The following is a 57,671-nucleotide window of genomic DNA, read 5'->3' as shown; positions in this document are numbered from 1 at the left end:
TGATCAGGTCGATGGGTTCGCCTCGACCAATCAATGCCAGCGCCTCGGCACCGGATTCGGCATTCAGCACGCGATGGCCCAGATCTTCCAGCAACAGGCTGGTACTGGTCAGCACCAGACTGTCGTCGTCCACCACCAATACGCTCAAGCGCGGCACCTCAGCCGTCGCGACATTCTGCCTCAACAGCTTGACGGTTACGTCATGGCCGGCGACCGGCAGCCACAGTTCGGCCGTGGTGCCCTGCCCCGTGGCGCTTTTGAGGATGAAACGCCCACCGAGTTGCTCGATAAACCCGTGCACCATCGACAAGCCGAGCCCGGTGCCTTTGCCGAGGCCTTTGGTGGTGAAAAACGGATCGGTGGCTGACGCCAGGGTCGTTTCGTCCATGCCTTCGCCGTTATCGCTCACGCTCAGACAGACATAACGCCCAGCTGCCATTGTCGAATGAATGTTTTCCGGCACGACTTCGGGTTGTGCGCGGATCACCACGCTCCCGCCATCGGGCATCGCATCCCGGGCGTTGGTCGCCAGATTGAGCACCGCCAGTTCCAGCTGGTTGGTGTCGGCCAGCACCGGTTCGAGATCGGCGGGGAAATGGCTGTCGATCTTGATCCCCGGCCCCAATGAGCTTTGCAGCAGGCCGCTGATGCCTTGCACCAGTTTGGGGATGTCGACCGCTTCGGTCTTGAGTTCCTGACGACGGGCAAATGCCAGCATGCGTTGGGTCAGCGACACGCCGCGCAGCGCACCTTGAGTGGCGTTTTCCAGCAGGCGATTGATTTTCGGGTCTTCGCCAACGCGTTTACGCACGATCTCCAGATTGCCGAGGATCACCGTCAGTAAATTATTGAAGTCGTGGGCGATGCCGCCACTGAGTTGACCGATGGCTTGCATCTTCTGCGCCTGGAACAACGCTTCGCGGGTGCGCTCCAGATCGAGCTGGGTCTGATGGGCTTCGGTGACGTCGCGGGTGATCTTGGCGAAACCGAGCAAGGTGCCGGTGTCGCCGCGAATCGCATCGACCACTACGTGCGCCATGAACCGGGTGCCATCCTTGCGCATGCGCCAGGTCTTGTTCTCGAAGCGCCCTTCGCGCACCGCGGTTTCCAGCGCACGTTGCGGCTCGCCCAGTTCGCGGTCTTCGGGGGTGTAGAACATCGAAAAATGCTCGCCGATGACTTCCTGCGGGGCGTAACCCTTGATCCGCTGTGCGCCGGGGTTCCAGTTGGTTACCAAACCTTCCGGGCTGAGCATGTAGATCGCATAGTCGGTGACGCCCTGCACCAGCAAACGGAACTGCTGTTCACTGCGCTTGAGGGTTTCTTCGGCCATCTTGCGGTCGGTCAGGTCGCGGGTGATCTTGGCAAACCCCAGCAACTCTCCGCTCGGGCTGAATATCGGGTCGATCACCACATGGCACCAGAAGTGCGTGCCGTCCTTGCGCACCCGCCAGCCCTCGCCTTCGAACCGCCCTTCATGGATGGCCGTGTCGAGCGCACGCTGCGGCAAACCGGCGTCGCGGTCTTCATCGGTATAAAAGCGTGAAAAGTGCTCACCGAGAATCTCGGCTTCTTCATAACCCTTGAAGCGTTTGGCGCCGGAGTTCCAGCTGGTGATGACGCCGGTGGGGTCAATCATGTAGATCGCATAATCGACCACGGCATCAATCAACAGACGGAAGCGCATTTCCTCAATCGCGGTATTTTTCTTGTTGTTCTCGCTCATTGGGCTCACCGCACGTAGTCATTGGCAGAAGTATGCGTCAATCCGACGGATTGGGGAGGCGCAAAAGCACACTGGTTTACGCTATGGGCGACTGTTCAGCGCTGGACGTATTTGACGATGCGCGAATACAGCGCGTTGAACAGATAATCTGGCACCTGCGCTGCGTAATGCGTGGCTTTGTGCAGTGCCAGATGGCTTTCCTTGATCAGCTCGTTGCGTTCGGCTTCGCTGCTGACCGACTTGCCGACGATGCGCTCATAGGCGCCGTAGCTGTAGGCGGTGGAGGTTGAGGTGATCGTCAGTTGGTTCTCTGCATCGAGGGCATAAGCGCTGTGTGCCCGTAGTGCTCGATCTTGCATGGCTCCGAATCCGCGTTCGTACAGAAACACCTGGGAGCCGCTGACTTTTTTGCTCGCTGCCTCCAGCGCGTACAGCACTGCATGGGCGGTGTCGAAACTGGATTTCAGCGTCGCGGGCCGGAGAAAACGTTCCAGCTCGCCTTTCTCCAGACTTTTGAAGCCGCGCTGCACGCCTGAAATAAACGCAAACGGCAGGTTGCAGGCGACGACATGGACCTCCATTTGATAGCCAGCATCCGCTGCGTAATCAGGTAATGCCGCGAAGTCGATACTGTCGTAAGCGCACTCGATAATGATGTTGAGTTTTTGCGCGAAGGCTTGCTTGAAGATTTCCCCGCACAGGTCGCGAATGAAGGCATCGGTGTGTTCATAGGCATGCAGAACCCCTTGCTTGATCATCTCTGCGTATTGCGGGTGCTGTTTGCGATATTCCGGCAGGTACAACCGCACGTAATTCGTGTAGCGACCAGACGGCAGCAGTTGTTTTTCCAGGAGGTAGGTTTTGCCGGAGCTTTGTACGCCAGCAGTCACTAACATTTTCGGCGTGGTTTCGGCCGTGATGCCGGCAAACAGCGTGGCGCTGATCGTATCGAATGCGGCGCTTAGCTGTTGCGGCGTGTAGCTGTAGGTTGCGGGGGTGGACATGGGTGATTTCCTTATCAAATGTCGGTATGTGCCGAGGGCCGGCCCTATGACTAAAGACCCGTTCGGGGGCTTTTTCAAAGGACGGTGTTTGACAAGATATGTCATTGGATTTAAAGGGAAATATTCCTACAACTTAAAGTGAATTCTCACTCGAAATGGACTCCGCGAGCGCACGAACAAATAGGCATCAGCCTGCGATCTCCCGGTCATTTTCCTGACAGTCCACCGACCACCAACGCGGCAGCAGTTGCCTGACCCGGCTCTCGCCAAAGCGGTCATCGATCAACATCACTACCCCGCGATCCTGCTGCGTGCGGATCACCCGCCCGGCGGCCTGCACCACTTTCTGCACGCCGGGGAACAAGTAGGTGTAGTCGTAACCGGCGCCGAAGATCGCCGCCATGCGCCGCTTCAATTGCTCGTTGACCGGGTTCAGTTGTGCCAGCCCGAGGGTCGCGATGAATGCGCCGATCAGCCGCGCGCCGGGCAAGTCGATGCCTTCACCGAACGCGCCACCGAGTACCGCGAAGCCTACGCCCTGGCTGTCAGCGGTGAACTGATCGAGAAAATCTTGCCGTTGGCCCTCGGCCATGCCCCGCGATTGCAGCCACAAGGTGATGTGCGGATGGCGCTCGGCGAGTAGTTGCGCGACCTGTTGCAGGTAATCGAAGCTGCTGAAGAACGCCAAATAGTTGCCCGGCCGCTCGCTGAACTGCCGGGCGATCAACTCGACAATCGGCTCCAGCGACGCCTGGCGGTGGGCGAAGCGCGTGGAAATCCGGCTGATGATCTGCACTTGTAACTGCTCGGCGCTGAACGGTGATTCGACATCGATCCACACAGTGTCGGCCGGGGTGCCGAGCAAGTCGGCGTAATAGTGCCGTGGGCTGAGGGTCGCGGAAAACAGTACGCTGCTGCGCGCGGCGGTCAGGCGCGGGCCGATGAACGCGGCGGGGACTACGTTGCGCAGGCACAGTTGCGACAGCGGTCGCTTGCGGTCGAGGTCACGTTTGCTGATGTCGAACAGATAGTGCGCATCGAACAGCTCCGCCACCCGGCCAAACTGCAGCATCTCGAAGTAGAAGTTCTGCAGGCCGCTGTCGAGGCCTTGCGGGTGATCGTTGAGGTAATCGCCGATGCTGCCGCTGCACAGGGAAATTGCTTGAAGCAGCTTCTCCGGAGCCTTGTCGTAGGCTTGATAAGTGGCGAGCTGGCCGTTATGCAGCGCGTTCCATTCGCGGTTGACCCGCTGCAATGCCTTCTTCAACGGCTCGGGCGCGGTTTTGCGCACGTTGTTCAGCGTCGCCTGATCAAGGGTCGCGCTGTACATCTGCCGGCCGCGTTCGACCAGGTTGTGCGCCTCGTCCACCAGTACCGCGACTTTCCATTGGTTGAGCTGCGCGAGGCCGAACAGCAGCGCGCTGAAATCGAAGTAATAGTTGTAGTCGGCCACCACCACGTCGGCCCAGCGGGCCATTTCCTGGCTCAGGTAATACGGGCACACCGTATGTTGCGCGGCGACTTCGCGGATGGCCGCTTGATTGAGCAGATTCAACTGACTGGCAGCCTTGCGTGCTGCGGGCAAGCGATCGTAGAAGCCTTGCGCCAACGGACAGGATTCGCCGTGACAGGCCTTGTCGGGATGCTCGCAGGCCTTGTCCCGGGCGACCATTTCCAGCACCCGCAACGGCAGGATTTCGCTGTGATCGAACAACACTTGCGCCGCGTCCAGCGCCAGTTTGCGTCCCGGCGTCTTGGCGGTGAGGAAATACACTTTGTCGAGTTGCTGCGGCGCCATGGCCTTGAGCAGCGGGAACAGGGTGCCGAGGGTTTTGCCGATGCCGGTCGGTGCCTGGGCCATCAGGCAGCGGCCGGTGCTCGCGGCTTTGAAGACTGACTCTGCGAGATGACGTTGACCGGGACGAAAACCGGCATGCGGGAACTTCAAATCCGCCGCAGCACGATTTCGTTCCTCGCGATGGGCCATTTCCTGCTCGGCCCATTGCAGGAACAACCGGCACTGCTGCTCGAAAAACTGTTGCAACACCTCGGCGCTGAAGGCTTCGACCAGACAGGTTTCCTTCTCGCTGACGATGTCGAAATACACCAGCGCCAGATTGATTTGTTCAAGCTGCAGCTTCTGGCACATCAGCCAGCCGTAGATTTTCGCCTGCGCCCAGTGCAGATGGCGGTGATTGAGCGGTTGCTTGCTCAGGTCGCCACGGTAGGTTTTGACTTCTTCCAGGCAGTTCTGCGCGGGATCGTAACCGTCCGCCCGACCTTTGATCTTCAGTTCACTGAATGAGCCTTCCAGCGAGACTTCGCTTTGATAACCCTCGCTGCGCCGCGAGGCCACGGTGCGGTGGCCGGCGATGCCTTCCAGCGCGGTGGGTGACGGCGTGAAGCGTAAGTCGAGGTCGCCGGTCTTGGCGGTGAACTCGCACAGCGCGCGTACGGCAATGCTGTAGCTCAAGCGCCCTGCTCCGCCCATTGCACGTAACACACGGCAACCGGCATCTGGTGCGCGTGGCAGAACTCGATCCAGCGTAACTGGTTGTCCTGCAAACGATCGCCGGGGCCTTTGACTTCGATCATCCGGTAGGTTTTTTCCTGCGGCCAGAACTGGATCAGGTCGGGCATGCCGGCGCGATTGGCCTTGATATCCAGCAGCAAGCGGTTGAACCAGTGTTTCAGGTGTTCGGCCGGCAGACAGGCCAGCGCCTGTTCCAGCAGGGTTTCATTGAGCGCGCCCCAGAATACGAACGGCGACTGCACGCCCCACTTGGTCACAAACCGGGTGCGGATGGTATCGGCGTAACGCCCGTCGTCGAGTTCGGCCAGGCAAGCCTGGAACAGTTCGCCCCGGCGCAGCTGGAAGTCTTCATTGAGCAGATCCACCGGCCCACGCTGGAACGGGTGAAAGAATGCCCCCGGCAACGGCGCGAAAATCGCCGGCCAGCACAGCAGGCCAAACAAGGAGTTGATCAGGCTGTTTTCTACGTAATGCACCGGGCCGGCATCGTCATGCAGATGAGCCTGTACGTGGAATTCCACCGAACGCGTCAGATCAGTGCGCGGCAGGTGCAGATCGAGTCGTTCCACGGGTTTCGCCGCAGCACGTTTGAGCGGCGGGCCACCGAGTTTGCGTCGCAGGCGTGGCATCACCCGTTGCAGGCCTTGCTGCTCGGTAGCACTGTGCGGCGCCTGCTGAGCAAGCTCGGCCAGTTCCAGCGCCAACGCATATTCGCCACTGCGCTCAAGCACGCGGATCATGCGCAAACGCGTACCGGGATAAGTGCAATCGCGGTAAACGCCGAGGGCCAGGGCAAACTCGCCGATGCGTTCGCAATGCTGACCGATCTGAAACAACAGCTTGGCTCGGCGGCGTTGCAGCCACGGATTGTCGAAATGCAGCGCGTGGACTTGCTCGACAATATCTTCCAGCGGTTCGCCAGCCTCGAAGCGCTGCTGGCATGCGTGCAGAAACAGGCAGGCATCGACGTCGGCACGGCTGCGCAGGCCGCGGGAGTCGGCACAAAATTCGACTTTTTCGTAGGTAAAGATGCCGAGATCGGCCAGCACGAACTCCGACCAGTCCTGATACAGATTGCCGAAGAACATCAGGCGGAAGCGGTCGCACAGATCCATGAGCGTCAGGCTCAGCAATCGGTCTTCCAATGACGGGCACCAATCAACTAACGGGCGCGGTTCCGGATGCAGATCGTGCAGCAACGGCAGCCAATCGACTTTCTTGCCCTTGGGTTCAACGATGGCCGGGCCGAACGCTTGCAGGATTTCCGCCTTGAGCAACACTTCAAACAGCTCGTGCATCGACACTGGCGCCGCGTCGTCGAGCCAGCCGAGATCGAGCAGAGGTTGCGCCGCGCCAGGAATGTCGCCGATTTCTGCATAGTTGAGTTTGCCGACGCGAAAGTGCACACCCTTGCGCATCACCATGCGCACCAGCAAACCCTGCGAGGCGCGCGGCAATGTGTTGAAGGTCTGGATGAACGCGAGTTCGTCCTCACTCATCAGATCGGCATAGCGAAGCTCAAGCCAATCAAGCACTTGCCGGAAGTTGTTGAGGTAATAGAACGGGTCGTCGAGCGGATTTGCAGTCACAGTGATATCGGAGCCATGGCGAGCGGGTACTGGTTATGCGTACAGATAACAGCTGCGCCCCGACGGGTGCAAACGGAAAAGGATCAGCGGCACTGATCGTGGGGGATTTTTTTACCGGTGTATGAACTTTTACCGATCTGACGGCACCAACCGCGGTATAAGACCGACTTCGGTCACAAGACATGGAATAAGAGGTTGCTATGAATTTCAAGACTTTGGGTGTGCCTTTGGCTGTTGCAGCGCTGCTGAGCCTGGCAGGCTGCTCCACCCCGACGGTGGTCACCCTGCAGAACGGTACTCAGTATTTGACCGAAGACATGCCGAAGACCAAAACCAATGACGGTTTCTATGAGTTCGAGGATATTTCCGGGGCCAAGGTCAAAGTCCGTGCCGATGAAGTGGCGACGGTGCGCAAGGAAGACTGATTCACACGGTCTCGTGTAGGAGCTGCCGGAGGCTGCGATCTTTTGATCTTGCCCTTATAAAAGCAAGATCAAAAGATCGCAGCCTCGTTGCACTCGTCAGCTCCTACAAGGGGCGATTTCTGAATTTATTGCGCTTCGGTCATGCCCGGAATGCTGTCGTCGCACGTCACGTATTGCCCGCCGCGCCGGGCCACTTCGCCTTGCATGCGCTTGCAACGCTCCAGATCCTGCTGGGCCATGCGGTCGATGCTCAGGTTGCCGGTGGTTTGCGGCTGTTTGCCGTCACCCAACCGGATCGTAACGAACGGTTGTTCGGGCTGAATCTGAAAGCGGCTTTTCTCTTCGACGGGTTTGACCTTGTCGGTCTTGGCCGGTGCAGGCAATTGATCTGTGGTGACTCCGTAGCGGCTCAGAATCGAGCTGTGAGGCAGATCGGCCCAAGTGTTGGTCGCAAACAGCGCCAGTCCCAGAACCCCGATGTAGCCTGTGTAAACCTTCACGCGTGAATCTCCTGTACTCAATTAGCGGCTTCTACATGACGTCTGGTCATGTGGAGGATTTAGTGCCGCGTTCCTGTTGGTGCAGGGTATTTGAGTCAGGTAGTGGCCAATGAGTCACTTTGCATGTGGAGAGGGTTTCCCCTCTCCACATTGACTGTCAGGCGATCACGATGCTATCGCCACTCAAACTGGCCAACGAAACCCCGACCAAGGTCACAGAATCCCCGCCAAACTTCAGCAGCGTGTCCTGCCCGACCGTCGAGGCATGCGCGCGCAAGTCGTCATTGGGCAACACACCCTGCACGCCGAGGAACACCAGTTTGTCGTTGGCGGTAAAACCCAGCACCCGGTCCTGACCATAAGCACCGTTGAACAGGAACGTATCCGCCCCGCCGCCCGACTCCATCAGATCATTCCCGGCGCCGCCGACAAACACATCGTTGCCCGCCCCGCCGATCAGATTATCGTTGCCATCCAGCCCGAATAACCAATCGCCACCGGCATGCGCCTTGAGCGTGTCAGCGGCGCTGGTGCCCTTCACGCTCGATTCATATTGAGTGACGTTGTTGCCGACCTTCAAGCCGCTGGCCGTCACGCTGTGGGTCACGTCATCCTTGAACAGGCCCCAGAGGAAGCCCGGCTCCTTGGTGACGATGCTGCCAATGTCACGGGTGATGCTGATTCCGCCGTTGGCGTCGCGGATGTACAGGTTGCCGGCGCCGTCGTTAGCGAAGTCGAACGTGTTGACCGACTTCTGCAAGTCCAGCGTGTTATTGCCCGCACCGCCGAGAATCACGTTGTAACCGCCGCCATCGCGGAAGCTGTCGTTGCCGGCGCGCCCCTCCAGATAGTCGCTGCCGCTGCCGCCTTGAATCAGGTCATTGGCGTCGCTGCCGATGATGAAGGTGCTGCCCTTGTGGGTTTCGGCGTTGCGATTGAGGTCCTGCACCCAGGTGTTGGCACGGGCCGGATCGGACAGGTTGGCGACGATGATCGTCGAGTCCTTGCTGGTCAGGTCGTAGAACTTCGACTCGATCACCCGGTTCATGCCGTCGCCATACGCGGTCGGCAGGTGCGAGATCCACGTTGGAATATTCAGGATCGAATACGGCAAGACATTCCACACGTTCGAGGCGTAGTGATCGTTGAAGCTGACGATGTTATCGGTCGCCGATTCCTTCGGCGCATCGTGTACGCCGAGCGAGGCGCCGGTGAACGTCGAGCCGTCGAGGGCGCGGAACACCGGATCGTTTTCGTAGCCGACGTTGAGCACTTTGTCGGTGCTGCTCTGGGTTGGCGAGGCGTAGGCGATGTAGTTCGAATCCTTGAAGAAGCCACCCCATTTGCCGTTGCTCAAATCCGCCATACTGTTGACCGCCAGACCACCGAGGCTGTGGCCGCTGACCAGTACGTCCTTGCCGCTGAGGCCGTTGGCTTTGGCGAACGCCATCACGTCATTGAGCAGATTGCCGAACGCTTCGCCGGCGTAGTTCTTCGCGTAATCCTTGGGGCCGAACGCCGCGAGCAGGTCGTTGATCACGTCGCCGATGGAGTCGCCAATCAGGATTTCCCGAGGGCCGCTGGTGCCGCGAAAGGCTATGCCAAGTTCGGTGAGATGGCCCTGGGCGTCGTACTTGCCGAGGATTTCCACTTGAGCGCTGGTGTAACCGGCCTTCTCGCCGAAGAAGGTTCCGCGCGCGTCGGTCTTGCCTTCATAGCCCAGTTGCGAGGCAGTGATGGGTGTCCATCCGGCCTTTTTCACCGCATCCAGTGCGAGTTTTTCCGAGTCGGGATTCCACGGCACGCCGGGGATCACGCCTTGAGAGTCAGTGCCACCGATCAGCGCGGTGACCAATGTCGCCGGCAGGCCGAGGCCGAAGCCGTTGTGCTGATAACCGGCGGCAAAGCCGTTATCGAGGTTGTGATAGGAATACAGCGTGATGGCCATGGCGTCGCTGAACAGCGCCTTGGAATCTGCTGTGCCGAAGTTCTTGTAGTCATACACACCCATTGCTGTTGCCTCTCTTGTTGTTGGATTTGTCAGAGATAGCTCACAACCAGGACACCCCTCGCGGGACGCCCCGGAGCATTCAGTGCCTTGTTACAGCCTCCTTGTCAGGCAAATACGAAACTGGAATCCGACAGATTAGCCAGTCCCACGCCCACTAGCGTCACGGCAAACTCGCCAATCTTCAGCACGGTATCGGCGCCGGTTTGCGACGCATGCTGCCGCACTTCGTAGCCCTGCCCCGCGCCTTCAACACCCATGAACACCAGCTTGTCGCTGCCCTGATAGCCATTGATCGCATCGAAACCGAACGCACCGCTGAACAGAAAGGTGTTATTGCCACCCACCGCGTTCATCAGGTCGTTGCCGGCGCCGCCAACGAAGGTCACGTTGGCTTTATCGCTCTGCAGGTGATCGTTGCCGCCCAGACCGAACAGCCAATCGCCGTCAGCCGTGGCTTTCAGCGTGTCACCGAGTGCGCCGCCGTTGAGCGAATGGTTGTACTGCGTCAGTTCACTGCCATTGGCCAGGCCTTTGGCGGTGACATTCCAGGTGATTTCCTTGCTGCTCCACCACGAACCTGACTCCTTGCTCACCAGCGCGCCGATGTCGCGGGTCATGCTGATGCCGCCGTAGGCGTCGCGCACATACAAGGTGCCGTCGCCGTCATTGGCGAAGCTGAAGTTCTGCAACGGTTTTTGCAGTTCGAAGGTGTTCTGGCCCTGGCCGCCAAGCAGGATGTTGAAGCCGCCGTCATCGCGGAACCGGTCATCGCCCGCGCGGCCTTCAAGGAAGTCGTTGCCCGCCCCGCCCTTGAGCCAGTCGTTGCTGTCGGTGCCAATGATGAAGGTGCTGCCGGTATGCGGTTCACCGCTGCGGCCGAGGTCTTCCACCCAGGTTTTGCCGCGCGACGCCTGCTCCAGATTGGACACGATGATGGTCGAGTCCTGGCTGGTCAGGTTGTAGAACTGCGAGTCGATCACTCGATTCAAACCGTCGGCATACCCCAGTGAACCGTGGGCCGACCAGCTCAGCGGATTGACGATGCTGAACGGCACGAGGTTCTGCGCGGTGGAGGCGTAGTTGTCGTTGAAGTTGACGATGTTGTCGGTGGTCGAGGCATGCGGCGCATCGTGCTTGCCCAGCGAGCCGCTGCTGAACGTGGTGCCGTCCAGCGCGCGGAACACCGGGTCATTTTCGTAGCCGATGTTCAACACGTTAGTGCCAGTGCTGCTCTGGGTCGGTGAGGCGAAGGCGATGTAATTCGCGTCCTTGTAGAAACCACCCCAGTTGCTGGTGCTCAACTCCGCCACGCTGTTGACCCCGAGGCCGCCGAGACTGTGGCCGCTGATCAACACGTCCTTGGCCGCAATGCCGTGGCTGGTGGCAAACGCAGCCACTGCCTTGAGCAGATTGTCGAAGGCGTTTTTCGCGTAATTGCTCGCGTAATCCACCGGGCCGACCGCTGCCAGCAGGTTGTTTTTCATGTCGCCGAAGGTGTCGCTGTAATCCAGCCCGCCGGTGCCACGAAAGGCCACGCCGATGCCGATCAGCTTGCCCGCCGCGTCGTATTTGCCGAGCACTTCGGCCTCGGCGCTGGTGAAGCCGTCCTTCTCGCCGAAGAACGTACCCTGCGCGCCGACCTTGCCCTGATAGCCCAGCGCCGTGGCGCCAATCGGCGCCCAGGCAGTGGCCGGCAATGGCTGGCCGGTCGGTGTGTAGGCGTACAGCGTGAGGGCGATGGCGTCGCTGTACAACGCTTTGCCATCGGCATTTTTATAATCGAACAGTCCCATGTTGTGCTCTCTCTTCCTGTAAATCAGAACGCCCAGTCGAAGGTCAGGCCGACACCGTGGTTCTTGTCATTCGAACCGATCAGGCCGTTGTAATCCAGATTCAGACGCGCGTCTTTATTGAGTGCCAGACCCGCGCGCACACCGACTACGGCGGCGTTGCGATCCATCGACACGCTTTGCACATTGAAGCCGCTGTTACCGTTCGCGAACGCCAGATGTTGCTCGGCGCCAGTGCTGCTCAGGTTGTGCTGCCAGCCGAGGGTCGCACCGAGTTCCAGTTGATGTTTGTCGCTCAGGGCAAAGGTGCGTTTGGCGCGTACGCCGAGGGTCGACAGCACGGCTTCGCGGTTGTCTTCACCGCCCTTCAGCGCGGCGGCATCACCTTTTTCGGTGAAGCTATCGCTGTTCAGGTGCACGTAAGCCAGATTGGCGAACGGCTCCAGATTCATCGGTTGCAGGCCCAGGTCATACGCCGCTTCGGTGAACACCTGAGTGGTGGCCGCATCGCGTTTGGTTTTCTGCTTGCCGCTGACGTCAGCGAATTGCAGATCACGTTTGACGTCGATCCGGTGCCAGCTGTACGAACCGCCGACGCTCAGACGCAGTGCATCGATTTGATGCCCCAGATACGCACCCAGGTGATAGCTGTCGACTGACGCCGACGAGTGCGTGCCATCGCCCATGCTCAGCGAGCTGTCGCTATAACCGGTAACGAAACCCAGACGCGTATCTTCAGCAACCAAGCCGTCGACACCCGCCAGCAGGCCGCCGATGGAGCTGGTGGAATCGGCATTCTCATGCCCGCCATCGCTTTTGCCCCAAGCACCGAGGACTTTCATCCAGACGTTGCTGCGATCATCGGTCGGTGCGCCGGCATCGAACATGTCGCGTTCACGCAGACGTTCACCGACCGCATCGCGCAGGTAACGGCTGTCGTTGAGCAGCATGGTGCCGATGGCCGGGTGAATCTCGCCGGACAGTTGCTGGAACGCGTTTTGTGCGACGGCAGCATTGGCCGACAACAGCAGGGTTTCAAACAGCGCATTGCCTGCGCCCAGACGTTCAGCAGCCGCGCCGACTGCGCGCTGGTTTGGCGTCAGGCCGACACTGGCGAACGACGCGCCATTGCGCCCCACCTCAAGCTGAACGCCGCTCGCCGAGTAAGCGAGGGTTCCGCCAAGGAACGCGTAGTCTGGCAATACCTGACCAAACTGGCCTTGAATGCCGCCGGCCGCTTGCAGGATGTTGAACTGGCTACCGAGCAGGGATTGCACCTCGCCAGTGGTCAACAGGTTCGGACTGTTTTCCAGGGACAGGGCGACGGTTGCGCCTTCGATCACGGCTGTACCGCCAGCAACGATACGGTCGCTGCTGGTTGGCGAGACTTCCACGGCGTAGGTCGAACCCGGTTCGAACACTACGTCACCGGCGACATTCAAGGTGCCGATGGAGTTGCCCGGCGCCACGGTGCCGCCGCTTTTCGCAGTCAATGCCGCGATGCGCCCGTTACCGCCGAGGATGCCGCTGTCGTTGACCGTGACCGCCGATTGCAGCGAGCCATTGATCGCCAGTCGCCCCTGATTGACCAGGGTCGGGCCGCTGTAAGTGTTGGCGCCGGTCATTACCAGTGTGCCGATGCCCTGCTTGGTCAGACCGCCGTGCCCGGAAATGTCGTTGCGCCAGGTGTCGAGGCCGCAAGTGATGTCGTTGCACAGCCGTTCGGTCGGTTTGCCCTGATCGATGATCGCGCCGATGCCCGGCAGATCGGCCACGAACTGGCTCGAACCGTAAGCGCCTTCGATGCGAAATTCCTGCGGGATATCCTGCTCGGTGACGAACATCGCCGGGCCGTCGATGCCCTTGCGCAGATTGATCATGCCCCAGCCGTACAAGGCGTCGACGCCCGGCGCGCCGAGGTCGGTGGCAGTGGTGCGCAGCACGCTGGCGACTTGCGCGCCGGTCATGTACGGGAAGCGTTCCATCAGCACCGCCATGGAACCGGCGACGTGCGGCGCGGCCATCGAGGTGCCGTTGTAATTTTTGTAGCCGGTGGTCAGGTTGTCGGCGTTGGTGCCTTCGATGATCGCGCTGAAGATTTTCGTGCCCGGCGCCGAGACGCAGAAGCTCGCGGTGTAGCCGCAACGCGACGAGAACGTGCTCATGATGTACGGATTGGCGCTGGCCAGATCCGGGTTCTTTTGCAACGCGGCGACAGTCACCCAGTTCGGCGCTATCTCCGGCACGAAGTAGCCGAGGCCGGCGATGGCGTCCGGGTTGTTCAGGTTGTAGTCGTTGCCGGCGGCGAAGATCGTCACGATCCCGCTGCGTGCGGCGGCGATTGCGCCGTCATAGGCGCCGCCCGGTTTGGTGCCGAGCAACGTGCTGATTTCGTTGAACTGCAGTTGCGCGTCGTTGACCGTGAAGTGCGGGTACGCCGGGTCTTTGCCACCGAGATCGAAACGGTCGGTGATGCCGATGCCCCAGCTGTTATTGATGATCCGCGCGCCGCTGGCGATCAGTGCATCCCAACCGGCCTTGTACACCGCGCCGTCGTTGCCGCGGACGATGCCGTCTTCCGGGCCGGGGTCGCCGTTATCGGCGCTGATGATCTGCGCACCGAAGGCTACGCCGTGCATCACGCCACCGTCGCGGCTACCCGCTGCAATACCACCAACGTGCGTGCCGTGGGCGCCGAGTTTGCCGTCGAAGCCGACCGAGGGCGAGCCGTCATAGCGGAACGCATCGCCGGCTTTGACCGGGATGTACGGGTCGGTGTATTCGCGAATGCCGCTGGTGACCAGCGTGACGACTTTATTGGTGCCGGAGAACTCCGGGTGTGCGGCGTACACCGGCTGGTCGAAGATCCCCAGTTTCACGCCTTTGCCGGTGTAGCCAGCGGCGTAAGCGTGATCGGCGCCAATCGCGCCGAGGCCCCAATCGGCCTGGAACTCAGTGCTGTGCCAACTGCCGGCATCCCCGGTCCGGCCATTTTCCACATAAGGCGCCGCGTGAGCGCTGCCCGCTGTGGCCAAGGCGCAGAGCACCGCCGCGTTAAGGGTTTTCAAGCGAAAGCGTCCACCCGATAGCGCGGGTGTTTTGTTGTTATTCATCCAGCGACCTTCCTTAGTTGTGTTGCGAAAATTCCGTTTACTCCCCGAGTAGATCGGGGTCCTTGTGGTGAGGGGATTTATCCCCGTTCGGCTGCGCAGCAGTCGCAAGACCATTCACATCGGTCTAACCGACAGAACGCAGGGGGCCGCTTCGCGACCCAACGGGGATGAATCCCCTCGCCACAGGGGGCATTCAGCCTGGGTCAGAACTGCCAGTTCAGGCTCAGTCCGACGCCGTGATGCTTCTCGCGGCTGGCCAGTTGGCCGGTGTAATCGAGGTTCACGCGCACATCGCGGGTCAGCGCCAGGCTGGCTCTGACACCGACCAGCGCCGCGTCACGTACCAGCGGCGAACTCTCCACCGCAAACGCGCTGCCACCGCTGGCGAAGCGCAGATGTTGTTCGGACTCGATGTCGCTCAGGCTGTGCTGCCAGCCAAGATGCCCGCTCAGGTCCAGCGCTTGGCCGGCGGACAGATTGATTGTCTTGAGCGCCCGCACGCCGAGGGTACTGAGCACCGCATCGCGCTGGTCGTCGCCGCTTTTCAGCGCGGCAGCATCGCCCTTCTCGGTGAAACCGTCGGTATTCAGGTGCACATAAGCGAGGTTGGCGAAGGGTTCCAGCGCCAGTGGTTGCAGGTCGAGCCGGTAAGCCGCTTCACCGAACACTTGGGTGGTAGCGGCATCGACCTTGGCTTTCTGTTTCGCGCTGACCTCGCCGTACTGCAAGTCACGTTTCACATCGGCGCGATGCCAGCTGTAGGCGGCGCCAGTGCTCAGGCGCCAGGCACCGATTTCGTGCCCGGCGTACGCACCGAGGTGATAGCTGTCGACCTTGGCCGAGGAATGCGTACCCGAACCCATGCTCAGCGAGCTGTCGCTGTAACCGGTGACCAGACCGATGCGTGTCTGCTCGTCGAGCGCACCGTCGACACCCGCGAGCAGTCCGCCAATCGCGGTGCTGTAACCGGCGGTGTCGTGGCTGGAATCAGTCGTGCCCCAGGCGCCGAGGGCTTTGATCCAACCGTTGCTTTGCGCGCCGGATGCATCGTGCAGGCGTTCGCCGACGGCATCGCGCAACTGGCGACTGTCGTTGATCAACACCGAACCGAGGGCCGGGTAGATTTCCCCGCTGAGTTGCTGGAAGGCTTGTTGTGCATCGCTGGCGGATGCCGACAACAACAGGCTTTCGTACACCGAATTGCCGGCGCCAAGGCTTTCGGCGGCAGTCGCGACAGAGCGCTGATTCGGGGTTTGCCCGGCGCTGGTGAAGGAAGTCGCGTTGCGTTCGACGTTCAATTGAATGCCGTTGCCGGTGTAAGCGAGATTGCCGCCGATGAACAGGTAATCCGGCACCACGGCGCCGAACTGGCCTTGAATGCCGCCCGCCGCTTGCAGGATGTCGTACTGCCGGCCGAGCAAGCTGCGTGCCTCGGGTGCGCTGAGCAGGGTCGGGCTGTTTTCCAGTGACAGGCTGACAGTGGCGCCGCTGACAGTCGCGGTTCCGCCAGCGACGATGCGGTCGCTGCTGGTCGGCGACAGTTCAACCGCGTAAGTCGAACCCGGCGCGAAAGTCACGTCACCGGCCACATTCAAGGTCCCTATGGAATTGCCCGGCGCAACACGAGCGCCGCTGTTGGCCGTCAACGCGCCGATGCGTCCGGAACCGCCGAGCGTGGCGCTGTCATTCACGGTGACCGCCGAAGTCAGCGAACCGTTGACCGTCAGCAGACCGCCATTGACCGTGGTCGCGCCACGATAGGTGTTTTCGCCCGTCAGAATCAGCCGCCCTGCCCCGGACTTGATCAGGCTGCCCTGATAAACCCGAGCGGCCGCCGCCGCATCGCGCGCCATGCCTACCGCGTAGTCGGTCTGATCCTGCTGACTGGCACCGGTTGCGACGCCGTTCTGCCAGCCTTTGTTTTGCACGGTTTGCTGCCAGGCGCTGTGCTCGGCGAGGTCTTCGCTTTGACGCTGGATCAGCGCCTTGTCAGAGATGTTGTTGCTCCACACGTCAGCCTGGCCGCCCGCCAGATTGGCATTGAACGCACCGAGCAATTGCCCCGGCCCGCGCATGGCCCGATTCAGGTTGGCGACGCCCCAGCCGACGCGTTCGGTCGGTGCGTCCGTCACGGAACCGTCGAGCTGGGTGGCAGTGGTCAGCAGCACTTCGAGCGCCTGCTGATTGTTCATGTATGGATAGCGTTCCATCACCAACGCCAAGGCGCCGGTGGCATGTGGCGCCGACATTGAGGTGCCGGATTTGATCGCATAGCCGCCGCCGGGAATGGTGCTGTCGATCTTCGCGCCGGGGGTGGTGATGCACCAGTATTTGGCGATGCCGCACTGGTTGTACTTCTGCTGATTGCTTTGATCGAGGCCTGATACGGCCAGCCAATGGCCTTCCAGATCCGGCTGAAAGTACGGCAGCGCCGAGCGCACGCTGGCGTTCGGGTAGCCGCTGTTGCCGGCGCTGAACACGTTGATCACGCCGCGCCGCGAAACGTCCGCCGCCACGTCGAGCCAAGTGCCTTTGTTCCAGTGCTGAGCATAAGCGGCGTGCAGATCGGCCAGCGTCCGGTAACTGACATCCGGCGGCTGACTGCCCCAGCTGTTGTTGATCGCGCGCACGCCGGCGTCGGCCATAGCGTCGTAAGCCGCTTTGAAATAACGCGGATCGGGGTTGGGGCCAAACAGGAAGCTGTCGTTCTTATTGGTGTTGCCGACGTAGATCTGCGCGTTGTACGCCACGCCGTGCATGCCAGCGCCATCGCGCGATGCGCCCATGGTGCCGACCACGTGGGTGCCGTGGGAATCGTTGTTCGGGTTGAGGGTGCCGTTGACGCTGAACAGCGAACCGTCGACGTAGCTGCCACTGGCATTGACCGGGTGATAGCGGTCGCTGGCGAACTCTGGGTGGGCAGCATCGAAACCGGAATCGAGGGCGCCGATTTTCACCCCTTTGCCCGTGATGCCGGCGGCGTAGGCCTGTTCGGCTTGCATGCGGGACAGCCCCCAATCGCGCAGGAATTCAGCGCTGCGCCAACTGGCGGCATCGCCGGGTTTGCCGGTTTCAAGGTATTGGGCCTGGGCCTGGGTTGTAGAAATCACAAGCAACAGGCTGCCGACCGCGATCGGCTTGATGCGTACTTCCATGTTCACTTCTCGTTATTTTTGTTTTGGTAATCGATATCGGCGCCACCCGTACCCTGTAGGAGCTGCGGCACGCTGCGATCTTTTGATCTTGTTTTCAAGATCAGAAGCAAGATCAAAAGATCGCAGCCTCCGGCAGCTCCTACGGGATCAGAGGCGTTTGCCGAAAGCTTCGTCAACGCGGGCCAGATCCTGCTCGCTCAAGGTCCCCGCGTAGTAATGCAATTTGGTCCACGCCATCAGATAGTCGTAGCGCGCCTGCGCCAGATCGCGGCGCGTGGTGAACAGCTGCTGCTCCGCATTCAACGCATCCAGATTGACCCGCTCACCGCCAAGAATGCTCTGCTTGGTCGACACCACCAGCGCCTCGGCCGAACTCAGCGCCTTTTGATAAGCGCGCAACTTGTTCACCCCCGACAGACAAGCGCTGAACTGTCGCCGCAGCTCGATCAGCGTCTCGCGCGTCTTGCCGTCCAGCTCATATTCAGCCTGTTCCATGGTGCGGCTGGCCTGGCGCGTCGAAGCCGACACGCCGCCACCGGCATACAACGGCACGTTGACTTCAAAACCAATGGTGTTGGTTTCATAGCGTTGGTTGTAGGTGTTGCCGCTTTCCGATTCGTTCTGGCGCAACGACGCATAGGCGCTGACCTTCGGCAGATGCCCGGCGCGGTTGCGTTCCACTTCATAACGCGCAACTTCCACCGCTTGGCGTTGCGACGCCAGGTTCGGGTTATTGGTGATCGCCAGTTCGTGCCAGGTGTCGTAATTGGCCGGCAGCAGCGCGAACGTCTGGAAGTTCTGATCCAGCGGCGCGAGGTCGTTGATGTCGACCGCAGGCACGCCGATCAGTGCTCCAAGTTCACGCAGCGAGGCGTCTTGCTCATCACGCGCCTCGATCTCCTCGGCGGTCGCCAGTTCATAGCGCGACTCGGCTTCGAGAATGTCGGTGCGCGTGCCCTCGCCTTGCTTGAACATGTGCTCGTTCTGCTGGAACTGCTGCTCATAGGCCTTTTTCTTGGCCTGAGCGATGTCGATCTGATCCTGCGCGAACAAGGCCTTGGTGTAGTTATCCAGCACCCGTACCAACAGTTCCTGACTCTTGCCGCGAAAGTTCTCGTCGGCGAACAGCGACTGCGCGACGCCTTTGCGATACGCGGCATACGCCTCGTAGTCGAGCAACGGTTGTTGCAGGGTCAGGCTCGATCCGTAACTGTTGTAGTTGCGTTTGTCGGTGTCGTTGTTGCGTGCGCGCTCATCGAGCGAGGTGGCTTTTGATGAGTTGCGGCCCTTGTTGTAGTTGTAACCGAGTTTGGGCAACAGCCCGGCGCGGCCGATGGCGCGGTTTTCCAGACCGGCATCACGCTCCTTGATCGCACCGAGGAACACCGGGTCATTGCGCAACGCCTGTTCGTAAATCTCGAACGGCCCCATGGCCGCCAGTGCACTGTTGCCCGCCAGCAGCGCGAACGCTGCCGTCAGCATCGAAAACTTATTCATACAGCCGAACATCCTTATTCTTCGGTCAACGCGGAGCCGGCCCGATCGAGCAGCGGTTTGAACAGGTAGTTGAGCAGTGACCGTTCGCCCGTGCGCACGAACATTTCTGCCGGCATACCCGGCTTGATCACCAGACCGTTGAGTTTTTCCATGGCCTGATCGCTGACGCTGCTGCGCAACACGTAATACGGCGCGCCGGTTTTCTCGTCGATCATCTGGTCGGCGGAAATCAGGCTGACCTCACCCGGCACGCGCGGGGTTTTGCTCTGGTTGAACGCGGTAAACAGAATGTCCACCGGCAAGTGCGGCCCGACCTTGTCGATCAGGTTGATCGGCAAATGCCCCTCGACTTCCAGACGCGTGCCTTGCGGGACGATTTCCAGCAGGGTTTCGCCCTGCCGCACCACGGCGCCTTCGGTGTGCACACCGAGATTGACCGCCACACCGTCGGAGGTAGCGACAATCTCGCTGTGTTGCAGGTCGAAACCGGCGGAGGTCAGTTGCTCGGACAGGGTCACGCTTTTCAACTGCGCTTCGGCCAGTTGCGTGCGCACTTCCTTCTGATATTCCTCGCTGTGCTGTTGCAGTTTCAGGCGCGACTCGAGGATGCCCTGCTCGACCCGGCCACTTTCACCGGTGTTCTCCGCCAGTTGCTGCTGCACTTGCGACAGCTGACGCTGGTAATCCATCAAGCGGTTGCGCGGGATGTAGCCGTTGTCCGCCAGCGGTTGCAGATTGCTCAACTGCTGTTGCAGCGAACTGGCCTGAGCGGTCAGGTCGGTGCGCGCGCGGCGCATGCCGGCGAGTTGCGCGGTGGCGCCTTCGATACTCGCGCGCAGTCCGGCCTGCTCACGGTAAAACGCTTCGCGGCGGCTGCTGAACAGTTGGCGTTGGCCTTCAAGCACCAACGCCAGACGCGGATCCGGGTCATTGCTCAACTCGGCCGGGAAAGTCACTTGCTTGAGGTTGTCGCGCTCGGCTTCCCAGCGCGCCTGACTGGCCCACGCCATGCGGTACTGCGCTTGCAGCGATTGCACATCGGCGGCGACCTGAGTCTGGTCGAGGCGGAACAGCGGCTGGCCCTGTTTAACGATTTCGCCTTCGCGCACCAGAATCCGGCTGACCACGCCGCTGCTCATCGACTGCACGGCTTTACGCTTGCCAGAGACTACGACAGTGCCTTGCACCGGAATCCCCTGATCCAGCGGCGCCAATGCCGCCCAAGTGAAGAAGCTGCCGGCGCCGACCACCGCCAGTATCCAGCCCATGCGTGCGAAAAATTTCGCGTCGCGCTCCGGGCGCTCGGTGATGTAAGCGTGTTCCATGGTTGCTTCGTTTTCAGTGTTCATGCGTGCGCTGGTCATACACCCGAATTCCTTGTCGAGGGCTGGTACTGCCGGCTCATGCTGAGCCCGCCCGGTGTTTGCGCAGGTTTTTCCCGGGATTGCTCACGATGTTGTTCCTGATTGCCGGACAACGCTTTGAGCACGTCCTGACTCGGGCCGAACGCTTGCAGACGCCCGTCGTTGAGCACCAGCAACTTGTCGGCCTGGGCCAGTACCGAGGAACGGTGCGTCACCAACACCACCGTGGTGCCTTGGGCCTTGAGTTGCACGATGGCGCTGGACAACGCGGCTTCGCCGACCGTGTCGAGGTTGGAATTGGGTTCATCCAGCACCACCAGGCTCGGCGTGCCATAGATCGCACGGGCCAGGGCCACACGTTGTTTCTGGCCGCCGGACAAGCCGCTGCCGTCCTCGCCCAGTTGTGTGTCATAGCCTTGCGGCATACGCAAAATCATTTCGTGCACGCCGGCCTGCTGCGCAGCGGCCACGACTTTTTGCGGATCAGCGTCGCTGAAACGCGCAATGTTCTCGGCGATGCTGCCGCTGAACAGTTCGATGTCCTGCGGCAGGTAGCCGATGTACGGGCCGAGCTGGTCGCGATTCCAGCGATGGATGTCCGCGCCGTCCAGCCGCACTGTGCCGCCGAGGGTTGGCCAGACGCCGACCAGTACTCGCGCCAAAGTCGATTTGCCGGAGCCGGAAGCACCGAGTACGCCAAGCACTTCACCCGCCGCCAGATTGAAATTGACCATGTGCAGAGTCGCCGCGCGCTGCCCCGGAGGGCCGGCGCTGACTTGTTCGAAGGTGATCTGGCCTTTCGGCGCCGGCAGTGCCATGGCCTCATCGCTCGGCGGATACGCTTGCAACAACGAATCGAGACGACGGTAAGCGAGCTTCGCCCCGCTCCACTGTTTCCACACGGCAATCAACTGGTCGATCGGGCTGAGCACGCGGCCCATCAGGATCGAACCGGCAATCATCATCCCGGCAGTCATGTCACCCTTGATCACCAGCAACGCGCCGAGGCCCAGCACCAGCGATTGCAGGCACAGACGCAGGGTTTTACTCAGGGAACTGATCACCGCGCCAGTGTCGCTGGCCTGGTTTTGCAGACCGAGGAAGCGCGAATGCACCTGGAACCAGCGCTTGCGCAGCGCACCGAGCATGCCCATCGCCTGAATGGTTTCGGCGTTGTGCAGGTGACTGGTGGCCAGTTGGCTGGATTTCTGCGAGAAACCGGCGGCTTCGCCCAGCGGTTTTTTGGTCATGTATTCGTTGAGGCACGCCAGCGCGATCAGCAGCAGCGCGCCGGCCGTGGCGAGTACGCCGAGCCAGACGTTGAACAGGTAAATCACAAACAGATACACCGGGAACCACGGCGCGTCGAAAAACGCGAACAGCGCAGGCCCGGTGACAAATTGGCGGATGTGCGTCAGGTCGCCCAGCGACTGGCCGGCGTTGCCCTCGCCCTTGAACAGGTTGCGCTCGAACGCGGCCTGGTAGACCCGCAGGTTGAAACGCCGCTCCAGCTGACTGCCGATGCGGATCACGATGAAGCTGCGCACCACTTCCAGCAGGCCGATAAACGCGAAGAAACCGACGACCATCAGCGACAGCATCACCAGCGTGGTTTCGTTCTGCGAAGACAGCACGCGGTCGTAGACCTGCAACATATAGATAGAGGGCACCAGCATCAGCACGTTGATCAGCGCGGTAAAGCAGCCGACGCTGATCAGGATGCTTTTATAGTCACCCAATGCCTTAAATAAGGGAGCAGTGGCTGGGGCCTTCGCCATCTTCATTGTTCATTCCTGAAAAATATTCTTCGCCACTCTCTGGCGCGTCTTCGATTAATAGTCCGTGCACCGGGCGCGGATGTACTGTGCAATGGTCCGCTTACACTTTGATAACAACTTCGCGGATCAACTGCGGCGTCAGCGTTATCGCAGTCAGGCTTATAACTGCAGCGAGGCTACTTATATAAAAATCTGCAGCGATTTTGCTGTTCAGGGCTGTTGCGCAGCACGTTGCAACGTAATAACCAGACCCGACTTCAAAGTGCTCAGATAAAGCCCATCACGTTGTCGGCTGAAGAACTGGATTCTTGAGCCTTCCTTGCCGGTAATGGACAAACCATCGGGATCGGGAAACCAGCCGATTGGCGTTTGTTCAAGCCAGGCGCCCAGGCACTCGGCGCCTTTGCCCAGCGTCTGGTTGGATTCAAGTTCAATCAGGCAGGTATTCGACGGTTTGTCTTGTTGCGCCTGGGCCTCGGGCGGTTCATCGCGGGCGGTCAGGGTCGCTTGCCACTGGCCGGCAAACATCGATGGGTCTTCAAGTCTGAGGCTGCTTGCCATGGTTGTTGCTCCAGAAATCGTCATCAGCGTCGGCAATAGCCATAGCGCTGCCTTGTGCGTAAAAGCGCGTAGGGTCATGGGAAATTTCGCTCCGGTGCGTAGCCTTGCGTACAGCGCAGGGCGATGCAAGTAAAGAAAGCGGCGCGTGTGCGCCGCTTTCTGCCTTCACATCAGGCCACGATGTCGCTCAGTGCTGCCTGGCCCACGGTGCTGACCTGGAAATCTGCCGAGCCATGCCCGGAGAAGTCCACCGACAGCAGGCTGTTGCCACCAGAGTTGCTCAGCACCGCATCACCCGCCGCGCCGGTGAAAGCGCTGACGAAGTGCAGACCCGCACCTTTGGTGATCCCGGTCAGGTCGATTTTGTCCAGACCGCTGACAAAGTCGAGGATCTGATCGATCGCACCAGGCTTGGAATCGGAGCTGGCAGCGAACACAAAGGTGTCCGAACCCGCGCCGCCCCACAGCTTGTCGGCACCGCCGGCGCCCCAAAGGATGTCATTGCCTGCACCACCCTTCAGTTCGTTGGCTACGCTGTTGCCAATCAGCAGATCGTTGCCCGAACCGCCAATCGCGTTCTCGATGGTGGCGCCCTTGGCGATGGACACGTTGCCCACCATGCCGCCAACGTCGGAGAACGAGGCTTCATTGAGGTTGATCTTCTGGTTCTGGGTGAACCCCGAGAAGTCCAGAGTATCTTTGCCGCCTGCATCCCAGACCGAGAACACCACTTTGTCGGACGACGACGATGCGCTGAGGAAATCGCGACCGGCGTTGGAGTTGAAGCCGTAAGTGGTATCACCGGTACGGGTGGTCAGGTTGGCCCCGTAGAGTTTCTGGATCGCTGCGATGTCATCCATCAGCGGGCCGGAGGAATAAGCTTCCACGCCGCCCTTGCTGAAGTTCTGACTGGTGTTGTTTTCGCTCCAGTAGCTCATGACGCTGTAACCGCGGGTGTCTTGCCCGTAGGAAGCGTCGTTGTAGGTCGGGTTGCCATTGCCGGCGTTGTAGTCGCCCGGGTGCGCGAGGCCCAACGAGTGGCCGATCTCGTGGGTCAGCGTCTGACGGCCGTAGTTGTTCAGCTCCGGGTTTTTGTTCTGCGTGTAGCTGCTGTTGATCAGGTACCACGAGGTGCCGTCATAACCGGCGCCGGACCCTGGTAGATAGGCGAACGCTGCCGCGCCAGCCTGGCCGCCGCTGTAGTTGCCGAAGGTCATGTGGCCGTCACCGCCGGTGGCTTTCTCGGTGAAGGTGACATTGGCCACATCGGCCCAGGACTGCATGGCGAGCTTGGCCTGGGTTTGCTGTTGAGTACTGAACTGACTGAACCCGGTGATCCCGTGCTTGTTCATCGTGCTCGATGAAGCAGAAGTCAGGAACGTGTAGGTGAGTTCGATCTTGCCGCTGCCATCCTTGTCCTGGTAGGCAGCGCCGTCGCGCAGCAACTGAGTTGCGGCCTGGTCGACGGAAAAGGAGGGTTTGCCATTGACCGTGAGGTTGCCGCCGCGATCATACTGATGGCTGAAGCTATTGATCTGGTTATACGCCGTACTGGATGCAGCCAGTGGTTGCGGCGCCGCACCCAGCAGAAAAGCCTGTTCGGCGGTATCAATAGCGTTCGTTTTTATTTTCGACATAAACACACTTCCTTGTTTAGCAAATGGAACAGTTTTTGTCAGATAGCAACAACCCCTGGCGAGATTGTCCTATCACTCGCCCAATGAAGGCGTAAGAAACCTGACACAATTTGAAATCTACCGTCTAGTGATTTTTCGATATCAAATTGAACTGTTCCGGAAAAGTCCCGTAAACAAAGGGTATAGCGCCGAAAGATTGTCGTAAGTTTGGTACCTTTGCCTAATTGTCTGACGATTTTCTATTTAAATATTAAATATGGGTAAGTTGTTTTTTGTCGGTCATGTCTCACTTTATGCAGGTGCCAGTGCATTGATATCACCTACTTCAGAACAATATCCCCACCCCTGTAGGAGCTGACGAGTGCAACGAGGCTGCGATCTTTTGATCTTGTTTTTAACAATCAAAGTCAAAAGATCGCAGCCTCGTTGCACTCGACAGCTCCTACAGGAGGAAATGCGTGGATCGGCGTTTTAGCCGGTTTCGGCAGGCTTAGCTGCCGGTGCGGATCTTGTTCCACACCCGCGTACGAATCCGGTCGATATTCAGCGGCATGGCTTCGAGCGCGAACAGTTTGCTCATCATTTCCGGGCTCGGGTAAACCTTGGTGTCGTTCTTGATCGCCGGGTCGATCAGGCTGTCAGCCTGTTCATTGCCATTGGCGTAGTGCACATGGTTGCTGATGCCGGCCATTACATCCGGGCGCAGCAGGTAGTTCATGAACGCGTAACCGGCCTTCTCGTCCGGTGCATCGGCGGGCATGGCGACCATGTCGAACCAGATCGCCGCGCCTTCCTTGGGGATCGAGTAACCAATTTCTATGCCGTTCTTCGCTTCCTTGGCGCGGTTTTCCGCTTGCAGGATGTCGCCGGAGAAACCTACCGCAACGCAGATGTCGCCGTTGGCCAGGTCGCTGGTGTACTTCGATGAGTGGAAATAGCTGACGTACGGCCGCACCTTCATCAGCAAGGCCTGGGCCTTTTTGTAGTCTTCCGGATTTTGGCTGTGGTGCGGCAAACCGAGGTAATTGAGGGCTGCGGGCAACAATTCCGGGCCATTGTCGAGGATTGCCACGCCGCACTTCTGCAGTTTCTCCATGTATTCGGGCTTGAAGATCAGGTCCCAGGAATCCAGTGGCGCGTTGTCGCCTAGTACTTCTTTGATCTTGGCGACGTTATAGCCGATACCGGTGCTGCCCCACAGGTACGGGAAGCCGTGTTCGTTGCCCGGATCATTGGTTTGCAAGGCTTTGAGCAGCACGGGATTGAGATTTTTCCAGTTCGGTAGCTGGCTCTTGTCGAGCTTTTTCAACGCTCCGCCCTGAATCTGCCGCGCCATGAAATGGTTGGACGGGAACACCACGTCGTGGTCGGATTTTCCGGTCATCAGCTTGCCGTCGAGGGTTTCATTGCTGTCGTAGACGTCGTAGGTGACGCCGAAACCGGTGTCCTTCTCGAAGTTTTTCGTGGTGTCCGGCGCAATGTAGTCGGACCAGTTGTAGACCTTGACCGTCTCGGCCGCGTGACTGAGTGAGGCGACCAGCAGCAGCGGCGCCAACGCGAGGGTTTTCTGGATCATGGGTCGATTCCTGTAGGGGTTATTGTTGTTTGGCAGGCAATCAAAGATCGAAACAATCAGAAAATCAGGACGTAGCTCTTGCGCACGGTCTCCTGGATATCCCAGATACCAAGCGTATTGGCCGGCAACATCAGTGCGTCGCCACCTTGTATGTGCAGGGTTTCGCCGCCGCCGTCCGGGGTGAACGTGCAACGCCCGGAAATGAAGTGGCAGAACTCTTGCGCGGTGATCTGCCGGCGCCAGCGGCCCGGGGTGCATTCCCAGACGCCGGTTTCAACGCCGTCGTCGCGCTCGACGCTGGTGGTCGAGGCAATCGCTACCGGCGTGCCGAGCGGTACGGCCACGGGATTTGATTCTTCCAGTTGCAGGCTGGCGGTGTTCTTGAATTGGGTGATGCTCATGGCGTTACCTGTGGTTGGGGAAAACAAGGTTCAGTGCATGAAGCCTTCCATGAATCCGGCCACGCGACTGGCGAGTTTGCGCCGCCAAGGTGCGGTCGCCGGATTGGCCAAAGTCTGGTCTTCGTGGACGAAGCTTTTGATGATTGCGTTGTAGCCGAGCCAGCGGCATGGCTCCGGCTCCCACGCTCTTAATGCATGAATCCCGCCGTCCGCCAGCACCCACGGTTGCTGCACCAGCTCGGTATCGCGCTCGAGGATCAGGTCGGCCAGGGTGCGGCCGCCGAGATTGCTCGCGCCAACGCCCTCCCCGCCATAACCGCCAGACAGCGCAATGCCATTGGCGCGATCGCAAAGCATGTGCGGCTTGAAGTGCCGCGACATGCCGAGGTTGCCGCCCCAGGCGTGGGTGATCTGCACGTTCTTCAGTTGCGGGAACAGTTCGCCGAACAGATAGCGGCGTAGTTGCACTTCGTCCTCGGTCAGGTCGAAGTTGTGCCGCAGCTTGCCAGCGAACTGATAGCCGCCGCGCGCGCCGAATATCAGGCGATTGTCGGCACTGCGCTGGCCGTAAGTGACCTGGCGGCTGAACTCGCTGAAAGCCTGGCCGCGATTGAGGCCGATTTCATCCCAGGTCGCCGGTGACAGCGGCTCGGTCGCGACGATCAGGCTTTGCACAGGCAGTTGATAACGACCCAGCGGCGGCGTGGTTACCGAATAGCCTTCGACTGCCGGGACAATCCAGCGACTGCGCACGCTGGCTTTGTCGGTGCGCAGGCTGCCGGCCTGCCAGTGCGTTACCGGGCTGTTTTCGTAGATCTTCACCCCCATGGCTTGAACGGTGCGAGCCAGACCCCGCACCAGTTTCGCCGGGTGAATAGTCGCGACGTGCGGCGCGTAAATCCCGCCGTAAGGCTTGGCGATGCGGATCTGCTGCGCCAGTTGCTCGGGACTGAGCCAGCGGTAATCGTCGTCGGTCAGGCCTTGGGCGTGCAGTTTGTCGAGGTACTCGCGCAGCGCGGTTTCCTGCTCCGGATAGCGTGCAGCGCAATAGAGGACGCCGCCCTTGCGGTAATCGCAGTCGATGCCTTCGCGTTCGAGGACGATCTCCACTTCGTCGGGAATGCTGTGCAGCAAATCGAAAGAGGCGCGGCGTTGTTCTGGCGACAATCCGGCGAGTAGACGATCCTCGCCGAGCAGATTGCCCATCAACCAACCGCCGTTGCGCCCGGAAGCGCCGAAACCTGCGGTCTGCGCTTCGATGATGGCGATATCCAGGCCTGGCGCGAGTTTTTTCAGGTAGTACGCGGTCCACAGGCCGGTGTAGCCGGCGCCGATGATCGCCACATCGACGTCCAGATCGCGCTCCAGCGCCGGGCGCGCGGTCAGCGGCTCGTCGAGTTGATCCATCCATAAACTGATAGTGCGCCACGCCGACATGCCAGACCCCGCCAATCCGTTCTTCGTTGGCGTCGATCCTAGTGCGTCAGATCAAGGGCTGTCTTGCGCGCGTGTCCGCAAAGAAATTTGTTTGGCGTAGGCCTTGGGTGACTGGCCGGTGTGCTGGCGGAAGCAGCTATAGAACGCCGACAGCGAGTTGAAGCCGGCAGCGAAAGCCAATTCATCGATGCGCAGCGGCGGCGTGGCGCTGTCGAGCGAGTGCAGCAAATGCTGCAGGCGCGCCTGATTGACGTAGCGGTAGAAGCTCTGGCCCAGCACTTGATTCAGCAGGTAGGAAATCTGATTGCGGCTGTACCCGCACTCCTTCGCCACTCGCTGCAGATCAAGCTCCGGGTCGAGATACGGTTGCTGGCGCTGGAAGTATTGCTGCAGATCCTCAGCCATGAAGCTCAATTGACGTGGCGACAGGCCCAGTCGGCTGACTGCCGGGCGCTGGCTTGGCGCCGTCGGGCTGGCGGATGGCGCTCGCACCAGTGAAGCGTACTCGTTGACGCGCCAGATCAGCCCGTCCTTGACCGTGATCGCCTCACTGGAACGAAACGACACCAGGCCGTTACCGCCACGCAACGTCACCTCGTATTGTATGAACGCGGTATTGCCATCAAGGCGAATGCGGTCGCAATGCTCCAGCGCTTCGTCCGACTCGCGCGGCATGCTCACGCGCACGTATTCGCGTAACTCAGCGAGGCCGAGCACGCGGTTCTGGAAGAAATCGTTGTACTGGATGTCCGGGTGATACAGCGCCATGACGCCGTCCAGATCGCGGTGTTTCCAGCACAGATGATAGCGCATCACCGTTTCGCCCGTGGCCCGGGTTTGTTGCGGGCCGTCATCATCGGCGTGCATAACGTGGCTCGGTGAAAAACACCGAGCTTGCCCAACTTCGGCGCGCGCAGCAACGGTCAATCGATAGTGGCTATTTGGTTGGGAATACGCTGTGCGTGATGTACATCAAAAAAATCCGCTCAATCGCCAAATCGACTGAAAAATCTCACAGGAAATTCACATCCGGGTGCTATTTTTAATGGCAATCACCGGTTGAGCCAATGAAGGCTCTTCCCACCTACCATGAGCAAATGGAAGCGCTCGATGAAGAAGGCGGGCAACACATGAATAAAGGCTCAAGCAAAGTCACGTTTCCCAACGCTTGCCAGCTGATGCGCTGGCATTTTCATCCCGTGGGATTCGAAGCCACAATGGACGCGCCGGGCAGTATGGTTGCCCGTCTGTTCGACCGTGCCAGCGGCGAGACCATGATCGCCATCGCCGGCATCCCGTGCGCCACGGTGATGAATGCTGCGGATGTCGAACGGATAATTGAAGCCGTTGAGGACGAGCTGGAGACGTTTATTCCTCCAGCAAGTCTCAGGAGTTACGCATAAGATCCTGATTTATAAATAAAAGCCCGCTTGATGCGGGCTTTTTAGTAGGCGCAGGTTCAGGCAGTTTTCTTCTCGGGCCGATGGTCGGCGAAGAATGCCTTGCCTCCCGCCACCCGGTCAGAGGCGCGCGGCGTGTTCACCGCTTGGGTGTCTTGAGGTTCGACGTACCAGTAGCAATGGCTGACTGCGCGGGTAATGCCGACGTAGGCCAGGCGCAGGATTTCGTCCTTTTGCGCACTGTCGTACGGTTCGCTGTCGCCGGCCTTGCCCAACCCGGCCATGCGATAGACCTGGTTCTTGTACGGTGAACTGGTCAGGTGCTGGCAATCGCCGAGCAGGAATACTGCGTCAGCCTGTAAGCCCTTGGCGCTGTGATAAGTCAGTTGTTTAAGGCGTCGGGCGTCGTACGGCAAGCTCGAATCCACATTAACTACCGACTGAATATGCTTTTCTATCAACAACTTGTCGCTACTTTTGCGATAGAGCATCAAGATTGAATCGCCCCGATTGTAGTGCTCGGCCAGGCGCTGGCCGAGCGCCTGGTCATCACGTTCCAGCACGTTGACGGGATGCAGTGGCTTGTCCTCCCCACTGGCCTTGGCCTTCTTGCCGGGAATTGCTGGCGCCGCACGCACTACGTGTTCTGCCGCGTCGATGATGTGCTGATGGCTGCGATAGTTATCGCTGAGCATCACTCGCGTGGTGCTCGGTGAGGAAAATTCCTTGTTGAACTCCATGAAATAGCTGGGCGAACTGCCGCGCCAGCCATAAATCGACTGCCAGTCATCGCCCACGCAAAGCAAGGATGAGTGTTGCGCGCCGCGCCCGACGTGCATGGCCGGGCCGCGGCTGCGGATTTCCGTAAGACTTGCGCGAATCCACGAGACGATCTGCGGCGATACGTCCTGAAACTCGTCGATCATCAAGTGCGACATCGGTCGTAGCAGCTCGTCGCTGAGCAGTTTGAGGTTTTCCGGCGAGTGCTCGCTGAACAACGCGAACATGCGGTTGTAGGTCATGACCGGTGGTTTCTGGTCGAGCAGATGATCTTCCAGCGCGCGCCAGAACAGGCTCAAAGCTTCGAAGAAAAACCGGTCCGGGTCGTCTTTGGCGAAGGTCATGCGACCAACGGCGTCCGGTACGTCCAGCCCAAGGTTTTCGATGAAGCCGGCGGCGGCGACAAAACAGTCGAGCAGCGGCGCGGAGGCCAGCTCACCTTTGACCTTGTAATCGAAGCCCGGACCGGCGCTGGCGTCGCCGGCCAGAGAGGCCAGAACACGCTTGGACGACTCGTAACTATCCATCCAAATCAGTGGCTTACGACAGAAAGCTTGAAACAGGGTGCGCTTGACGGCCCATTCTGCGCGAACCGTCAGCTTGGCGTTCGGGCGGCAAATCTGCGCGTTTTCTCGCGGATCGAAACCGAGCACTACCCACGCATCGAGACTCGGGATGTAGCCGTGGCTGTGGAATTTCGCGCCGTTGATGTCGAACGTCTGGCGTTTGGCTTCGATGCCTTTGACTGGCCAGGCACCGGCACGCAGCCACAGGTCCTCGATCACATCGCAAAGTTCTTCGTCGCGCTTGGCCGCCAGTTCGGTCACCGCCATGCGCTTTTGCACGTCCGGATGATCGCGCTCCAGTTCTTTGAGCTGCAAGGCATGCCGGGACAACGGCTGGATCAACTGGCGAAAACGTTCATCTTCACTGTGCAAGCGGTGATAGCAGGCATTCAGTTGCTGGCGCTGCGCGTCATTGATCCGCAGGTCGAAGGGATTGCTGTCGACATCTTCGTCAGCGCCAGGCGCTCGCAGGCTGAGGTTTTCGAAAGCCTGCAACCGCTCGAAGCCCGGCAGACTGCGCACCATTGGCAGAATGCGCGAGTGAAAAGTGCGCACCAGTTCGCGCGCCTGTTTTTGGCCGAGCGTGCGCCCCCACAACGCGAACAGTTCGATCAGCTTGTTGATGAAGTCCTTGCGCGACTCGCGGGTGAAGGTCACCACGGTCATCGAATCGAGTTCAAAGCCCAGATAGTGGGTCAGCAACAAAATGCGCAGCACCAGCGTGGTGGATTTGCCGGCGCCCGCCCCGGCGATCACCGAGGTTGACGGCGTGTCGCTGAAGATCATCTTCCACTGCGCAGCGCTGGGCTGAGCCTGGGCCGGCAGCAACCGGGCGACGTCGACTTTCATGCGTTTTTTCAATTCGGCGTTAAGCGGCAGGCGCCAGTCATCGAACAAATGGTTGTCGATGCCCGGCGGCCGATGCTCAGTGTTGCGGCTATCGCGAATCAACAGAACCTGGCGTCCCTCCTCCAGTCCATCGAGCTTGCCTTCCTTGTAGCCGTAATCGACCCCGGCAGTGTGCCCGCTGCGAAAGCCGTCCGCCTGGCCATGCAGCCACGAAGCACGGTGCTGGGCGCGCAAGCGGGTCAAGCCATGTCCAAAAAACCGCGCGGCCATGCGCTTGAACCAGGGCATTTCGGATAAAGGACGAAGTTCGGGAGGAAGATCGGGGGTGTGCTGCGCCACGCTGACGGACTCCGGGGGTTGAGGCTGTTGACGGCTATGGTGTCTGCATTTGCTTTTGAGTTCTAGCGAAATGCTTACAGGTCATTGGTTTAGGCGATGAACTGAATGTCGGCTGAGAGCGTTTTGGGTTGCTTTCATATCAACCAATTCGATCAGAATGCCGCATTTTTTACGCTTTTTGTCGATCTATGACTGATGGAAGATGCTCGCCATCAATCACCGGTTTCGCTTCGTGGCATCAGGCATCTACGCCCCATGACGGACCTTTTGAGGAGACGATCATGCTTGAACTCAGACCTTTCAACACCTTGGGCGGCGCCCATCACGGCTGGTTGGATGCCCATCACCATTTTTCGTTCGCTGAGTATTACGATCCGCAGCGCATGAGCTGGGGCAACCTGCGCGTATGGAATGACGACATCATCGCCGCCGGTACGGGCTTCCCGACTCACCCGCACCGCGACATGGAAATCATCACCTACGTGCGTGAAGGTGCGATCACTCACCAGGATAATTTAGGCAACAAGGGCCGCACTGAAGCCGGCGACGTGCAGGTCATGAGCGCTGGCACCGGGATTGCGCATAGCGAGTACAACCTGGAGTCCAGCGAAACGCGGATCTTCCAGATCTGGATTCTGCCAACCGAAACCGGTGCGCCGCCATCCTGGGGCGCCAAGCCGTTTCCCAAAGGTGAGCGCGAAGGTTTCGTCACGCTGGCCAGCGGCAAGGACGGTGATGATCAAAGCCTGCGTATTCGTGCCGATGCGCGACTGGTGGCGGCCAACATCAAGGCTGGGGAAACTGCCGAGTATCGTCTCGATGCCGGGCGTCGTGCGTATCTGGTGCCGGCGACCGGAGTGATTGAAGTCAATGGCTTGCGTGCGCAAGCTCGAGACGGCGTTGCAGTGGCTGATGAGCAAGTGCTGACGGTTACGGCCATTGAAGACAGCGAAATCGTGCTGGTGGATCTGGCCTGATCCGCTGAATCCGAGCCACAAAAAAGGGCGACCGTCATGGTCGCCCTTTTCTATTTCAGCGCGGATTTACTTCGCGCTGATCGCGCCGTCCACCAGGGTTTGCGCTTCGGCCACCAGTTGCTTGAGGTGGTCGTCGCTGATGAAGCTTTCGGCGTAAATCTTGTAGATGTCTTCAGTGCCCGACGGACGTGCGGCGAACCAGCCGTTTTCGGTCATGACTTTCAGACCGCCGATGGCTTGATCGTTGCCCGGTGCGTGGCTGAGGATGCTCTGAATCTTCTCGCCCGCCAGCTCGGTCGAAGTCACCTGCTCTGGCGCCAGCTTGCTTAGCAAGGCTTTCTGCTCAGGATTGGCCTTGGCGTCGACACGCACCGAGAACGGTTCGCCCAGCTCAGCGGTCAGCGCGTTGTACGCCTGACTTGGATCGCGACCGGTGCGTGCAGTCATCTCGGCAGCCAACAGGGCTGGAATCAGGCCGTCCTTGTCGGTGCTCCAGACGCCGCCGTCCTTGCGCAGGAACGACGCGCCGGCACTTTCTTCGCCGCCAAAACCCAGCGAGCCGTCAAACAGGCCATCGGCAAACCATTTGAAACCGACCGGCACTTCGTACAGACGACGGCCCAGACGCTTGGCCACCCGATCGATCAGACCGCTGCTGACCACGGTTTTACCGATGCCCGCATCAGCGCGCCATTGCGGGCGGTTCTGGAACAGATAATCGATAGACACCGCCAGGTAGTTGTTCGGCGCCAAGAGGCCACCGGACGGGGTCACGATGCCGTGGCGGTCGTGATCGGGATCGCAGGCGAAAGCAACGTCGAAGCGTTCTTTGAGGCCGATCAAGCCTTGCATCGCGTGGCTGGACGACGGGTCCATGCGGATCTGTCCGTCCCAATCGACGGTCATGAAGCGGAACGTCGGGTCGACCTGCTTGTTCACCACGTCGAGATCGAGGCGGTAATGCTCGGCGATTGCCGACCAGTAACGCACCCCTGCGCCGCCCAGGGGATCAACGCCCATACGCAGCTTCGCGTCACGAATGGCGTCGAAGTCGATGACATTGATCAGGTCGGCGACATAGGTATTGAGGTAGTCATGTCGGTGTGTGGTGCTGGCCTTGAGCGCCTGCTCGTAGCTGATGCGTTTTACACCCGCCAGTTTGTTGCTCAGCAACTCGTTGGCCTTGGCTTCGATCCACTTGGTGATATGGGTATCGGCCGGGCCACCGTTGGTAGGGTTGTATTTGTAGCCGCCGCTTTGTGGCGGGTTGTGCGACGGGGTAATCACCACGCCGTCAGCCAGACCGGTCGTGCGGCCACGGTTGTAGCAGAGAATGGCGTGGGAAATTGCCGGCGTCGGCGTGTATTCGTCACCTTCGGCAATCATTACGGTCACGCCGTTGGCCGCGAGTACTTCCAGGGCACTGGCTCCGGCCGGAGTCGACAGCGCGTGGGTATCAATGCCGACAAACAGCGGACCGGTGATGCCTTGGGCTTCGCGGTACAGGCAGATCGCCTGGCTGATGGCGAGCACGTGCCATTCATTGAAACTCAGCTCAAAGGAGCTGCCGCGGTGGCCGGAGGTGCCGAACGCCACGCGCTGGGTCGCAATCGAGGCATCGGGTTGGCCGGTGTAGTACGCCGTAACCAGTCGCGGGATGTCGACCAACAATTCTGCCGGTGCCGGTTTGCCCGCAAAAGGACTGAGAGTCATGCAAAACCTCTGAAATAGAGTGATTCAGGAAATTACGCAGCAGTTTACTGGCAGTTTGACCGCAGTGCGATGGGATCTATCCGACGCATGCCGGGTGTTTTTGCGGGTCGAGCAGCGGGGCCAGCCTGAGCGCGTCAGCGAGCAGCCCGACAAGTATTAACAACTCGTGCTCGCAACTGCCAATCGCGCTCAGGCGCATATGCTGCGCATACAGCCCTTGAGTGCTGAACAGCTCCCCAGGCGCGATCAAGACATGTTGCTGCAACAGTCGCTGGAACACCGCGCCCATTGCGACCGGACGCGCAGATCGCAGCCAGATAGTCGCGCCGCCCTGTGGCTCGACGATGTGTAACGCATCACCCAGACGCTCACGCAGTAACTCGATCAACAGCGTGCGGCGCTCTTTGAGCAGCCGCTTGAGCACCGGCAGATGCTGGTCGACGCGCCCGCTGGCGTACAACCGCGCGATGGCCTTCTGGCGGATCGGCGACAGGCGAAACGCGCGCAACAGAAAGTGCCGCTGTAAATCAGTGCGCCACTGACGCGACAGAACAAATCCGTACGGCGCTTCTACGCCGATGAATTTTTCGAAGGTGGAAAACACCAGCAGCCGATCGGGATCCAGAAGATCACGCAGCGGTTGAGCGCTTGCGTCGTCCACCAGCTCGCCGTAGCAATCATTTTCAAGCACCCAGGTGCCATGACGCTCAAGTAATTGCGCAATGGCCTGGCGGTTATCTTCAGGTACCCGACTGCCATGCGGCATGTTCAATCCCGATGACAGCAGGATCAAGCGCACAGGTTCGGTGGCCAGCAATCGCTCCAGCCGCTGTGGGTCGAGCGCCCCGCTCGCTTGCAGCGGCAGCTCAACGACGCGTACCTCGGCCGACTTGAGCAAGCGCAGGATCACCCAGTCGCACGGTGATTCGACTACAACGGTAGTCTTGCGCAGCTCAAGCACGGCAATCAGTATTTCCAGCACTCCACGCAGATCGGCCCCGATATACACATCCTCGGCGTGCCAGCATCGAGTGGGTGACGTGGTATAGCGGGCGGCGAGCAGTGTGCGCAGTTCCAGCTCGCCGCACGGTTGCGCGAGGATCTGTGGCTGGCGCGGATATTGTCGAATCAACTCCCGCTCGAGCATCAGTAATGGATTGTCCAGCGGCTGAATCGAAGCGGGATCGTCTGCGCTCAACACGCGCATACCCGGGCACCTGGTGTTGACGTAGACCGTTTCCAGCAAATCGCCGCCTCGACCCGGCGGCATGACCGTCGTTACCGCTTGCGCGAAATAGCCGGACTTCGCCACTGAGTAGACCCGCCCCTCCTTTTCCAGAAGTGCGTACGCGTACTGAATGGTCGAGACCGACACGTTCAAGCGCTCGGCCAGTTGCCTGAGTGACGGCAGGCGCAGATCACCGTTTGCGGATGGCTCGCTGATCAATTGAGTGAGGTAGCGATACACCGCCTGATAGGCGAAGTCGTGTGCTCGCGACGCTTTCATATGCCCGCCTGCGCAGGCATGGCCGCGAGGCCGGGCAAGCCGCTCACGCTCAACCTTCCGCCGAACGGTCAGCCCGGCCCGCCTGTGTATCCGGCGCTGCTACCGGAGTTGTCGTCTGCTGATCCATGCGGATGGGCCCCATGGCATACAGTCGAGCAATCAACCGCACCGGCAAGCCACTGACGTCGGTCATCCATTGTTGCACTTGTTCCGGAGCGTGCAGACCTTGCATGGCGCGATGCAGTTCCGGCATCGCAACGAGCATGCCGGGATGGCAGGTGCGCAGGAAGCGCTCGAGGCCTGCACCACCGTCAATAAACGGCGCAAATAACACGCAGACCATTTGCGACTCGCTGAGGCCAAAGTTTTTTTGCAAGGCAGATACCGCCTGCGATCTTTGTTCGGTGAAGTCGGTCAGGGTGCCGAATGTCGCCAGAAAACGTTCGCACATCTGCTCCGGCACTTGCTTTTGACGCATCGTGGCCAGACAGCCATGCAGATATTCAGAAGCGCCGGCGGCGTAGGTGCGACCGTTGACATGACTCGTCTGCAGGCCGTTCAGATAGGCCGCGATCATTGGATCGGGACATTCACCGACGCTCGGCTCGAGCATCAGCTCATCAGCCTGATACCCGAGAAATTCACTGAGCAGTGGCCAGCGCTCGTCCATCTTGCCCACCACCATGTCATGGATGCCCACGTAACTGGTGCGCCGGCACGCTTCGAAATGCCCAAACGGGCGCCATGGCGTACGCTCCGATTCCAGATAAAACTCCCGATAGCAATCGCCCCCCAGGTTGTCCAGCAGACTGAAAAGCTCATCAAACCCGACAGCATGGCGTTGCAGACCACCAATCCCGGCTTTCTGCGCCGCCCGATCCAGACCGTCGAGAAAACGCTCCTGACTGGCCAGCGTATCGCTGGTGACCAATGCGTCTACACCGTTATTCCAGCGAGCAACCTGGCCGTAGAATTCGGCGGTCGCCAGATACTGCTCATCCCATAATTGCAGTGTTTCGCTCCAGTCCCTGCGATGGCCTACCATCAGCAAATTGATGCGACCGGCGTCTCGCCCCTCCTCGCTCATCGGCACCTGGAGATCGAACGGCAGAATTTCGCGATGATCCGCCATGAGCAATTCGACTCGCGGATCGTCGTACAGAAACAGCGCGCTGAAACTGCGGTGGATGTTGTGCAACGCCGACGCCGGCATGCCGCTCCAGCGCAGCGCAGCGACTCGCAACTGGAAGGTCGCCGGTGCGCGTCCGGCGATGCTCAGCTGTGCAGCACGCAGCAGGGCCAGGCTGTAAGCGCTGTCACGAGTGCCGGATTGAATAGCCAGTACCTTGAATTCACCGATGCGCTCCATGCCGCCAGCGGCAACGGCCAGTCGCTGAATCAACAGCTGCAATGCCGTGCGTTCTGCGCGGGAAAAGAAACTCAGTAAACGTTGCAATACTTGCTGGTAGACATAGTTCATTGCCTGATCATGGATCGTGCTCATCGGTACTTCACCCGGTATAAAAAGTTTGATGTCGCGCCGCCCGCAGGACGCAGAGCGCGCAATCATTCATCAGTAAGTAATAGACGCTAAATGCTAACACTTAAGTTTTTGTAGTTATTTGAAACAGTTCAGTGCGAGTTTTTTCTGGTTTAACGTCGATACCGTGCAACCCATTGATTTTAAAGTGGTTCCAGAATGAAACAAACGGCCTAGGAAACCTCTTACAATGTCTCGCGCATAACGAGCACAAGAAAAAAAGAAGGGCTTACATGGCGATCCTACAACTTTTAAACAGAAGTTTGGGTGCTGCTGAAAAATAGCAGATTGATATCGCGCAGAGCAATTGAAGTGCACAGCCATCGCTCATTCCTTGAGATGAAAGTAGTCGTTCAATTATCAGTGTCTGGAGGGGGATTAGAAGATACAGATCGAGAGCAAAAACCAGTTCAGTTGCTGAACTGTCCCAAGCGCCGGGCCCGGGATTCTCGTGGGTGACAGGGGTTATGGCACAGGAGAGTCCGTGGGGCCACGGACTCTGGTCGGGAGGATCAGGCCGGCTCGACCTGCAAGGCTACCCGCTCGCGGCATGGGCATTCGTCCATGTAGCGGTGGGCTTCAACAAACTCGTTGAAGGGGAATACACGAGTTTTCAGCGGCAGCAGCACACGATCGGCCGTCAACTGATTGATATCGCGCAAGGCACGCTGCAAGGCGACGTGATCCTGAGTAATGCCCAGTTCCGGTTTGCCGGTGAAGTTACCGATGCAGTGCACGAAGAACTGAATATTCTTCTGGAACGCTGCGCAGGCCGGGAAAGGTGTCTGGTTACCACCCTGCAAGCCATACAGGACAAGGCTGCCACGCGGTGCCAGCACATCGCCGAGCAACGACATCTGTGGGCCGCCGAGGCCGTCAAACACGACATCGACACCACGGTTGTCGGTGATCTTGTTGATCCGCAGAAGCAGATCTTCCTCTTCGGTGACGATGACTTTCTCGGCACCCAGCGAAAGCAGGTATTCACGCTCTTCAGCGGTTTTAGTTGCGGCAATCACCCGCACGCCGAGCGCTTTGCCCAGCTGTACGAAGGATGGGCCGGCACAATGACTGGCGTCGGTCACCAAGGCAAACTGCCCCGGTTTGACCCGTGCCAGATCGACATAACCGAAATAGGCGATCAACAGCGGCGTGTAGTGCACGCTGGCTTCGATCGGGCTGAGCACGTCCGGATAACGGGTCAGCGCGGTACGAGGCAGGACAATCAGCTCGCCGTAAACCGGATAGTCGTTCGGGCTTTCGGCCGGGAAACTGGCAACCTTGTCGCCAATTGCCAGATCTTCAACGCCGTCACCGATAGCCGTGACCACACCGGCCATTTCATGACCAAGGCCGGAAGGCAGGCGAGCCTGGGACGAGGCGAGATTCTGACGCCAAAGCGTGTCGTACCAGCTGATGCCGATCGCTTCGACACGCACCTGCACTTCGCCAGGACCTGGCTGAGCGGCCGCATGCTCTTCGCATTTGAGCACCTCGGCCGGACCAAACTTGTGAAAACGGATCGTGCGGGACATCGCAAACCTCGTCAAAGTAACCTCTAATGCCCTGAACTCTATATGGGCTTTTCAACCAAGACCATCAGTGGCTATTAATAGTCGACATGCCTGTCATTGATTCCGCAGCAAGGACGGCACTGGCAAAAATGATGAACAAACTGCTGCCGCCCTTTCAGTAAAGCTGAATTTTCCGGTGCAGAGTACCAGCCTTTACCCGTAAGATTCATGCCGGCCATTGTTCTCATATGGCCGCTCTCGTCAAGCTTGATGACTCTGCCAGGACTCCAGATGAATCGTAATGACCTGCGTCGTGTCGACCTGAACCTGTTGATCGTTTTTGAAACACTGATGCATGAGCGCAGTGTGACCCGTGCTGCGGAGAAATTGTTCCTCGGCCAGCCGGCGATCAGCGCAGCGCTTTCACGCCTGCGTGGTCTGTTCGATGATCCGCTGTTCGTGCGCACCGGGCGCAGCATGGAGCCTTCTGCCCGCGCGGTAGAAATCTTCGCCCTGCTCTCCCCGGCCCTCGACTCGATTTCCACGGCCGTCAGCCGCGCCGCAGAGTTCGACCCTGCGACCAGCACTTCGGTGTTCCGCATTGGTTTGTCGGATGATGTCGAATTCGCCCTGCTGCCGATGCTGCTCAAACGCCTGCGCGCGGAATCCCCCGGAATTGTTCTGGTGGTGCGCCGCGTCAACTACATCCTGATGCCGGGGCTGCTGGCCTCCGGGGAAATCTCGATTGGCGTCAGCTACACCACTGACCTGCCGGCCAACGCCAAGCGCAAGGTACTGCGCCGCAGCGCACCGAAACTGCTGCGCGCCGACACCGTGCCGGGGCCGCTGAGCCTCGACGATTACTGCGCGCGTCCGCATGCGCTGGTTTCGTTCGCGGGTGACCTCAGTGGTTTCATCGATGAAGAGCTGGAAAAACTTGGCCGCAAACGCCACGTGGTGCTGGCTGTGCCGCAGTTCAACGGCTTGAGTACATTGCTGGCCGGGACTGACATTGTGGCGACCGTGCCGGACTACGCGGCCGATGCGCTGACGTCGGCTGGCGGTGTACGTGCAGAAGATCCACCATTGCCTACACGCACGTTTGAGCTGCACATGGCTTGGCGTGGGTCGCAGGATAATGATCCGGGTGAGCGCTGGTTAAGGTCGCGGATTCAGATGTTCTTCGGCGACCCTGAGAGTCTTTAGGTGTCGTCGGGCAGGCTGTTTAGTTGATCATTTCTGGCTTTTCATAGGTCATGAAGGCCCATTCACTTCAAGACTATTGCTACATTGGTGGCATATCTGAGGGCATGCTTTGAATGGTTTGAAAAGGATGCCCCCACCTTTACGAGGCTATTGAGAATCGGTAAGCCGGTACTTTCCGGCCTCAATCTTCACAATGAGCTTCTGCCCACAGAGACTGCCTATCGCGCGGCCCGCAAGGCTCTCGATGGAGCCATCTAGGTCACTGGTTACCAACCCATCCCGCAACCAATGCACTACCTCGGATTTGGTGGCAACGGTCGCATCATTGCGCATCCGAAACTCGACGATCGTAGTGGCGAGGAATAGGACAGGGACTTCACTAATCCCATGCACTGGGTCATTAGAGCGCGGAAATTGAAAATTGCCGACCAGTGCGGCCACCTTGATTAAAGACTGCCCGCGCCTCATTGATCGCGCAGTACCCAATTCAACCGCCTGCTGGGCGACCTCAAAAACCTTGGCCTCGTCCAATGGCTCCGCGAGGCAAGTCAGACATGCGCCGTACATGTTATGCGGTGTCATCGTATTGCATTCGGTGCAGGGCTTGAGATAGCCCTCTGTCAGTTCATTACGCACAACGTCGATTCCAGCTATGGGAAGACCTGTCGATAGCGATATCCACCAGCCCCAAAGCTGAACTCCACGATTGCTCCACCTGGCGCCGCCTTCATATACCCACCGCCTCCATCGGCTTGCGTAAACAAATCCTTCGCCGAAGATTTCGTGTCTTCCGTACAAGTCGGCGTATTTTCGCATTCTGTTAACGATAAATCGTGGGGCCGGAGCACGGGCATCCTGATCGAGCACTGGTTTACGATCAATATTCCCCAAGCCTTTGCGCAGGAAATCTGATTTTACGCTGCTCTGACCCACAAGCAGTTCGATAGGCACGATGACATAGGCACGAGTGGTAGCTCGCCCGAGAGCGCAAGCCAATGTGATGTCATCCATTTCGAAGCCTGCTATGACGATGACGACTGGCGCCTCCATACCGCGATACGCCGAGATCGTGGAGCGTGGAACTTTGATCTCCTCAAGCGACGAGGAGAACTGACTTAGCACGATCAAGTCCTCGTTCATCACACCTGATTTAGCAAGGCTCGCCATCATGGTCTGGATTGTCTTGGAGACATCCCAGCTAATGCTTCTGGACAAGTCCTCCACGGAGATCGGCCGAGGGCAATTCACCTCATGTCGTGGCGGTAGCATCTCCATCATCGTCTGAGTGATGCCTCCGGGATTCCGGTAGACCGTTGCCAAATAGAAGAATCGCTCGCCATAGGTATCCTCCAGAAATCGATAGGAACTGCCTTTTTCGATCCCGGGTAGTACCTGGAGCTCATCAGCAAAAACGAACTTGCGTGCGTTGGCGAAATGGTCGCGCAGCGCCAAGTGATCGGCCTCATTGAGCGCCTGAGCCTCATCGACGATCAACGCCGCGTACTGTTGATCTACCGACCCATGCAGGGCTAGGTGATGCTCGTCATAGTTGGGCTCGCCGGAGCTGTTTTCCCTGTTCCGCTTGCCCTGGGACTCGCAGTAGGAATGAAAGGTTTGAACAGTCACCGCCCGGCCAAACTGGCTCAATTGAGCGGCCACCTTATGCGTAATCTGGCGGTTCTTCAGAAGGAACAGTACCTTGAGGTCCCGAGCGACAAACTGCTCAGCAAGAGAACGCGCTATCAACGTCTTGCCGCTGCCCGAAAACCCCGCGATCAACCTTTGATCAGAGTCGACGCACAATGCCACCTGATTCGCCTGCTTTTTGTCTAATTGAAGCCACAACTCGCTGTCCGCAACGATTTTCCGGCCAAGAGCCCCTTCCCGTAATTCCCGCGGCCAGACGGAGTCGAGAAACTGTTTGATTTCATGGCTGAAATTATCCTTGATGTCGTAGTTCAGTGCGGACTTCCAGTGCTCCATCAATTGCACGATGCGCGAAGGCATGTCCTGACAGTGCTTTTGGAGGATTAGAATACCGTCGGGCAACTGCCGGTCGAGCGGCACGTATGCACTGGCGATTTGCGAGCTCTCCAGATCGAAGTCTGGAAAATGCACTGCATAACCGACTGGGCACTTCATCTGCCACGATTGCAACATATCGACGAGGACGAAAGCGTTGTCCTTGATCTGATTCAGAGGATCGATTTCATAACCGTCACGTTCGTGAATGAATCGAACGCCCGACGGCTGATACAAACCTGACTTCGTCTCTATGCAAAGCATACCCAGCTCCGCATGTAAGATTACGAAGTCCACCTCGCCAGACAGGTGCCTTCTCTCTAAGGAAACTCGCAGGTAGCCCTGCAGATCCTGCGAGTACACCCGCTTTGTCCGGCCGCGTAGCCAAGGTAGCGAATGGATGACGACAAACCCATCGTCAAGTGCCGCTAGTTCCTGAAAAAGCGTAAATTCGCCTTTGCTGCGGAATTCCGCATGATCGAGTGCTGGAAAGAATTTGGCCATGGATGGAAGAAACGCTATGTCAGTTGGGGCATAGTAAGGCACTGGATGCACCCGTGTCCTCTCATCCACCAACCTATCAATGGCACCGCTCCGATTAGACTAGACCGGGCGGAAATTACCGAGTCGATAGTCACGTTGTACCCTAACCACCTTGGGGTTCATCGTTCGGGAAATGGATTCGCTATCGAGCACGTTGGTGACTGGTTGCAAATCGACTCTACAACGTCGTCATCAAGGCTGGAACGGGTGGAGAAATCGAGTCAGTGAACCGCTGAGCGGTCTAGCACCCGACACATTTGACGTAAGACTAATTTTCCTCAATACGATCCTTCAGCCACTCCCCTACCCGCTTGCGAACTCTGACATCGCCAAGGTCCTCAAGCACGTTAGACGGTAAAAGTGTGCCGTCGTCATCAAGTAGTTTGCGAGCCGGGTGACCATCGTCCAATAGACCAAGTAGCCCCGTAGCCACTGCACGATCACGACTCTCCAGCTCGTAGGCGCCCAGCAGCAGCAAGGCTCGGTGTGCCTGAGACTTTCCAATCTGCTCAAGAAAGGCGGCAGCCTCAGCGACAGGAAAATGCAGGCTCACCAAAGCCGTAAGTGAAGCAGCTAATGTTGCAGATACCCTCATCAACCGCTTGGGGGTGATCTTATTCAGAATGTCTGCTTCAACAAAAGGCGCCAAAGCCAATGCCTCCACAGCGTCGGCACGGCCCCACCACGTGAGGTTTTTATCTGTGCATATGGCCCAGATCTGTCGGCGAATCTCGGCATCACAGAAACTGGCGGCAGCAGTGAGTGCTATACGACGTAGGAACCTGTCTTCGGAAGCTCTCGCGAGGTCTATAAGCTGCCTACCATACTCGAACGACAGCTCACCGTACCCCTCAAGCGCAACCACCGCCGCACGAGCGATCCCGTACGACGTCGGCTCGTCATAGGCAGGATTAGCATCGGAGCAGCGATCGTTCGACAGGTGCATCAAGACCGGCAAATAGTCCTGTTGTGGTCGACGACTCAGTTCGTTGACGAGCGCAAGACGCACGCGGCTTCCACGATCACTTTTCAGATCGAGCAACTGTGGCGGCAACGGATCCGGCAGCCTAGACGCCAGGTATTCGAATGCAGCACACCGTGCATCGGCACGCTGATGCGTCAGTGCATGCCATACCAGCGGCTCACTGTCTATTGCGATCGCAGCATTTGTTGCTGCAAGTGCGCTCCCCGCCTCCGTGCTTTCATCCAGCCAACGCTCGATAGTAAACACCGGCACACAGCCACTCGCGATCATGATCGGCACAATGTGGGCCAGCACAGTCAAAGAACAACTCGACGCAGCCGACTCCAGCAAGGACAGGGCGGAAGGCCCAACATCTTGTGAGCCATTCGTAGCGCACAGAGCCCCCAGTATTTCGGCGGCCTCCGGGAGGAGATAGCGCAGCTCAACGAGCCTCCTCTGCTCCTCCTCCTTCGCCACCACACTCAGGTCCACCAAAAGGTGAACGAGGGCCGCTGGCGAACTCAGGGACGCCTTGAGACACTCAACCAGGGCTATGGCGGCCGCAGAGTAAGCACAGAGCATCAACGCCTTGCGGAGGTGTTCATCTTCAGGTGAGGAAAGTAGCCGATCCAGCAACGGCTTTTCAAACGAGGGGCGCCAACGGGTGTAAACAGCTCTCCACGCCGTATCCTCTTTTTTTGCGCCTACGGCAATACTCAAGACACTGAGTAGCTCATCCTCACTGACATTTTGCCTGGAGTCCGAAATACTGCTCGCCCATGCGCCGACCAAACGTTTGGCATGCGCATGTTTAGCCAGATCCTGCCAGTCTCCCGAAGCGCGCTTGGTAGAGATGTAGGTAGCCACGAAGATGCGTGAAGCCTCGCCCTCGTCATCCGGTAGAGAGGCGTACCATTCTTCATACGCAGAGTCGCGCTCTCCATCTTCGATGGCCCTCCATTCCTCTGCATGTTGCTCATATGACAACTCTAACGCGTCGAGTTCTGCCAGCGCTTCGACCAGTACCGCCTCGTAGCCCGGCAAGTCTCTTATTGCTCCCGCGGCGATCACGCGAGCATTTGAGTGCAGAGGTGTACCGATGACTTTGTGCGCAACCTCAATAAAAGCGGGTGCCAGCCCAGTGGTGACCCGATCAAGCTCAAGAACGAAATGCCGGCTGTAGTTTTCTAAATCTTGTGCCAACTGCTCTCGAATGAAACGGCCCACGATCACTGCGGAACGGGGATCAGCGCTCACTTGCTCGTACCACTTGTCGCTAAACTCCGGCGGCGTCCAATTGTCGATCAAAAAGCCCTCGTTTCCTCTTCTCCCTTTGAGTATCCATCGTGCAACCTCTGAAGGAATGGAGTCGACCGATCCGATATCGGCGGCGAGCTCTAGCAGCGGCATAAATTCGGAATGAGGATCGAGAAGCGACTCACTAAGCCAATCATCAATGGCGCTTCGACTGGCTTGCGCCGCTTCAAATACGCCATGACTGTCCTTCAGGTCTTGGCTGAAACTGAGCGCTTTGCTCAAGAGACGCGCGGCGGTCTCCAGTCCCCAAGCACGTTGATCGCCGGACAATGAAACCAGAGCGGATAAAAGTGCATCGAGAGCATCTTCGCTGCGGTACCAGTTTTTTTTGAGAAACGCCGCAAAGCCTGCACGAACGCTCGTATGGGAGAAGGTGACCTTACGGTTGGGCTGGCGTAAATGCCGAGCAACAATCATCCGATCAACAGCACCGTCCAATTGCGCTCCCAAGGGAGGATCAATGCGGCGCAATCGGCGCACGACAGCACTCAGTTGTTCTCGGTCGAAATGACCACGCGCCGCCACTAGCCCCCACACAACAGCCGACAGACCTATTTGGTCTACCGCTTTCAAGTACTTGACGACAACACCCTCGACCGCATCGCGATGAGCCAGGCCCAGTAGGCGGTGTAAAAGCGTATAATCCGACTCGTCTGCCTCAGGACCTTCAGAGAGGTTCGTGAAAAACAGATCGAGTTCCAGTGGCGTCTCCAACGCTGCGAGCACTTCGCGCTTGAATTCCAGAGCTTTGGACTGCAGAGGCGTGGCGATCGCTGCCATGCGTTTCTCATAGATTTCAGCCAGTTGGCCGTCGCTGTAGTGATCAGCATCGAGCTCCAGTGACCATCGTTTAAGACCCCGCTCCGCCTCAGCCTCCCTCATTACATCAGCACGTGACGTGACCACGTACTGGTTGCCAGCGCGTGCACCAGGTAGCAACTTGGGCAATTGCTCCGTCCAACTCTCAGAACCCGATCTGAGGCTATACTGCCCCCAGGGGTCCTCCAGGTAAAATAATGTGGGACCTGAATTGACCAGGCGTCTTGTAACTGACGGACCTTCGGCAGGATTCACCGTGACGACATCAAGGCCTGGCGCCGCTAACCGGGCCCGCTCACACAGCGCAAGTGCAGCAAGTGTCTTGCCCGTCCCGGAAGGACCGGTAATGACAATGGCGCCTTGCTTACGAAAGTGGGACAGCATCGCCTCAAAATTAGAGGGTTCGACAAACGCGTCCAGCTCCGCCGCACTCGCCAGAAAGCCCCCATGCTCACGTACGATGGCCAGTAGTTCATCGCGAGTCCAGACCCCAGGGCCTGTGCCACGCATGCGACGGAGTGACTCTGACCTCAGCTTCTCACGACACGCCTTCAGGCGAGAGTGAGGAATGCGCAGCAAGTCAGACAGGATCTCCCTGATCTTGAACTCTATGAGCTCGTTAGTAAGTCCTCCCCAGATGGCTACACGACCCTCTGGGGTCTTCGTCAGTGTCTGTCTGAGTGAGGGTGGAAACGAAGCCGGATCGGGTTTTTCCTCAAAATCCGAGACGAGCAGATCGCGAGTAACACCTGTCGCGTCTGCGTTGGTCACCAGCAGGAAATGGGTGTCGGGATCATCAAGGTGATGCTTGGCAGGCCGTCGTTTTTTACCGTGGTTGAGCAGGCTGGTGAAGTCCGCAACCGACCAAGGATCACCCGAACAAAACTTCACCTGCATGACCAACTTGTACCCGCTGGCCAAGGATGCCTTAGGGACCACCGGACTCGGTTCAAAGGGTTCTAAATCAGCCTCCAGATCCTCTTCATTGGCAGGTTCCAAAGTCAGGCTCGTGGCAGATTTAGTAATCAGCAGCAGCCGAAGAGCCGCCAGCTCCGATACATTGAGCTGATAGTCATAGCCTGCTAGTGCAGCGACGGCTCCCGCCGAGGAGCTTGCGTTGCTGCTCGTGGCGGTATTGTTCGATGGCATGGCCTTGGCAGGATGGCTATCCAAGCTCATATAGTGTCCTTTAGTCGTTTATGGCTACGTCGTCCCTCTTCCGAGCTAAGCAGACAGCAATGAACTGCCGGCATCATCAAAGTGTTTGGCGACAACCGGTGAGGCGAAATATGGCCATTCAGTATCACAGGAATAACAATCTAACGGAACAAACCTGCTCACCATAAAGCTCTATACCAAGCCTGACCAAGGTCCCGCTGCCTGTACGGCAGTGAATTCTCAACAGATCCTTGCTGACATCAACAGTAATTTCTGAGCTGCCTATACGGCAGTGGCTCCCCACTCTCGTGGAAGCCTCTTTTGGGCCTTTCCCTGGTCGAGCGATACCGTCAGGCCAATCAGGTTGCGGAGGCGGAAGCTGCGTTACTCTCAGTCAAGGAGGACTTTTTCCAGATCGCCACTATGCGCAGGCTACACCTTGACCCTGCTACTCCTGTTCGGTGGCGGGAAATCAACTAACCAAGGTTGGTGGAGCAGCACCAGCGGTGCTCCGACGGTCGATTTCGATCCCGAAATGCCTCCACCAGGGCGCAGACGCTCCTAAATGAGCACGCAGTGAGCAACCGGATACTCTGGAGCCCGTATGTTGACCACCCCAGCCAGCCCGCCTCCTCCACAGCGAAGTCCGGGGCTCATCTTCGGCATGCTCGGGCTGTGTCTGCGGCTACTCGGCCTGCTGCTCGCTTCGCTGATGTTTTCCATCGTGCTGGAGTTCGTGGGAATGCTGTGGTTCTGGCCCGAGCAGGGCTGGTATCACAGCCATGCCATGTGGCTGAGTGAGCTGGGTTGACTCAGTGGCCATTTCAAGAATTCACTGCTTGTGCAAGAACCCGCGCAAGCGACCGCCAAGGTACTCGAACACCTGAACGATTGGGTCGTGGTGCGCTCTGGATGGGCGAAATCGGACACCCAGCTGAAACTGCTCAGTCGAGAAGCGTCACTGCAGGGGCAGTTCGCGCAAGCCTACGTTGTGATGCAGGACTACCTGCTGCCAGCCCTATTCACGATCTTCACTTTTGTGGTGCGCTTGGCGGTGCTGACTCTGGCTATGCCTCTGTTCCTAATTGCGGTGATCACCGGTGCCGTCGACGGTTTGATGCGACGTGACCTGCGTAAATTTGGAGCTGGTCGAGAAAGCAGCTTTGTCTAACATCGAGCAAAACGCGCACTGTTGCCATTGATGGTGAGTCCATGGGTGATTTACCTTTCCCTACCTTGCTCGTTGAATCCCACATGGGTGCTGCTGCCGTGTGCTGCATTACCTGGATGCATGGTGGCGATCACGACTGCAACGTTCAAGAAGTACCTCTGACTGGTAGCGATGTCGTGCGTCTAGCTTGGACGTCAAATGTTTCTTTTTTCACGGTGTTTAACATATGGAAATGAGTTCTGATACTGAGCGTAGTTTATCCCAGATGAACGATGCCGCGGCCTTTGAGCGTTTAGCCGCAGCCGTACTTCGAGCTGCGTCCCCAATGGTTTACGGAAATCTGTCCCATCCCGGCGTGAAACCTGGCGGCAAGACCGTGAAAGCCCCCTTTGATAATGTAGGCTGGCTACTAATGGAGTCCCCGCCCCGGTTTGTTTGCGCTGCACACACCACGGAGCAAAACGATTTGAAGGGCAAATGGCTCCATGACCCTGCCAGAGTCATACCTAAAAAGCCTGGGAGTAAGCCAACCAAGCCTGCCGGAGACTTGATTAAAGGGATTTCTGAGATTCGAAAACTCCGTGAAGAGCACCCAGAGCTCGCTGTCACATATGCCTTGACTACCAACTGTGAACCATCGGTGGATTTACGATCATCGGTAGAAAGCTTAGCGAAATCAACTGGAATCCATCTTGATATCTGGAGTGTTTCTAGAATCGCCCATTTCTTAGACACGGACCCTACGGGTCAAATAATAAGACGCAACCATCTCGGCGCTCCCGTTAAATTGCTGTCCCGTCAGCTTCTGCTTCAGATAGGAAGGCGTAGTTTGCAGGACCACCTTCCGTTTGACACATTAGAAGTAACTATTCGACGTGAGAACTTTAACCTAGAACGTACCGACACATTGGTGGTCGGAGCATCTGGAATGGGAAAAACAACCTCCTGCGCCACTGCCTTAGATTCCTATATCACTGATGGACTGCCCGCCATTGTACTCAAATCGGAATTTTTACTTGGCGCTGCCAGTATTGAAATTGCTTTGGAAGCTGAGCTTCGTCGCCAGGAACCTGACCTAGAAGCTGGAGCAGGCAGAAAAGTACTACTGCTTTGCATGAAAGAAGAGCCACTAACAATCCTGATAGAAGATGTGAACCGCGTAGAGACTCCGGCGTTACTGCTAAACAAAATTTTAGGCTGGACTCGTGCAGCCGCTCGATCTTGGCGAGTCATTCTTCCTATTTGGCCTCAGCATCTTGACGTGATCGAAGATAAAAAACGCACTTTAGAAAACGTAGACCTTATATACGTCGAAAAATACACTTCCAGCGAAGCGATCAAAGCGATCTCCAAACGGGCCGACAGGTCTCACGTATCAATCGACGAGCTCCACATCCAAACTTTAGCAGATCAACTCGGGCATGATCCATTTTTGATCGGCATCTACGACATGAAATCTACCGAACCTCCTGCCGATGTAATTAATCAATATATTGAAGACCATATAAAAATTATCGCCAACCGTTCGCACTGCATGCCGATTGAACTAACCCACACCATCAATAATTTACTTCACGCCATGCTACAGCACGGAGTCCTTTCACCTAACTGGAGCCAGATCACCTCATGGATCCCGAACAGGGACACAATTAACCTCTTAACAAAAATATCTCTAGAAGGAAACCTATTACGCATAAACAACACAAACACAGACGGCACTTTAGAGTTCAGGCATGATCGTTTGCTGCACAAACTCCTCAGCGGAGCTATCACTGAGGCAATTGGCTCGGAGGAATTCCCTCACTACGTTACCGACCCATTTTTTTCAGAGGCGACCGCAGATGCGATAGTTAAAATAAAACTTCCATTATCCAGACTTTTGATTCTAATGGACTCTACACCTGTAACGGCAGCTCATGCATTGCGTATTGCATCCGAAATTGATAGCGACTACGCTGACACCGCAGCCGAAGCGTTATACCATTGGCTACACTATCGTTCTAACGACGCAGATTTTTCCAACCAAAGATACGCAATCGCCCGAACACTTAGCGAAGTAAGTTCCACGCACGTCTTATCGCTTGTAAGTTCTTTCGGTAGAGACGATTATTTTTGGCATCCCCTGCTTGCGGCAGCTTTTAAGAATGGTAATTTCAGCGCAGGCTTTACTCTCTTGCAGCTTTGTGAGCTAGGCACTGCGGGCAGCACAATACAAAACCTTACAAACTCCGTCCTTAATAGTTATCGAGACGAACTTCTGCCAGCAATAAAAAGAGAACTAGGCCATTGCCACGAAAAAGTTTTTAACAGCAAAGTCGGAGCCTTGCGACTCGCAGGCTATATTGGCTGTAGCTCTCTTGCCGAATCGATTCAAGAATGCTGGGACCAAGATCGCAGTAAGATCGACTGTCTATCTTCATATATATTTGCCGCAGCCAGGTGTAGCGGAGACAACTCAGAAATAACTCTGGGGCCGATTTGCGATGCCTGGGAGTCTCTCCCAGACGAGACCAACTCAACTATGGGACAGCCAGCCGAGCGAATTGCTGCTGAAAATGTGGCATGGGCATTTATAACGTACACACCTAGCAAAGCAATACAATACTTTATTTACAGATCGAAGCGTTCTGAAAAGCTTCGATGGCCGATAACTTACATGTTGAGGGCCGTGGATCATCCAGACGCAGTAGAACACTTAGCACGCTACTCAGCAGAAAACTCCAACTTTATCGACCCTAGAATCTTAAAGTCTGACTGGGAACGTGGAGGGCGAAACAAAGGCAGAAAAATGTCGATAGAATCTAAAGATCGACTCATGTCTATAGCATGTAACGTTGAAGAGATCGAGAGTATCAGACAGGAGGCATTCGCTTTTTGGGCATTAACCCTTGAAGACCGTGACCTCAAAACTGCACGTACGATTCGTCCGGAAAGTCCACTTTATGAGCGAGCATTGTGGGTACGGGCACGAATGAAAGACCAATCTGTCATTTCAGAGCTTGTTAACAAAGTCCCAGAGGACCCAGTCTATTGGCTTCAAATCGAGCGTTATCTATGGTCGGAAGAGTTGACGGATACCCTTCCGCCACTCCTAGACAGGTTAGCAGAAAGCCCAGAAAGCTTCTCAGATCTAGAGTTTTCTCTCGCAAGGGCACTTTACAACGTAGACCCACACAAAGTCACTTCCATGTTGGAGCCACGCTGGGCCAGCCTTAAATCCAAGCCAATGATTGTACAAATACTGCTGTTAATGAGCGACGCAGCAACCGCAAAACTGGCACAAGCTTCTTTCGACTCCTCTCCACACCCATGCGAGCTTTTAAGACACTTCAGCCTAAGCTCATTCAAATATTTGCACAGAAAAAACCCGAACCACAATCAGAAAACAGCGCTGAATAATATTAAGCCCTACCTCAACCATTTCACCAACAACGAGTTAGTACTTTTAGCTCATGAATGCACCAAGGGCGGATTGACAGATTTTCGCACCAAGTACATTGACCCCATCATTAACTCAAACCCATACGCCCCAAAGCCACCTTCCGAAAAAGCGGTTCACACCCAAACGTTGGACCTTGCCCTATTAAACGAACCTGGCACAATCGTGAATCGTTATCAGTGGCTAGGCAGACAGCTGGAAAATGGCATTCCACGCACTAAAATCATAGACGAACTACTCGCCTGGCTAAAGCTCCACCCTGAAGATCGAGCACTATTTATTGTCGGAGACATCCTGAGCAACGAGGCTACACGCTCAGAATTTTATATTTTCGAAACAGTATTTAGAGAGCGCAACACATCCGCAGAATACGTCAACTCAATCCGATTCGATGTTTTTAGCCGAACTTTAATATGACCATACCACGATCTGGATTAATCCAATCAACACCTTAGCCATTTCTACCGGACTGGCTCGCATCTGCAGTCCTGCTTATAGGACTGCATTTCGATAATCGCAGCTGCTGATTAGGGATTACCTTATCTGCATACAGTAAGATGCTAGGGCTTGCGAGCCTCGCTGTGCCCTGCGTGTGGCCAGAGTATCCATAACGTGAGCCTACCAGCGGGAGATTTTCACTGTGATGGCGAGGATTAGAGGATTTGTAGCCGCAGAGGCGACTCAAGGAGGTTGGATGCCCATGTTACGCCTGAACATCTCCTATGCAACTTAGTTCACGCGGCCATGTCAGTTGTCATGCAATCACTACCCTGGCTCGTTCTGGCGAGGTCAACTCAACGAGGCAGATGTACAGTTTTTGGTGAGAACCATGGACCAGGGGCAATACACCATAGTTGGAGGGCTGGGCCTGGATAGCATTGACGTCGCCCACTCAATCATCAACAACTCGCCTAAGCCCGCGTACTTAAGGGATTGGCAGTGATCGATACGTGCCTTTACCGTCTGTTTCACCGTCATTCGCGCGCAGCTTTGCTGGCGGGCGCTATGGAGCAATTTGCAAGGCGAGGACGCTAGCGACAACATGGTCGATCAACGAAAAGGATACAGAGAGCGAGGAGCCTTCGCCTAGTTGGCTCACTTGAGGCATCCCAGATGTATCGCCATTACTCGTCCTCCAGCTCCATCGCGCGCTTTTCGTCTGCCTGCCGATCTATGTTGTCCTTGGCGTGCTGAAGCAGTTCCCCGTACAGCCTATACGCTGGGTCCATCCTGCTCATACCTTTGAGGGTCTTTTCTGCATGCTCCCTAAGTGCCAAATCCTCACTAAAGGGCTCTCCAGCCAGTCCAGATCTTCCGCCAGATACGGCGGATGACCATAAAGCTGAGGAGATATCTCTTACGGCCTTCTCGCTAATAAGCTCCGCCTGACTCAATAGCTCTCGAACAAAGGACGTCTCCTGAATCACGAACGATTGGTACGCACTTCGTAATGCGCTTGCCACAACATTTACGTGCGCCTGGCCACCGCCTTTAATTAGCAACAGCAGCAAATCGAGCACCTGCTGCTCATACTTACCGCAAAGACCCGAAACACACGCACCTATATCTATAGTCAGCTTCTCACCCACCTGACCATCCACGGCCCAGGTAAGAAGTTCTTGCAATAGGCGATGCCCATCACGATGCGCTAGAAGACCAAGCCCTGCACCACTACGATCCCTGCGCATTGATCTATACCCCAAGCAACGACCAACAGCTTGCAATCTACCCTTCATCATCTGAACCACGTCTGCGGGAACCACCTCAACAGCTTGCTTGAGAAACTCGACCACCCAATGATCATCAAGCTCAGTCATCCGCTCTAGCGCTCTCAAAAGAATTCGCCATTGGTCAAAACTGATACTTCCCGCGGGGAGGATGCTACGGCTCGCCAAGAGCATGAAAAAATCATGGGTAGCCTGAGGAGAGACAACCATATCGGCGGTACAGATCATCTCTACCGCTAGCGCTGGTTTACCCTTGGCAATCTGGCGCGCGATAGATGCAGAGTTGCGTAAAACAGAAGGGTCATTCGACTGAAAAATGCGTCGCAAAACCGGCAAATCAGCATCAGTGAAGAATCCATCGGCCTGACGTGCATATGCATCCGAAACCATTTCCCAAGCACACGCCGAATCAGCCCCTAACAAATCAGCGATAAGACCGTGACGGTTCTGATCTGCTATGAGGACGCCCAGAGCAGCCCCTGAAAAGTAATTCAAGGGCGACTGGGAGCTCGACTGTCTGGCCATGATCGCTTGAGCAAGATCTGCACGCCCCTGAAGCAAGCGATTCACAAAAACATACGAACTCCCCCACCCGTTACCTGCGACGTGACCAATCTCACTGAGCCAATGATCCAAGAACTCGTACAGATCCAGAGCATCGGGAAACTCGGCCGTAAGATCCGCTATCAAAGCGAGAGTCTCAGCTTCGTGGGCCTTGTACTCGAAAGACTCGCCACTATCCCACGTCTGATGCCCCCACGCGTCACCAATGAGCCTTACCAGTCGACTCGGCAGGTCACGACCCAACAGCCCAATTACAGCTCGCGCACTAGAACGGCATGCTTGATTCTCGTTATAGAAAGCATGCCAACTGACGGATATCGCTGTTTGAACCAGAACAGCCGGATGAACCGGAGCATTTTCGAGCACAAGACGCACGCGCTGAAGTAATTCAGCGTGAGCAAAGTCCCACGTTTCAAGATCTTCGCCGCCATGCATAGGGCCGCGAAGCGCCTCAGAAAGCAAACTGGAAGCAAGAAATGCCTTCCGGTGTGGGCCTTGCTCTAGGGAGCTGACCATGACATCGATCACTCTCGCCCGTACGCTCTTGGCAAGCTCAAAATCCAGCTTGTATCGAGTAATTGTAAAACTCCGATTACTCGAAGTGACCTCCTCCATCTCAGTACCTAACGCCCCTTCTAATATAGTGAAAGGTGTGTAAGTCCCGGACAAGTCCACAGGGCGCTCCAGCAGTTCAGTAGCAAAAGCTACCACTTGCTCCACATAAGCCACTGGCTTGTTAGGTGAGAACTCAGCAAGCTCTCTCAGAATTCGTATTCCGTGGTTCGGATGCGAGTTCAACGCACGGGTGTCTCCTCGCCCCGCCCGCCATAGCAACACACACCCTTCTTCCAAAACTTCCGGGTTGAAGACAGCGTTGCGAATCATCCCGCATACGCCGCCGTCATCCCCATGACCTTCCTCTATAAGCCGCTCAGCGAAGTTGAGTGCCAGCCGCGGCTGATAGTAAGCCACGGCCTCGACGGCATGAACGTGCGGATTATGGTACTCCCCGTGCCATTGGAGCTTTCGTCCAATACTGGATAGCAATGTGCTGCCCTCTGGATCACCATTCCGCAAACGCCAGTCAAGACGCCCTAGGTTGACTAATAGATATTTCAGGTACTCAGAGTCAGCGAGCTCGAAAACACGCTCAACTTTGGGGGTTACGGATCCATCAATACCAATAAAGTTGCGCTGGATGACGGAGTCAGCCAGCAGGTCCGGAGCCAGCCGGTGACGAAGACCGCGCTTAAAGAGAACTCCCCCCTCACCGAGGAGACGAAGCAGGCGCTGAGCATCCTCATGCCCCAGCCCCTCAACCTCCTGCAAGATCCGGAGGAAAGCCGGATCATCGAACACCACAGGCTGCAGCAATGCGACCATCTGAAGAACGGCTTGAAGCTTGGGTACGTCCTGCCCAGTCACAATTTTGCCAGCAATAATATCTTCCAGCCTGGCAAGCACATGCTCCTGAAAGTTCTCGCTGTTGCCAATCAACGCCGGCGCTACATTCTCCTTGGCGACTATCTGAGCAGCTAGCACGGTCACAAGTGGCGTGGGGTATGTCAGTTCCGTAATGATATCTGCCGCCTCGATCGGTCCGCCCGAGGCTTGCAATACCTGCAAAGCAAGGATCTTTGCATCCTGCTTAGTACGCGGCCTCAACTCCACACTCGCTACCTGAGGGCTATCCATAGCTACAAGTGAGGCTTGATTACGAACCATAGCTCGACCGTATGGCCGCAATGAAATCAACAACCTTGCCCTGTTCTCTGCCACTGACGCATACCGCATCAACTGGGCAAGATCATCACGATCATGGGCATCGTCGATAATTAATAGCTTCGCATCGCCCCCCAACTCGTCTAAATGTTGTGCCTTGACATCTTCCGTCGGAGAAACAAAAAGAATACATATATCCGGCCGCGCCCCTCGCACCCTCTCAACAACCTCTCGTAGAAGTCGAGTCTTCCCGTTCCCCGGAGCCCCCAGAAGCATCGTAACCAGGAGATTGTCATCGAGAACATCTGCAGCCAGCCTTTCTAACTCTTCCTCCCTGCCTACTAAAGTCCAGGCATGATTAAAGAAGCGACTATTATCCGTGAAACCCTTAAAGAACTCTTCGACCCTCTGAAATGGCCCCGACTCCGGCTCACCAAGAAGTGCCTGGCGTTGCCCTCGAAAATAAATGTCGACCAAATCCCTTCGATCAACCATTGATAGCTCACGGAATTTTGCTGAGATATCTATCCGATCCCACAGCTCCCACCCATCATACTGAGCAATTGCCTGGCGGGCTTTAGGACTTGCGATATTGGAAAGCAACAGCACCTTGAGATCTGACACATAGGTGTGTTCGGCCACAGCATCGTGGACTTTTTGCGCCCCAAATTCTTCTACACGCTTGCATTGAAATGTATGCACGAAAGTGCTCCCACGCACCTCAATATCGATACCGTATTGTTTGCTGCCATTACCACCAAAGCGATTTACTACACCGGCACGACTACGGTAGTACCGGTGAAGAAAATCAGCACTAAAGTTTTCGAAGCTGTCAGGTCGCAAAGAATGCACTGGAAGCGGAACGTCATAGGTCGGCGCACCTTCAGGCTGACTGCTGACTGGAGCAGGCTGTACATATCCAGCAGCGGCAGCCATAACGCTCAACTCCGCCTCTAGAAGAGCAGCGAGGCGAGGCAGCTCTTCCGCCCTCGGACGGGACGCACCCTTCTCCCAGCGACTAACCGTCTGCTGAGTGAGGCCTGCACTGGTAGAAAACTCCTTTTGCTTCCACCCCTTAGCGCTTCTGAGGGTAACAATGAGCGCTGCGAACTCGGGATACTTGACCATGCCACCCTCCAAAATTCAAAAACACATTAATTGTGTTTCAGAATAAGCGAGAATATGAAAACGTAAAGATCACCTAGGATACGGGCCTGCTTACAGCCAAGGCTGAATATCTACTCAGGTGCTCCTGGTGAGCCCTACGACCCATACGGTACGCTAGCTACAGATACCGCTAATCAAAGGGAGGGGGCATGGCATCGGCAAGACAGGATTTTGAACGCTTCGTGCACTGGATTTACCAGCCAGATAGGCAAGTTCCCGGCTGCGTGCGCCGCCTGGCTACTTTGGCCCTTGCTAACTTTGACGAATTGGCGGGAACCTCACGACAACGAAGCCAGCGCTCCACCTTTCTAGTAGACCTAATGCGGCGGAGCTTGATGGTACGGTTGAGGCGCCTCCAGCCGACGTCGCTGAAGCAAACGCAGGCGTCTGGCCATGGGTTAGGTTGCGTCACCTGACGCTCGGTCCATTTAGGGGATTCCGAGCACCTGAGCCTTTCGAGCTAACAAAGCAGATCATCCTTTTCTACGGCCCCAATGGCAGCGGGAAAACCAGCCTTTGCGAAGGATTGGAATATGCCCTTCTTGGGGATGTCGAAGAGGCCGGTAACAA

Annotated in this window: 32 protein-coding genes and 1 pseudogene (2 of these 33 cut by a window edge); 7 read left to right on the top strand and 26 right to left on the bottom strand. The window is 57.6% G+C overall.

The window, feature by feature from the left end; genetic code table 11:
* The 4 genes from ACOI8A_RS22500 to ACOI8A_RS22485 form a co-directional block, all read right to left on the bottom strand.
* On the bottom strand, positions 1-1,726 hold the 5' portion of the coding sequence (locus tag ACOI8A_RS22500; RefSeq protein ID WP_420650727.1) for a PAS domain S-box protein. It extends 197 nt beyond the left edge of the window; the window shows 1,726 of its 1,923 coding nt (coding positions 1-1,726); the start codon lies at positions 1,724-1,726; its stop codon lies beyond the left edge, outside the window.
* 95 nt (positions 1,727-1,821) lie between these two features.
* Positions 1,822-2,730: a zeta toxin family protein gene (locus ACOI8A_RS22495; RefSeq protein ID WP_420650728.1), complete on the bottom strand. Its 909-nt coding sequence runs from the start codon at positions 2,728-2,730 to the stop codon at positions 1,822-1,824.
* 187 nt (positions 2,731-2,917) lie between these two features.
* Positions 2,918-5,203 (bottom strand): ATP-dependent DNA helicase, encoded by a 2,286-nt coding sequence (locus ACOI8A_RS22490; RefSeq protein WP_420650729.1) that lies wholly within the window; start codon positions 5,201-5,203, stop codon positions 2,918-2,920.
* Positions 5,200-6,852: a VRR-NUC domain-containing protein gene (locus ACOI8A_RS22485; protein ID WP_420650730.1), complete on the bottom strand. Its 1,653-nt coding sequence runs from the start codon at positions 6,850-6,852 to the stop codon at positions 5,200-5,202. The genes ACOI8A_RS22490 and ACOI8A_RS22485 overlap by 4 nt, the downstream gene beginning before the upstream one ends.
* A 200-nt stretch (positions 6,853-7,052) precedes the next feature.
* On the opposite strand from ACOI8A_RS22485, the gene ACOI8A_RS22480 reads away from it, so the two are divergent.
* Entirely contained in the window at positions 7,053-7,277 is a 225-nt protein-coding gene (locus tag ACOI8A_RS22480) for a YgdI/YgdR family lipoprotein (RefSeq protein ID WP_420650731.1), read from the top strand.
* A gap of 125 nt (positions 7,278-7,402) precedes the next feature.
* Here the strand turns inward: ACOI8A_RS22480 and ACOI8A_RS22475 are convergent, their stop codons facing one another.
* The 14 genes from ACOI8A_RS22475 to ACOI8A_RS22410 form a co-directional block, all read right to left on the bottom strand.
* A complete protein-coding gene (locus ACOI8A_RS22475) occupies positions 7,403-7,777 on the bottom strand; it encodes a hypothetical protein (RefSeq protein ID WP_420650732.1) in 375 nt (124 codons plus the stop codon).
* A gap of 157 nt (positions 7,778-7,934) precedes the next feature.
* Positions 7,935-9,788, bottom strand: a complete 1,854-nt coding sequence (locus ACOI8A_RS22470; protein ID WP_420650733.1) for a polyurethanase — start codon at positions 9,786-9,788, stop codon at positions 7,935-7,937.
* A gap of 104 nt (positions 9,789-9,892) precedes the next feature.
* Positions 9,893-11,581: a polyurethanase gene (locus ACOI8A_RS22465; protein ID WP_420650734.1), complete on the bottom strand. Its 1,689-nt coding sequence runs from the start codon at positions 11,579-11,581 to the stop codon at positions 9,893-9,895.
* A 23-nt stretch (positions 11,582-11,604) separates the two neighbouring features.
* On the bottom strand, positions 11,605-14,691 hold the full coding sequence (locus tag ACOI8A_RS22460; RefSeq protein ID WP_420650735.1) for an autotransporter domain-containing protein: 3,087 nt from the start codon (positions 14,689-14,691) through the stop codon (positions 11,605-11,607).
* Between the two features lie 203 nt (positions 14,692-14,894).
* A complete protein-coding gene (locus ACOI8A_RS22455) occupies positions 14,895-17,846 on the bottom strand; it encodes an autotransporter domain-containing protein (protein ID WP_420650736.1) in 2,952 nt (983 codons plus the stop codon).
* A gap of 147 nt (positions 17,847-17,993) precedes the next feature.
* Positions 17,994-19,355, bottom strand: coding sequence for a TolC family outer membrane protein (locus tag ACOI8A_RS22450; protein ID WP_420651513.1), 1,362 nt, complete (start codon positions 19,353-19,355; stop codon positions 17,994-17,996).
* A gap of 2 nt (positions 19,356-19,357) precedes the next feature.
* Complete coding sequence (locus tag ACOI8A_RS22445; RefSeq protein WP_420650738.1) at positions 19,358-20,707, bottom strand: HlyD family type I secretion periplasmic adaptor subunit; 1,350 nt, start codon at positions 20,705-20,707, stop codon at positions 19,358-19,360.
* Complete coding sequence (locus ACOI8A_RS22440; protein WP_420650739.1) at positions 20,704-22,491, bottom strand: type I secretion system permease/ATPase; 1,788 nt, start codon at positions 22,489-22,491, stop codon at positions 20,704-20,706. The genes ACOI8A_RS22445 and ACOI8A_RS22440 overlap by 4 nt, the downstream gene beginning before the upstream one ends.
* A 204-nt stretch (positions 22,492-22,695) precedes the next feature.
* A complete protein-coding gene (locus ACOI8A_RS22435; protein WP_420650740.1) occupies positions 22,696-23,124 on the bottom strand; it encodes an AprI/Inh family metalloprotease inhibitor in 429 nt (142 codons plus the stop codon).
* A gap of 92 nt (positions 23,125-23,216) precedes the next feature.
* The gene (locus ACOI8A_RS22430) at positions 23,217-24,683 is read right to left on the bottom strand and encodes a serralysin family metalloprotease (RefSeq protein WP_420650741.1); all 1,467 of its coding nucleotides are present in this window, start codon (positions 24,681-24,683) and stop codon (positions 23,217-23,219) included.
* Positions 24,684-25,173: 490 nt separating this feature from the next.
* Positions 25,174-26,259 carry a polyamine ABC transporter substrate-binding protein gene (locus ACOI8A_RS22425; protein ID WP_420650742.1) on the bottom strand — a complete coding sequence of 362 codons (1,086 nt, stop codon included), beginning with the start codon at positions 26,257-26,259 and terminating at the stop codon, positions 25,174-25,176.
* Between the two features lie 56 nt (positions 26,260-26,315).
* A complete protein-coding gene (locus ACOI8A_RS22420; RefSeq protein WP_420650743.1) occupies positions 26,316-26,660 on the bottom strand; it encodes a cupin domain-containing protein in 345 nt (114 codons plus the stop codon).
* A gap of 30 nt (positions 26,661-26,690) precedes the next feature.
* Positions 26,691-28,097 (bottom strand): NAD(P)/FAD-dependent oxidoreductase, encoded by a 1,407-nt coding sequence (locus ACOI8A_RS22415; RefSeq protein WP_420650744.1) that lies wholly within the window; start codon positions 28,095-28,097, stop codon positions 26,691-26,693.
* Between the two features lie 51 nt (positions 28,098-28,148).
* Positions 28,149-28,964, bottom strand: coding sequence for a helix-turn-helix domain-containing protein (locus ACOI8A_RS22410; protein WP_420650745.1), 816 nt, complete (start codon positions 28,962-28,964; stop codon positions 28,149-28,151).
* A gap of 263 nt (positions 28,965-29,227) precedes the next feature.
* Between ACOI8A_RS22410 and ACOI8A_RS22405 the strand changes: the two genes are divergently transcribed.
* The gene (locus ACOI8A_RS22405; protein ID WP_420650757.1) at positions 29,228-29,500 is read left to right on the top strand and encodes a DUF1652 domain-containing protein; all 273 of its coding nucleotides are present in this window, start codon (positions 29,228-29,230) and stop codon (positions 29,498-29,500) included.
* A gap of 56 nt (positions 29,501-29,556) precedes the next feature.
* Here ACOI8A_RS22405 and ACOI8A_RS22400 read toward each other — a convergent pair whose 3' ends face one another.
* Positions 29,557-32,031 (bottom strand): UvrD-helicase domain-containing protein, encoded by a 2,475-nt coding sequence (locus tag ACOI8A_RS22400; protein WP_420650746.1) that lies wholly within the window; start codon positions 32,029-32,031, stop codon positions 29,557-29,559.
* Positions 32,032-32,312: 281 nt separating this feature from the next.
* Here ACOI8A_RS22400 and ACOI8A_RS22395 point away from each other — a divergent pair, with 281 nt between their 5' ends.
* Entirely contained in the window at positions 32,313-33,008 is a 696-nt protein-coding gene (locus ACOI8A_RS22395) for a pirin family protein (protein ID WP_420650747.1), read from the top strand.
* Between the two features lie 66 nt (positions 33,009-33,074).
* Here the strand turns inward: ACOI8A_RS22395 and pgm are convergent, their stop codons facing one another.
* The 4 genes from pgm to ACOI8A_RS22375 form a co-directional block, all read right to left on the bottom strand.
* The gene (gene pgm, locus ACOI8A_RS22390) at positions 33,075-34,721 is read right to left on the bottom strand and encodes a phosphoglucomutase (alpha-D-glucose-1,6-bisphosphate-dependent) (RefSeq protein ID WP_420650748.1); all 1,647 of its coding nucleotides are present in this window, start codon (positions 34,719-34,721) and stop codon (positions 33,075-33,077) included.
* 76 nt (positions 34,722-34,797) lie between these two features.
* Positions 34,798-36,228: a PLP-dependent aminotransferase family protein gene (locus ACOI8A_RS22385; protein ID WP_420650749.1), complete on the bottom strand. Its 1,431-nt coding sequence runs from the start codon at positions 36,226-36,228 to the stop codon at positions 34,798-34,800.
* 49 nt (positions 36,229-36,277) lie between these two features.
* On the bottom strand, positions 36,278-37,732 hold the full coding sequence (locus ACOI8A_RS22380) for a hypothetical protein (protein WP_420650750.1): 1,455 nt from the start codon (positions 37,730-37,732) through the stop codon (positions 36,278-36,280).
* 548 nt (positions 37,733-38,280) lie between these two features.
* Positions 38,281-39,303 (bottom strand): zinc-dependent alcohol dehydrogenase family protein, encoded by a 1,023-nt coding sequence (locus ACOI8A_RS22375; protein ID WP_420650751.1) that lies wholly within the window; start codon positions 39,301-39,303, stop codon positions 38,281-38,283.
* Between the two features lie 270 nt (positions 39,304-39,573).
* On the opposite strand from ACOI8A_RS22375, the gene ACOI8A_RS22370 reads away from it, so the two are divergent.
* The gene (locus ACOI8A_RS22370; RefSeq protein ID WP_420650752.1) at positions 39,574-40,488 is read left to right on the top strand and encodes a LysR family transcriptional regulator; all 915 of its coding nucleotides are present in this window, start codon (positions 39,574-39,576) and stop codon (positions 40,486-40,488) included.
* Between the two features lie 147 nt (positions 40,489-40,635).
* Here ACOI8A_RS22370 and ACOI8A_RS22365 read toward each other — a convergent pair whose 3' ends face one another.
* Positions 40,636-43,014, bottom strand: a complete 2,379-nt coding sequence (locus ACOI8A_RS22365) for an NERD domain-containing protein/DEAD/DEAH box helicase (protein ID WP_420650753.1) — start codon at positions 43,012-43,014, stop codon at positions 40,636-40,638.
* Positions 43,015-43,321: 307 nt separating this feature from the next.
* Positions 43,322-47,332 carry a hypothetical protein gene (locus tag ACOI8A_RS22360; RefSeq protein ID WP_420657818.1) on the bottom strand — a complete coding sequence of 1,337 codons (4,011 nt, stop codon included), beginning with the start codon at positions 47,330-47,332 and terminating at the stop codon, positions 43,322-43,324.
* A 583-nt stretch (positions 47,333-47,915) separates the two neighbouring features.
* Here ACOI8A_RS22360 and ACOI8A_RS22355 point away from each other — a divergent pair.
* Both ACOI8A_RS22355 and ACOI8A_RS22350 read left to right on the top strand, forming a co-directional pair.
* Positions 47,916-48,644 (top strand): annotated as a pseudogene (locus tag ACOI8A_RS22355) (TIGR03747 family integrating conjugative element membrane protein).
* A gap of 64 nt (positions 48,645-48,708) precedes the next feature.
* Positions 48,709-52,338: a hypothetical protein gene (locus tag ACOI8A_RS22350; protein ID WP_420657817.1), complete on the top strand. Its 3,630-nt coding sequence runs from the start codon at positions 48,709-48,711 to the stop codon at positions 52,336-52,338.
* Between the two features lie 707 nt (positions 52,339-53,045).
* On the opposite strand, the gene ACOI8A_RS22345 is transcribed toward ACOI8A_RS22350, so the two are convergent.
* A complete protein-coding gene (locus ACOI8A_RS22345; protein ID WP_420657815.1) occupies positions 53,046-57,062 on the bottom strand; it encodes a helix-turn-helix domain-containing protein in 4,017 nt (1,338 codons plus the stop codon).
* A 442-nt stretch (positions 57,063-57,504) separates the two neighbouring features.
* Between ACOI8A_RS22345 and ACOI8A_RS22340 the strand changes: the two genes are divergently transcribed.
* Positions 57,505-57,671: the beginning of an AAA family ATPase gene (locus tag ACOI8A_RS22340; RefSeq protein WP_420657814.1), read on the top strand. It continues 2,245 nt past the right edge of the window; only the first 167 of its 2,412 coding nucleotides appear in the window; the start codon lies at positions 57,505-57,507; the stop codon falls past the right edge of the window.

This window comes from Pseudomonas sp. P4795 (assembly GCF_048822895.1).
GTDB lineage: Bacteria > Pseudomonadota > Gammaproteobacteria > Pseudomonadales > Pseudomonadaceae > Aquipseudomonas.
Note: the sequence above shows the minus strand (reverse complement) of the source record. Positions and strands in the feature narration are given on the sequence as shown.

What these genes read in the sequence shown, in the direction of transcription:
- ACOI8A_RS22420 (WP_420650743.1), bottom strand. Translation starts at nt 26,660, where the DNA reads ATGAGCATCACCCAATTCAAGAACACCGCCAGCCTGCAACTGGAAGAA.
- ACOI8A_RS22440 (WP_420650739.1), bottom strand. Translation starts at nt 22,491, where the DNA reads ATGAAGATGGCGAAGGCCCCAGCCACTGCTCCCTTATTTAAGGCATTG.
- ACOI8A_RS22405 (WP_420650757.1), top strand. Translation starts at nt 29,228, where the DNA reads ATGAATAAAGGCTCAAGCAAAGTCACGTTTCCCAACGCTTGCCAGCTG.
- ACOI8A_RS22430 (WP_420650741.1), bottom strand. Translation starts at nt 24,683, where the DNA reads ATGTCGAAAATAAAAACGAACGCTATTGATACCGCCGAACAGGCTTTT.
- ACOI8A_RS22460 (WP_420650735.1), bottom strand. Translation starts at nt 14,691, where the DNA reads ATGAATAACAACAAAACACCCGCGCTATCGGGTGGACGCTTTCGCTTG.
- ACOI8A_RS22370 (WP_420650752.1), top strand. Translation starts at nt 39,574, where the DNA reads ATGAATCGTAATGACCTGCGTCGTGTCGACCTGAACCTGTTGATCGTT.
- ACOI8A_RS22425 (WP_420650742.1), bottom strand. Translation starts at nt 26,259, where the DNA reads ATGATCCAGAAAACCCTCGCGTTGGCGCCGCTGCTGCTGGTCGCCTCA.
- ACOI8A_RS22415 (WP_420650744.1), bottom strand. Translation starts at nt 28,097, where the DNA reads ATGTCGGCGTGGCGCACTATCAGTTTATGGATGGATCAACTCGACGAG.
- ACOI8A_RS22395 (WP_420650747.1), top strand. Translation starts at nt 32,313, where the DNA reads ATGCTTGAACTCAGACCTTTCAACACCTTGGGCGGCGCCCATCACGGC.
- ACOI8A_RS22450 (WP_420651513.1), bottom strand. Translation starts at nt 19,355, where the DNA reads ATGTTCGGCTGTATGAATAAGTTTTCGATGCTGACGGCAGCGTTCGCG.
- ACOI8A_RS22380 (WP_420650750.1), bottom strand. Translation starts at nt 37,732, where the DNA reads ATGAGCACGATCCATGATCAGGCAATGAACTATGTCTACCAGCAAGTA.
- pgm (WP_420650748.1), bottom strand. Translation starts at nt 34,721, where the DNA reads ATGACTCTCAGTCCTTTTGCGGGCAAACCGGCACCGGCAGAATTGTTG.
- ACOI8A_RS22435 (WP_420650740.1), bottom strand. Translation starts at nt 23,124, where the DNA reads ATGACCCTACGCGCTTTTACGCACAAGGCAGCGCTATGGCTATTGCCG.
- ACOI8A_RS22465 (WP_420650734.1), bottom strand. Translation starts at nt 11,581, where the DNA reads ATGGGACTGTTCGATTATAAAAATGCCGATGGCAAAGCGTTGTACAGC.
- ACOI8A_RS22410 (WP_420650745.1), bottom strand. Translation starts at nt 28,964, where the DNA reads ATGCACGCCGATGATGACGGCCCGCAACAAACCCGGGCCACGGGCGAA.
- ACOI8A_RS22365 (WP_420650753.1), bottom strand. Translation starts at nt 43,014, where the DNA reads ATGGCCAAATTCTTTCCAGCACTCGATCATGCGGAATTCCGCAGCAAA.
- ACOI8A_RS22495 (WP_420650728.1), bottom strand. Translation starts at nt 2,730, where the DNA reads ATGTCCACCCCCGCAACCTACAGCTACACGCCGCAACAGCTAAGCGCC.
- ACOI8A_RS22375 (WP_420650751.1), bottom strand. Translation starts at nt 39,303, where the DNA reads ATGTCCCGCACGATCCGTTTTCACAAGTTTGGTCCGGCCGAGGTGCTC.
- ACOI8A_RS22445 (WP_420650738.1), bottom strand. Translation starts at nt 20,707, where the DNA reads ATGACCAGCGCACGCATGAACACTGAAAACGAAGCAACCATGGAACAC.
- ACOI8A_RS22455 (WP_420650736.1), bottom strand. Translation starts at nt 17,846, where the DNA reads ATGGAAGTACGCATCAAGCCGATCGCGGTCGGCAGCCTGTTGCTTGTG.
- ACOI8A_RS22470 (WP_420650733.1), bottom strand. Translation starts at nt 9,788, where the DNA reads ATGGGTGTGTATGACTACAAGAACTTCGGCACAGCAGATTCCAAGGCG.
- ACOI8A_RS22350 (WP_420657817.1), top strand. Translation starts at nt 48,709, where the DNA reads ATGGAAATGAGTTCTGATACTGAGCGTAGTTTATCCCAGATGAACGAT.
- ACOI8A_RS22480 (WP_420650731.1), top strand. Translation starts at nt 7,053, where the DNA reads ATGAATTTCAAGACTTTGGGTGTGCCTTTGGCTGTTGCAGCGCTGCTG.
- ACOI8A_RS22345 (WP_420657815.1), bottom strand. Translation starts at nt 57,062, where the DNA reads ATGGTCAAGTATCCCGAGTTCGCAGCGCTCATTGTTACCCTCAGAAGC.
- ACOI8A_RS22385 (WP_420650749.1), bottom strand. Translation starts at nt 36,228, where the DNA reads ATGAAAGCGTCGCGAGCACACGACTTCGCCTATCAGGCGGTGTATCGC.
- ACOI8A_RS22360 (WP_420657818.1), bottom strand. Translation starts at nt 47,332, where the DNA reads ATGAGCTTGGATAGCCATCCTGCCAAGGCCATGCCATCGAACAATACC.